The sequence below is a fragment of the Vibrio sp. R78045 genome (assembly GCF_042466085.1).
GTDB classification, from domain to species: Bacteria; Pseudomonadota; Gammaproteobacteria; order Enterobacterales; family Vibrionaceae; genus Vibrio; species Vibrio cyclitrophicus.
The window spans coordinates 1-54,975 of the sequence record NZ_JAXHBS010000003.1 but is presented as its reverse complement, the minus strand read 5'-3'; the positions used below and the strand labels follow the sequence as shown (position 1 = coordinate 54,975).

The 54,975-nt window shown below is 48.4% G+C and carries 64 protein-coding genes and 1 pseudogene (1 of these 65 only partly in view); 13 read left to right on the top strand and 52 right to left on the bottom strand.

Features of this window, described 5'->3' with window-relative positions:
* From SJY39_RS00360 to SJY39_RS00345, 4 genes are all read right to left on the bottom strand, one after another.
* Nucleotides 1-288 carry the 5' end (the start) of a hypothetical protein gene (locus SJY39_RS00360; RefSeq protein WP_390240646.1) on the bottom strand. 450 nt of this gene lie to the left of the window's left edge, so only the first 288 of its 738 coding nucleotides appear in the window; its start codon is at nt 286-288; its stop codon lies off the left edge, out of view.
* Nucleotides 285-2,408, bottom strand: coding sequence for a DNA topoisomerase III (locus SJY39_RS00355; protein ID WP_390240645.1), 2,124 nt, complete (start codon nt 2,406-2,408; stop codon nt 285-287). Before SJY39_RS00355 ends, SJY39_RS00360 begins: the two co-directional genes overlap by 4 nt.
* Nucleotides 2,409-2,503: 95 nt before the next feature.
* Complete coding sequence (locus SJY39_RS00350) at nt 2,504-2,737, bottom strand: hypothetical protein (protein ID WP_076651440.1); 234 nt, start codon at nt 2,735-2,737, stop codon at nt 2,504-2,506.
* A gap of 14 nt (nt 2,738-2,751) precedes the next feature.
* Nucleotides 2,752-3,189, bottom strand: a complete 438-nt coding sequence (locus tag SJY39_RS00345; protein ID WP_390240643.1) for a single-stranded DNA-binding protein — start codon at nt 3,187-3,189, stop codon at nt 2,752-2,754.
* Between the two features lie 533 nt (nt 3,190-3,722).
* Here SJY39_RS00345 and SJY39_RS00340 point away from each other — a divergent pair.
* From SJY39_RS00340 to SJY39_RS00330, 3 genes are read left to right on the top strand one after another with little or no spacing between them, the layout of a single operon-like run.
* Nucleotides 3,723-3,989, top strand: coding sequence for a hypothetical protein (locus SJY39_RS00340; protein ID WP_102420902.1), 267 nt, complete (start codon nt 3,723-3,725; stop codon nt 3,987-3,989).
* The gene (locus SJY39_RS00335) at nt 3,982-4,269 is read left to right on the top strand and encodes a hypothetical protein (protein WP_371728079.1); all 288 of its coding nucleotides are present in this window, start codon (nt 3,982-3,984) and stop codon (nt 4,267-4,269) included. Before SJY39_RS00340 ends, SJY39_RS00335 begins: the two co-directional genes overlap by 8 nt.
* Nucleotides 4,232-5,152 (top strand): integrase domain-containing protein, encoded by a 921-nt coding sequence (locus SJY39_RS00330; RefSeq protein WP_274135681.1) that lies wholly within the window; start codon nt 4,232-4,234, stop codon nt 5,150-5,152. The genes SJY39_RS00335 and SJY39_RS00330 overlap by 38 nt, the downstream gene beginning before the upstream one ends.
* Nucleotides 5,153-5,223: 71 nt before the next feature.
* On the opposite strand, the gene SJY39_RS00325 is transcribed toward SJY39_RS00330, so the two are convergent.
* On the bottom strand, nt 5,224-5,382 hold the full coding sequence (locus SJY39_RS00325) for a Hok/Gef family protein (protein WP_017110292.1): 159 nt from the start codon (nt 5,380-5,382) through the stop codon (nt 5,224-5,226).
* A gap of 940 nt (nt 5,383-6,322) precedes the next feature.
* Between SJY39_RS00325 and SJY39_RS00320 the strand changes: the two genes are divergently transcribed.
* Entirely contained in the window at nt 6,323-6,469 is a 147-nt protein-coding gene (locus tag SJY39_RS00320; RefSeq protein ID WP_390240642.1) for a hypothetical protein, read from the top strand.
* Between the two features lie 14 nt (nt 6,470-6,483).
* Complete coding sequence (locus SJY39_RS00315; protein ID WP_390240641.1) at nt 6,484-6,759, top strand: HU family DNA-binding protein; 276 nt, start codon at nt 6,484-6,486, stop codon at nt 6,757-6,759.
* 212 nt (nt 6,760-6,971) lie between these two features.
* On the opposite strand, the gene SJY39_RS00310 is transcribed toward SJY39_RS00315, so the two are convergent.
* Nucleotides 6,972-7,418 (bottom strand): hypothetical protein, encoded by a 447-nt coding sequence (locus tag SJY39_RS00310; protein WP_055318517.1) that lies wholly within the window; start codon nt 7,416-7,418, stop codon nt 6,972-6,974.
* A 312-nt stretch (nt 7,419-7,730) separates the two neighbouring features.
* Here SJY39_RS00310 and SJY39_RS00305 point away from each other — a divergent pair, with 312 nt between their 5' ends.
* On the top strand, nt 7,731-8,369 hold the full coding sequence (locus tag SJY39_RS00305) for a recombinase family protein (RefSeq protein WP_102305866.1): 639 nt from the start codon (nt 7,731-7,733) through the stop codon (nt 8,367-8,369).
* Nucleotides 8,363-8,704, top strand: coding sequence for a DUF723 domain-containing protein (locus SJY39_RS00300; protein ID WP_390240640.1), 342 nt, complete (start codon nt 8,363-8,365; stop codon nt 8,702-8,704). The genes SJY39_RS00305 and SJY39_RS00300 overlap by 7 nt, the downstream gene beginning before the upstream one ends.
* Nucleotides 8,705-8,734: 30 nt before the next feature.
* Here the strand turns inward: SJY39_RS00300 and SJY39_RS00295 are convergent, their stop codons facing one another.
* The 9 genes and pseudogenes from SJY39_RS00295 to mobH form a co-directional block, all read right to left on the bottom strand.
* The gene (locus tag SJY39_RS00295; RefSeq protein ID WP_390240639.1) at nt 8,735-8,950 is read right to left on the bottom strand and encodes a hypothetical protein; all 216 of its coding nucleotides are present in this window, start codon (nt 8,948-8,950) and stop codon (nt 8,735-8,737) included.
* 263 nt (nt 8,951-9,213) lie between these two features.
* A pseudogene (locus SJY39_RS00290) lies at nt 9,214-10,161 on the bottom strand (Rpn family recombination-promoting nuclease/putative transposase).
* A 42-nt stretch (nt 10,162-10,203) separates the two neighbouring features.
* The gene (locus SJY39_RS00285; RefSeq protein ID WP_390240637.1) at nt 10,204-10,413 is read right to left on the bottom strand and encodes a hypothetical protein; all 210 of its coding nucleotides are present in this window, start codon (nt 10,411-10,413) and stop codon (nt 10,204-10,206) included.
* Nucleotides 10,414-10,654: 241 nt separating this feature from the next.
* Entirely contained in the window at nt 10,655-11,671 is a 1,017-nt protein-coding gene (locus tag SJY39_RS00280) for a DNA adenine methylase (protein ID WP_390240635.1), read from the bottom strand.
* Between the two features lie 8 nt (nt 11,672-11,679).
* Entirely contained in the window at nt 11,680-12,084 is a 405-nt protein-coding gene (locus SJY39_RS00275; protein WP_390240634.1) for a hypothetical protein, read from the bottom strand.
* 833 nt (nt 12,085-12,917) lie between these two features.
* Nucleotides 12,918-14,060, bottom strand: a complete 1,143-nt coding sequence (locus SJY39_RS00270; protein ID WP_390240633.1) for a hypothetical protein — start codon at nt 14,058-14,060, stop codon at nt 12,918-12,920.
* Nucleotides 14,053-14,712, bottom strand: coding sequence for a PFL_4669 family integrating conjugative element protein (locus SJY39_RS00265; protein ID WP_390240631.1), 660 nt, complete (start codon nt 14,710-14,712; stop codon nt 14,053-14,055). The genes SJY39_RS00270 and SJY39_RS00265 overlap by 8 nt, the downstream gene beginning before the upstream one ends.
* An 18-nt stretch (nt 14,713-14,730) precedes the next feature.
* A complete protein-coding gene (locus SJY39_RS00260) occupies nt 14,731-15,264 on the bottom strand; it encodes an STY4526/YPO1902 family pathogenicity island replication protein (RefSeq protein WP_157936603.1) in 534 nt (177 codons plus the stop codon).
* A gap of 2 nt (nt 15,265-15,266) precedes the next feature.
* Entirely contained in the window at nt 15,267-17,177 is a 1,911-nt protein-coding gene (gene mobH / locus SJY39_RS00255) for a MobH family relaxase (RefSeq protein ID WP_390240630.1), read from the bottom strand.
* A gap of 817 nt (nt 17,178-17,994) precedes the next feature.
* Here mobH and SJY39_RS00250 point away from each other — a divergent pair.
* On the top strand, nt 17,995-18,330 hold the full coding sequence (locus SJY39_RS00250; protein WP_390240628.1) for a hypothetical protein: 336 nt from the start codon (nt 17,995-17,997) through the stop codon (nt 18,328-18,330).
* 376 nt (nt 18,331-18,706) lie between these two features.
* Here the strand turns inward: SJY39_RS00250 and SJY39_RS00245 are convergent, their stop codons facing one another.
* A complete protein-coding gene (locus SJY39_RS00245; RefSeq protein ID WP_390240626.1) occupies nt 18,707-19,609 on the bottom strand; it encodes a RepB family plasmid replication initiator protein in 903 nt (300 codons plus the stop codon).
* A gap of 525 nt (nt 19,610-20,134) precedes the next feature.
* Here SJY39_RS00245 and SJY39_RS00240 point away from each other — a divergent pair.
* Both SJY39_RS00240 and SJY39_RS00235 read left to right on the top strand, forming a co-directional pair.
* Nucleotides 20,135-21,331, top strand: coding sequence for a ParA family protein (locus tag SJY39_RS00240; RefSeq protein ID WP_390240624.1), 1,197 nt, complete (start codon nt 20,135-20,137; stop codon nt 21,329-21,331).
* Nucleotides 21,331-22,464 (top strand): hypothetical protein, encoded by a 1,134-nt coding sequence (locus SJY39_RS00235; RefSeq protein WP_390240622.1) that lies wholly within the window; start codon nt 21,331-21,333, stop codon nt 22,462-22,464. Before SJY39_RS00240 ends, SJY39_RS00235 begins: the two co-directional genes overlap by 1 nt.
* 337 nt (nt 22,465-22,801) lie before the next feature.
* Here SJY39_RS00235 and SJY39_RS00230 read toward each other — a convergent pair whose 3' ends face one another.
* The 14 genes from SJY39_RS00230 to SJY39_RS00165 form a co-directional block, all read right to left on the bottom strand.
* Nucleotides 22,802-22,987, bottom strand: a complete 186-nt coding sequence (locus SJY39_RS00230; protein WP_390240620.1) for a hypothetical protein — start codon at nt 22,985-22,987, stop codon at nt 22,802-22,804.
* A gap of 15 nt (nt 22,988-23,002) precedes the next feature.
* Entirely contained in the window at nt 23,003-23,329 is a 327-nt protein-coding gene (locus SJY39_RS00225; protein ID WP_390240619.1) for a hypothetical protein, read from the bottom strand.
* Nucleotides 23,326-23,820, bottom strand: coding sequence for a hypothetical protein (locus tag SJY39_RS00220; RefSeq protein WP_390240617.1), 495 nt, complete (start codon nt 23,818-23,820; stop codon nt 23,326-23,328). The genes SJY39_RS00225 and SJY39_RS00220 overlap by 4 nt, the downstream gene beginning before the upstream one ends.
* Before the next feature lie 64 nt (nt 23,821-23,884).
* Nucleotides 23,885-24,235, bottom strand: a complete 351-nt coding sequence (locus tag SJY39_RS00215; RefSeq protein ID WP_390240615.1) for a hypothetical protein — start codon at nt 24,233-24,235, stop codon at nt 23,885-23,887.
* Nucleotides 24,236-24,314: 79 nt separating this feature from the next.
* Nucleotides 24,315-26,600 (bottom strand): DEAD/DEAH box helicase family protein, encoded by a 2,286-nt coding sequence (locus SJY39_RS00210; RefSeq protein ID WP_390240614.1) that lies wholly within the window; start codon nt 26,598-26,600, stop codon nt 24,315-24,317.
* Nucleotides 26,597-27,172: a hypothetical protein gene (locus SJY39_RS00205; RefSeq protein WP_390240612.1), complete on the bottom strand. Its 576-nt coding sequence runs from the start codon at nt 27,170-27,172 to the stop codon at nt 26,597-26,599. The genes SJY39_RS00210 and SJY39_RS00205 overlap by 4 nt, the downstream gene beginning before the upstream one ends.
* A 66-nt stretch (nt 27,173-27,238) precedes the next feature.
* Nucleotides 27,239-28,324: a DUF6094 domain-containing protein gene (locus tag SJY39_RS00200; protein ID WP_390240610.1), complete on the bottom strand. Its 1,086-nt coding sequence runs from the start codon at nt 28,322-28,324 to the stop codon at nt 27,239-27,241.
* Entirely contained in the window at nt 28,324-28,911 is a 588-nt protein-coding gene (locus tag SJY39_RS00195) for a DUF3275 family protein (protein ID WP_372192577.1), read from the bottom strand. Before SJY39_RS00195 ends, SJY39_RS00200 begins: the two co-directional genes overlap by 1 nt.
* Nucleotides 28,912-28,981: 70 nt before the next feature.
* Nucleotides 28,982-29,500 carry a JAB domain-containing protein gene (locus tag SJY39_RS00190; RefSeq protein WP_017108805.1) on the bottom strand — a complete coding sequence of 173 codons (519 nt, stop codon included), beginning with the start codon at nt 29,498-29,500 and terminating at the stop codon, nt 28,982-28,984.
* Nucleotides 29,501-29,504: 4 nt separating this feature from the next.
* Nucleotides 29,505-30,161, bottom strand: coding sequence for a hypothetical protein (locus SJY39_RS00185; protein ID WP_390240609.1), 657 nt, complete (start codon nt 30,159-30,161; stop codon nt 29,505-29,507).
* 96 nt (nt 30,162-30,257) lie between these two features.
* The gene (locus tag SJY39_RS00180) at nt 30,258-30,659 is read right to left on the bottom strand and encodes a hypothetical protein (protein WP_274135631.1); all 402 of its coding nucleotides are present in this window, start codon (nt 30,657-30,659) and stop codon (nt 30,258-30,260) included.
* Nucleotides 30,660-30,741: 82 nt separating this feature from the next.
* Nucleotides 30,742-30,915, bottom strand: a complete 174-nt coding sequence (locus SJY39_RS00175) for a hypothetical protein (protein WP_390240607.1) — start codon at nt 30,913-30,915, stop codon at nt 30,742-30,744.
* Between the two features lie 229 nt (nt 30,916-31,144).
* Nucleotides 31,145-32,008 (bottom strand): DUF6685 family protein, encoded by an 864-nt coding sequence (locus SJY39_RS00170; RefSeq protein WP_390240605.1) that lies wholly within the window; start codon nt 32,006-32,008, stop codon nt 31,145-31,147.
* Nucleotides 32,009-32,031: 23 nt separating this feature from the next.
* On the bottom strand, nt 32,032-32,634 hold the full coding sequence (locus SJY39_RS00165; RefSeq protein ID WP_390240603.1) for a hypothetical protein: 603 nt from the start codon (nt 32,632-32,634) through the stop codon (nt 32,032-32,034).
* Between the two features lie 196 nt (nt 32,635-32,830).
* Between SJY39_RS00165 and SJY39_RS00160 the strand changes: the two genes are divergently transcribed.
* On the top strand, nt 32,831-33,079 hold the full coding sequence (locus tag SJY39_RS00160) for a hypothetical protein (RefSeq protein ID WP_102333690.1): 249 nt from the start codon (nt 32,831-32,833) through the stop codon (nt 33,077-33,079).
* Between the two features lie 17 nt (nt 33,080-33,096).
* Here the strand turns inward: SJY39_RS00160 and SJY39_RS00155 are convergent, their stop codons facing one another.
* From SJY39_RS00155 to SJY39_RS00055, 21 genes are all read right to left on the bottom strand, one after another.
* Nucleotides 33,097-34,689 (bottom strand): conjugal transfer protein TraG N-terminal domain-containing protein, encoded by a 1,593-nt coding sequence (locus tag SJY39_RS00155; protein WP_390240601.1) that lies wholly within the window; start codon nt 34,687-34,689, stop codon nt 33,097-33,099.
* Nucleotides 34,683-34,967, bottom strand: a complete 285-nt coding sequence (locus SJY39_RS00150) for a hypothetical protein (RefSeq protein ID WP_390240599.1) — start codon at nt 34,965-34,967, stop codon at nt 34,683-34,685. Before SJY39_RS00150 ends, SJY39_RS00155 begins: the two co-directional genes overlap by 7 nt.
* A complete protein-coding gene (locus tag SJY39_RS00145; RefSeq protein ID WP_390240597.1) occupies nt 34,968-36,269 on the bottom strand; it encodes an integrating conjugative element protein in 1,302 nt (433 codons plus the stop codon).
* Nucleotides 36,269-37,240 (bottom strand): TIGR03756 family integrating conjugative element protein, encoded by a 972-nt coding sequence (locus SJY39_RS00140; RefSeq protein ID WP_390240595.1) that lies wholly within the window; start codon nt 37,238-37,240, stop codon nt 36,269-36,271. The genes SJY39_RS00145 and SJY39_RS00140 overlap by 1 nt, the downstream gene beginning before the upstream one ends.
* A 1-nt stretch (nt 37,241) precedes the next feature.
* Nucleotides 37,242-39,968, bottom strand: coding sequence for a conjugative transfer ATPase (locus SJY39_RS00135; protein ID WP_390240593.1), 2,727 nt, complete (start codon nt 39,966-39,968; stop codon nt 37,242-37,244).
* Nucleotides 39,968-40,396: a TIGR03751 family conjugal transfer lipoprotein gene (locus tag SJY39_RS00130; RefSeq protein WP_390240591.1), complete on the bottom strand. Its 429-nt coding sequence runs from the start codon at nt 40,394-40,396 to the stop codon at nt 39,968-39,970. The genes SJY39_RS00135 and SJY39_RS00130 overlap by 1 nt, the downstream gene beginning before the upstream one ends.
* Nucleotides 40,383-41,849 (bottom strand): TIGR03752 family integrating conjugative element protein, encoded by a 1,467-nt coding sequence (locus tag SJY39_RS00125; RefSeq protein WP_390240589.1) that lies wholly within the window; start codon nt 41,847-41,849, stop codon nt 40,383-40,385. Before SJY39_RS00125 ends, SJY39_RS00130 begins: the two co-directional genes overlap by 14 nt.
* Nucleotides 41,850-41,851: 2 nt before the next feature.
* Nucleotides 41,852-42,724: a TIGR03749 family integrating conjugative element protein gene (locus SJY39_RS00120; protein WP_390240587.1), complete on the bottom strand. Its 873-nt coding sequence runs from the start codon at nt 42,722-42,724 to the stop codon at nt 41,852-41,854.
* Nucleotides 42,721-43,377 (bottom strand): PFL_4703 family integrating conjugative element protein, encoded by a 657-nt coding sequence (locus SJY39_RS00115; protein ID WP_017108822.1) that lies wholly within the window; start codon nt 43,375-43,377, stop codon nt 42,721-42,723. The genes SJY39_RS00120 and SJY39_RS00115 overlap by 4 nt, the downstream gene beginning before the upstream one ends.
* A gap of 12 nt (nt 43,378-43,389) precedes the next feature.
* Nucleotides 43,390-43,722, bottom strand: coding sequence for a hypothetical protein (locus SJY39_RS00110; protein ID WP_390240585.1), 333 nt, complete (start codon nt 43,720-43,722; stop codon nt 43,390-43,392).
* Complete coding sequence (locus tag SJY39_RS00105) at nt 43,722-44,066, bottom strand: TIGR03745 family integrating conjugative element membrane protein (protein ID WP_057620591.1); 345 nt, start codon at nt 44,064-44,066, stop codon at nt 43,722-43,724. Before SJY39_RS00105 ends, SJY39_RS00110 begins: the two co-directional genes overlap by 1 nt.
* Nucleotides 44,063-44,305, bottom strand: coding sequence for a TIGR03758 family integrating conjugative element protein (locus tag SJY39_RS00100; protein WP_055318460.1), 243 nt, complete (start codon nt 44,303-44,305; stop codon nt 44,063-44,065). Before SJY39_RS00100 ends, SJY39_RS00105 begins: the two co-directional genes overlap by 4 nt.
* On the bottom strand, nt 44,298-44,600 hold the full coding sequence (locus SJY39_RS00095; RefSeq protein ID WP_390240582.1) for an RAQPRD family integrative conjugative element protein: 303 nt from the start codon (nt 44,598-44,600) through the stop codon (nt 44,298-44,300). Before SJY39_RS00095 ends, SJY39_RS00100 begins: the two co-directional genes overlap by 8 nt.
* A gap of 164 nt (nt 44,601-44,764) precedes the next feature.
* Nucleotides 44,765-45,412: a DUF4400 domain-containing protein gene (locus SJY39_RS00090; protein ID WP_390240580.1), complete on the bottom strand. Its 648-nt coding sequence runs from the start codon at nt 45,410-45,412 to the stop codon at nt 44,765-44,767.
* A gap of 15 nt (nt 45,413-45,427) precedes the next feature.
* Nucleotides 45,428-47,587 carry a type IV conjugative transfer system coupling protein TraD gene (gene traD / locus SJY39_RS00085; RefSeq protein WP_390240578.1) on the bottom strand — a complete coding sequence of 720 codons (2,160 nt, stop codon included), beginning with the start codon at nt 47,585-47,587 and terminating at the stop codon, nt 45,428-45,430.
* Nucleotides 47,584-47,781, bottom strand: a complete 198-nt coding sequence (locus SJY39_RS00080) for a hypothetical protein (RefSeq protein WP_390240576.1) — start codon at nt 47,779-47,781, stop codon at nt 47,584-47,586. The genes traD and SJY39_RS00080 overlap by 4 nt, the downstream gene beginning before the upstream one ends.
* On the bottom strand, nt 47,768-47,956 hold the full coding sequence (locus SJY39_RS00075) for a hypothetical protein (protein WP_136987433.1): 189 nt from the start codon (nt 47,954-47,956) through the stop codon (nt 47,768-47,770). The genes SJY39_RS00080 and SJY39_RS00075 overlap by 14 nt, the downstream gene beginning before the upstream one ends.
* A 33-nt stretch (nt 47,957-47,989) precedes the next feature.
* Nucleotides 47,990-48,382: an integrating conjugative element protein gene (locus SJY39_RS00070; RefSeq protein WP_390240573.1), complete on the bottom strand. Its 393-nt coding sequence runs from the start codon at nt 48,380-48,382 to the stop codon at nt 47,990-47,992.
* The gene (locus tag SJY39_RS00065; RefSeq protein ID WP_390240572.1) at nt 48,379-48,897 is read right to left on the bottom strand and encodes a hypothetical protein; all 519 of its coding nucleotides are present in this window, start codon (nt 48,895-48,897) and stop codon (nt 48,379-48,381) included. The genes SJY39_RS00070 and SJY39_RS00065 overlap by 4 nt, the downstream gene beginning before the upstream one ends.
* Nucleotides 48,873-49,532, bottom strand: a complete 660-nt coding sequence (locus SJY39_RS00060; RefSeq protein WP_390240570.1) for a TIGR03759 family integrating conjugative element protein — start codon at nt 49,530-49,532, stop codon at nt 48,873-48,875. Before SJY39_RS00060 ends, SJY39_RS00065 begins: the two co-directional genes overlap by 25 nt.
* A gap of 38 nt (nt 49,533-49,570) precedes the next feature.
* Nucleotides 49,571-50,239, bottom strand: a complete 669-nt coding sequence (locus tag SJY39_RS00055; RefSeq protein ID WP_390240568.1) for a hypothetical protein — start codon at nt 50,237-50,239, stop codon at nt 49,571-49,573.
* A gap of 217 nt (nt 50,240-50,456) precedes the next feature.
* Here SJY39_RS00055 and SJY39_RS00050 point away from each other — a divergent pair, with 217 nt between their 5' ends.
* Nucleotides 50,457-51,038, top strand: a complete 582-nt coding sequence (locus SJY39_RS00050; protein WP_390240566.1) for a DUF2913 family protein — start codon at nt 50,457-50,459, stop codon at nt 51,036-51,038.
* A 172-nt stretch (nt 51,039-51,210) separates the two neighbouring features.
* Here SJY39_RS00050 and SJY39_RS00045 read toward each other — a convergent pair whose 3' ends face one another.
* Nucleotides 51,211-54,219 carry a Tn3 family transposase gene (locus tag SJY39_RS00045; protein ID WP_390240564.1) on the bottom strand — a complete coding sequence of 1,003 codons (3,009 nt, stop codon included), beginning with the start codon at nt 54,217-54,219 and terminating at the stop codon, nt 51,211-51,213.
* Nucleotides 54,220-54,351: 132 nt separating this feature from the next.
* On the opposite strand from SJY39_RS00045, the gene SJY39_RS00040 reads away from it, so the two are divergent.
* Nucleotides 54,352-54,927, top strand: coding sequence for a recombinase family protein (locus tag SJY39_RS00040; protein WP_390240562.1), 576 nt, complete (start codon nt 54,352-54,354; stop codon nt 54,925-54,927).
* Nucleotides 54,928-54,975: the final 48 nt, after the last annotated feature.

The following is a 54,975-nucleotide window of genomic DNA, read 5'->3' as shown; positions in this document are numbered from 1 at the left end:
TCGGGTATCTTCTGCTTTGGGAAGCATCACGCGTACAGCTTTCACGATGGCGAAAAGACTCCCAACAAAAAGAACACTCCACCAACCAACATTCACTAAGTCATCAATATAAATAGCGCCATTTAATGACGTTAAGTATGACCAAAGCATTTTCACCGTAGCCAACAAAACTAGAGAAGATAGGGCTATCGTTAACATTGCCAATATCTCAATAAAAGTCTCATAAAGCGTCTTGAAGCAATCCCGCCACTGCGCTCTCCACCACTGTGCTCTATTTTCTTTTTTCATGAGCCCATCTCCTTTCCTAATTTGCCTTTGTCATCGAAATGACGCTTCTGGCAACCTTGTTTCCACGCGCTGCAGTTCCAGTAAAAACTGCCTTTGTTTTTCCCAGACTTGCGCACCAACACGCCTTTGCCACACGAACACTTTTGATTTTTGGCGGGTTTTCCGCGCACGCTATCGAGAACAAGCCCGCATAGCTCGCGGTCTTCACACGCCCAAAACGGTTTCTTGGTTGTGCGAAGACGCATTGTCTTGCCACACAACGGGCATGGCGCTTCGGGCTCTACGACTTTCGGTAAGGTAATGGTGATGTCACCGGACTTCACCTTATTGACAATGGCTCGCACAAACCCTTCTTGGTTTTGCATAAAGGCATCGAGGCTCATCTCTCGCTTGGCAATGCTTTCGAGCGACTGCTCCCAAATCGCGGTCATCACCGGGTTGCTCACTTCGTTCGGCAGCGCCTGAATCAAACCGCGTCCCGCTTCGCTACTTAGAAGCTTTTTGCCTTTCGCTTCCACAAAGCCGCGCTTTTTGAGCGTCTCAATGATGGCCGCGCGCGTCGCTTGCGTGCCAAGCCCCGCCGTCTCTTTCAAAATCGCTTTGAACTGTTCGGGGATATTGTCGCTGCGCGCAATATTGGCCATCGCATCGAGGAGCGTCCCTTCGGTAAACGCAGAAGGCGGCGTGGTTTTCTTACTCACCACATTGACCTTGGAAAACGTCAGCGACTGACCGACCGTTAAGGAAGGCAGATATTGAGACGGGTTTTCTTCGCTCTTCCCTTTCCCCTCTTCTTTTTCTTCCTTAGTGACAACTCGCCAGCCTTTGACGCGCTCCACTTTGCCGGAGGTTTTAAAGCGATGACTCCCACACTGCAATTCAATCACAGTGGCATCGTCTTCGGCGTGCGGATAGAACTGAGCGACGTAACGCTGCACGATGGCTTGATACACGTGTTTTTCGCGCTCCGTCAATCCGGTGAGTACCGGCGCCTTTGCAGTAGGGATAATGGCGTGGTGCGAGCTCTGCGCTACTTTCTTATCGTTCCAACACGCGCTGCTTATTGCCCCGTCCGCACCTTGACACATTGATGCAAACTCTGGGGTCTGACCCAGCGACCTCAAAATTTGAGTCACTTCACCCTGCTGACTCACCGGTAAGAACGCGCAATCAGTACGCGGATAGGTGGTCAGCTTGTGCTTTTCATACAAGGCTTGCGCCGTATCGAGCACTTGCTGCGCGGTGTAACCGAACTGAGCCGATATGGCCTTCTGCAGAGAACCCAAGAAAAACAGCGCTGGATGTTTGGCTTTTTGGCGCTTGGTATCAAACACGGCGACAGTCGCCACTTGTCCCTGACAATCCCGAGCCACACGCTCAGCTCCCTCACGAGACAAACAGCGCCCTGATTCATCGCTTTGCGCTTCTGGCACTTGCCATTTTGACGAGAATCCCGTGTCACCGACGACGTCATAAAACGGTTTAGAGACAAAGTGAGCGATGGCCAAGTCTCGCTCAACCACTAACCGTAAGGTGGGCGTTTGGACACGGCCCACCGATAAGGCGCCGCGATAACCGGCATCTCGCCCCACCAAAGAGCAAAGCCGCGTTAGGTTCATGCCCAGCAACCAGTCAGCTTGACTGCGGCCAAGTCCCGCCCAATACAGCGATTCTGTTTCACTGCCGGGTTTGAGATTATTCAGACCTTTACGAATACTCGCTTCGTCTAAGGCGCTGAGCCAAAGTCGAGAGACCTGGCCTTGGTAACCCACAAACTCCAAAATCTCACGCGCAATCACCTCCCCTTCACGGTCGGCATCAGTCGCTATCACCACCTCTGTCGCACTGGCCAATAATGTTTTAATGACATTGAACTGTTTCTTCTTATCGGCTGGCACCATCATTTGCCAGGTCGCCGGCACGATGGGAAGCGTGTCATAAGACCAAGCTTTTAATGCTGAGTCATAATGCTCTGGGTCGGCTTGAGACAAGATATGACCAAAACCCCAGGTCACGACCACACCTTGGCCGCGCAGCGCCCCCTCGATTTTTTCATGACAACCAAGTACCTTGGCGATGTCTCGTCCTTGGGACGGTTTTTCACATAAAAACACACGCATGGTTTACCTCCAACCTACGCACAAACAAGGTGACCATGTCACCTTTAGAGCACCTTCTTGATAAAGAAAGCGCTGACCCAATAACAAGTCGCCCATCATGATGTCGTCACCTTGCTGGCGAGTTGCTGCTTCACCCAACCTGGCGTGACCTTACTGAGCGTCATACCTTCACGGTTGCCAATTAAAGCCTGCTGCACTTGCGAACAAAATGGCTCTTGCGCTTTCACGCCGAGCTCCGCTTGAGCGCGTTGGTCGGCGTCACCACTTCGGCGGGCGCGCACTCGAAATCGAAGCGCGGCAATGGCGTTAGATAAATTCACTCCTCTCATCTATCACTCCCTATTTAAAGTTCAGATTGAGAGGCTGGGTTATTATGCGCCCCTGACTGCTGTGTTTTTTTTAATAACACCGCATCCACACGCTGCGCCATGATGGTAATTAACGAAGCCGTTAATGCCATGCCCGATGCTATTTGACCTGGGTTATTTTTATCTTCCCAAGTGTCGATACGAAGTTCGCCTTCAATACGCACGCGCATGCCTTTTTGTAATAACTTACTTAACGCCTCAGCGTCACGCCCCCAATAACTGATGTCGACCCAAAACCCGCCCTTATCTTCATAAGGACGCTCTGGATCTTGTGTTTTAATTAAACGGTCGTACTTGACGTTAAATTTTAATAACGGTCTAGCTTCACCATTCGAACGGTCATTAGCCGGCTGCCAACGCAATTCTGGTGTCATACCAATATTGCCATCAAAAATAAAAAGACCTTTTGCCATCTGTTTTTCTCCTTTGAATAAAGTCACGAGAAACAGTATCAAAAAGGCAATAGGAAAATCTCAATTAGAATTGTCAAAATAAAGTATTTCTAATTGAGATTATTTTAATTATTTCTGTTACACTATTTAAAGTTACGCCCAAACATCATTTATTATTATACTGATTACGTATCAATACACAGAACTGATCGCTTAACGCTTTATTTCTTTTGCCTCACCCCTTTGCTTTCCCTTTCCCCTCCTGCCTCAACCAACAATATATTGAACCATCAACAAGGTTGTCGCGTTCGCTCCATTTTCCACCTTGATACTGCCTCATGCGTGTTATTTCTCCTTACTGCCTCATTTATTTTCTTCTTGCCTCAACGTAATACCGAAATTCCCCGCTTTTGCTCCCCGTGCCCCTCAGCGCTGATCGCCTTGCTCACCGCTGAGGGGGCCTGTTTGCGCCACATTGAAGCCGTTTAATGGTTTACTGAGGCAAATTCTTACCTTAAGGTTATCTAGAAACCTGTTTTACTTGAGTCTTTATTATGAAACCTAAATATCGCGAAAGTCTTATTAATCAAATGAGGCAGATTCAACGTGATAAGAAAAAGAAAAATTCTAAACTTGAATCATTCAAAAAGGAAATACTCATCTTGAGGCATGTTAATTTAAGTTATAAAAAAATTTCAATTTGGCTTGACAATAAACATAGTACGAAAGCATCCTTGAGCCAGATCCACTATATGACTTCTGTCGCTTGGAAAGATGATCCTTTCCTAAAAGATATTAAATCCATGGCAAAGTATGAGTAATCAATTATTTAATGAATTAATCGATAACAATTATCTTGTTATCGATCATGAATATACCCAAATAACAAAACCATCACAAAAAAAAGGATCTCCTTTAGATCGCTATCGTTCTGAACTCTTATTTTTCAGGCGCGAGATGGGCTGCTCTTATCACGATATAGTAAAGTGGCTTGCAATACATAAAAACGTTCACCGCTCTCATACTCAAGTTGCTTTAAGAATTAAACAATGGGAGGCAGAATATGCCAAACAAAAAAAGCTCCCGACGAAAAAAGTTTGAGCGCAAGGCGAGAAATTTTTTCAATTTCCACTATTTTGGGCTAGGTAAAAACAAAAAAGAGGCGAAAGGAAAATTAAGAAGTCAATCCACTCTTTTTCGACATGTGGAGACAGCTGCCTTTATTCAAGAGCGGATGGGCGCATCCATGCTAATAGATATTACGCCACAAATGGCATTGGATTATTTATCATCCCGAGTCGGTAAAGTTTGTAGCAAAATGCTTGCAAATGAGCGGCGTGTACTAGAGCGGATCGTTTATTTACATGAGCCAGAGCGTAAGCTTTATATAGAAGAAAAACTCGATCCTAGAGAGTGGGTAAATCGAGCTTATACTCACAAACAAATTCATCAAATCATGACACATCAAACTCCAGAGAATCAGTTAGCTACCGCGCTGTGTTTTACAGCGGGGCTCAGAGTACAAGAGCTCCTCACCCTCCAACGATTTGACGAAGCTTCAGCGTCAAAAGATCGAAAATGGCGCAGTGATTTGTTTTCGGGTTTGCAAGGCGAGAAATACGTAGTGAAGGGCAAAGGGGGACTATATCGAGCCGTCATGATCCCGCATTGTTTAGCGAAAAAATTAGAGAGGCATCGTCTGAGTGAACCCCGACAAATCAAAGACCGAAAATGTACTATCACTAACCGGTACAACATCACTGGCGGGAAAAAATTTACCGATGCTTTCAGTCAATTGTCTAAGCGAGTTCTAGGCTGGTCACACGGTGCTCATGGGTTAAGATATACTTACGCACAAGATCGCCTTAATCGTTCTATTTCCGATAAAAGTTACGAAGAAAAACTGGAAATCATCAGCCAAGAGCTTGGCCATTTCAGAAAAGAGATCACACCTCACTACCTTCATCGAGGTACGTGTTCGTAGAAATAAGGGCGCTCTTAGACTATGCTTCACAAAACTGAATCAGGAGGGGTTTTATCCCCTCCTGCTCAGCTCTACCTTACTGCTTCGTAGACAACAAATTGAGCCAGAAAACTTGTGCCACCATCCTGGTAGCGAACCTCACAGAGTGAGTCTCGAACTAGCCATAAGCTACACAAGAACGTAAAGCACAGGACAATAAGTCCTGCGAGTGCTGTTTTATTTTTCGGCATATTTTGTTGCCTCCACAGTAAAGAGGCTCTACAATGAGTTTGTGGATCATCACTTAGGCCTCGTTAAATGAAAGTTACTGCGTCAACAGTAACCGGATAACGGGGCTTTTGTTTATCTGCCACAAGCAAACATAAAAGTCAGTCACTCATGGCAAATAAGCCAAGAGCGCCCAAACAAATTCTAACACAAGCCTTTCAAATCAAGAACGTTTGTTTCCAGCACCCACACTTTCACCATTGATATCAAGCTTGTCAAAAACGACAAAGGGCATTCATTTGTGCTTCAAATGAATGCCCTTTGTACATCGTAAGTTTACGCCTTACGGCGACGTAGTTACCCCACGAATTAATCATTCAAGCATGATTTAGGCTCGCCAGCTTGCACGCTGACTGGTAGTGCTAAAGATAAAGGTTCACTCCTTAAGTTAAGTCTTTTGACGCAATGGTCCCCCTCAGAACCTGGGCATCAAGTAAGGTTATGTTGCTTGCAACAGGCTGTCGCAAAGTCGAATTTAGCCCTTAGAAATCAGAGCAGTATAATGACGCAGTGGCCATATTGAATTGATATAAAATCAAACAGTTGAATGAACAGGCGCAGAGCCTGAGCAGTTAAGTATGCTTTCACTCCTTTCTATTAGAGAAGAAGCCGCGACACGTTTCAGAGAGCCATTTAAGGGGGGTTAACCCCGTGTGCTTAATACTGTGCAGTCAGTATTCAACTACAACAGGCTTAGTATATCACAAGATAAAACAATGTGATGGGCTGGCTAGACGACTCAAAAATGGGGTTATAATGCTCACTTTCGCCGCCTTAGTTAAAACGCAGCGATCTTTAATGATACTTTTGACACTTATATAACAGGAGGGGGTATGGCGGTCTTTAATATCCGTTATTTGGATAAAGAAAGAAAGAAATACGCTCAAGTCCGAAACCGTGTACATGCGATCTTTAGCTGCAGCCAAAGCCAGCGCCACTACACACGCGACCGAAAATACGTTTAAAATAGAAATTAGCGACGTTGTCGATAAGCCCCTCACCTTTCGTTATGCGACGAGCAAGTGGGATGAAGAAGAAAAACAACCATAAAACAAGGAAAAGAGATGAACCGTAAAGAATTAGTGGATCATATCGCTGTAGAAGTCGACATCACTAAAAAAGAAGCCGATGCCGCACTCAAAGCCATCATCGAAGGCATCACCACGACACTAGCCGATGGTGATGACGTGACTTTGGTTGATTTTGGCACATTCAAAATCACCCACCGTGCAGCGCGTGAAGGCCGCAATCCGAAGACCGGTGAACCCCTTCAAATTGCAGCTTCAAAAAGCCCAACATTTAAAGCGGGTAAGAAGTTGAAAGAAGCTTTAAATCCATAACGCTTTGCTGTTGATTTTCAGCAAAACAACCACATATAAAAAGGTGAGTCACATACATAAATCACCTTCCATTTGATTTGATAGTCATCTTTTGTGACTCAAAAAGGCAGCTTTCGGGCTGCCTTTTGTTTATCCCACTTTAAAATGTCCTGCCTTCAAAAAAGTAGAAATATCGCCCATGTCCAATAACTAATGGAACATTGTTAGCATACTTATAAACGCTTCATTTTATTGGCTAACTTATTGTTAATCTGTATTTTTTTATTGAGTTGATTTAGAGTCGGTTTACGCTTTCGCATAACATCTAAGTAAAAGCTTTTTTCCCAATCATTAATCCAACCTTTGTCATAAGCATGAGCTATTGCCTCTGCATTTAACGATTTCTTATCATCTTTTCTAACGCGTTTTATTGCTTGGAAAATTTTATCAGAGGGTAAACCAATGAACTTCTTAACACAGCAGTTTCCAACGGTCGCATAGTTAGAGTTTAACTTATTCTTAAGATTACAAATCTCAATGATAGGAAAGTGCCCACATAAACAACGCTCTGGCTTATCAGCTTCGTATATTTCGTAAAGAGTCCACTCAGATTTAGCAACATCCCATAACTTCGATTGAGACAGCTTAATTATTTCTTCCGTTAATTTATATTCCGACATACTGACCTCTTATTAGTTTCCTTATGCTTACTATGCCACCTTTCCCATACCCGAAAAACTTTCACTCAATTTCTACAAGTAAAAATGAGAGATTACTTTGTTTACCTTATCAAAAGCCACCTCACTCTCAGCAGGATCAAAACTCAGCCTTAAAAACATGACCTTAATTTTGCTTGTCAAACTATTTTTAACTTCTAGATAAATCAGTTTATTTTAGGTACACCTTTAATGCACCAAGCTATTTTAGTGCTGTAAATGGCAAAAATATATGTATAATGCACCAACATAACTAAACCAATGTAAAATGCACCAATGAACAGCAATATACGAATTTATGGTTACCTAAGAGCATCGACCGACGAGCAAGATGCTTCACGAGCAAAAAATGACCTTATTGACTTTGCAGACAAAATGGGGTTCCCGATCGCGTGCTGGTTTGAAGAAAATGAATCTGGCGCTCAATTACATCGTCCTGAGTTATTTCGACTACTCGATGTCGCCATGGCCGGTGATATCATCCTAGTTGAGCAGGTAGACCGAATTAGTCGTTTGAACACCAAAGATTGGGAGCAGCTGAAAAACATCATCGCCAATAAAGGGCTAAAGGTGGTGGCATTAGACCTACCGACGAGTCATCAATTCATGAAGACCACCGATGAGTTTACAGAACGAATGCTTGCAGCACTCAACAGCATGATGCTCGATATGCTGGCCGCTGTCGCAAGAAAAGATTATGAAGATAGACGTCGACGCCAAGCGCAAGGCGTACAAAGAGCGAAAAAAGAAGGGAAATACAAAGGTCGACCGGTTAATGTCAAATTGCACCAAAAGATAGAAGGCCTACTTCGAGAAGGCAAAAGCTACAGCCAGATTGAAACGCTTATAGGTTGCTCCAGACACACTATTTCCAAAGTTTCTAAATTAATAAAAAACAACAAGACGCTATGTTAAGACCATCACGACAAGATCGAGAAAACCTCTTTATCCAAAAAGCAAAACTAAAGTACGGTGAGCGGTACGATTTTTCGAAAATGAAGTACATCAATCGTTCTACCCCTGTCGAAATATTATGCCCAGAGCACGGCGCCTTCCATACAACACCCAATAACTTTCTGGCCACGGTAAAAAAGATCGGTTGCCCGCTTTGCAGTCGTGCGCAGCAGGCAAAACGTACACCAAAAAAAGCCGATGAAAAGAATGAAGTCAGGGGATGTGGGACGGATAACTTCAATGTTCGTGGAGGGACGAAAAAATATCAACATCTATTGCTGAAGGTGTTTGATTGACAAGTGACCACCTAGATAGGGCGATGTTTGTTAGCTAGACATAGTCACTCGGCGCTTAATATCTTGAGCCTTCAAAACCTTGGCCCCCATAATCACAACTCTAAGAAAATCCTGTTTTGATTGGGACTTGTTCCAATTGTCTAGGTTCTGCCGCGTTGTAGATGCGTAGCTGGCCAATTCGTCAACGGTATCAAACCCAGCCATTTTACTGAGTTCTGAGAGCTTATAGTCTGGTACAAAACTCATTGAGACACCTCCGAAATTATTAGTCAAAATGTTTGACCAAATCACTTATCTTAGTAAAGTATTTTGACTAATGAAAGCTATTTCGTAAATATGTTTGACTAAACACTTAGGGCTATAAACGGCTTAATACCGTTTGTACCTGATTTTGAGAAAGGTTAGGAGCAAAGAGAAAACGAACGGGCGTATTGTCAAAAATGAGGGCTGAGTGAAACGGAAATTAGCCTTACCGTTAAACGGGCAGGCTGATACGTCATCTCTCTAGACTAGTGAGAAAGTTGAGCGAGTTCGTCTTTACTCAATCCAGTCACGTCCATAATGGCTTGTTGGTCCATGCCATTAAGCATCATCTTCCGCGCCATTTCATTGAGTGTCTCTTGGCGGCCGCGTTGCTCGCCTAGTTGTATGCCTTCTTGACGCCCTTCTTGACGCCCTTCTTGACGTCCACGTTGTTCGCCTTGTTGCCGTAATTGTTCTGCAATCGTCATAAGTGTCTCCTCGTGTTTCGGTACTGATGAGGCCAGTGACGTGATCAACGCCTCTAAGTTGTTCGTTTCACCCACTTGGAGTAAATAGCTCATCAATGACTGTACTTGCTTATCTGTAGTGTAATCGGTTAAGAGCAATGTGACCAGAGGCTGAAGGAAATCCATGATATCTCAATGTCTCGCGTGCTTTTGTACCAGCTCAAGCAAGGCGATACGGCGATGCTGCATGATGTCATCGTCGGAGATGACCGTGACATCGACCAATGGAAAGTCTTGAGTATAAAGCGCTTTCGCCTGGTCTGGATTAGCAAAGCCTTTTAACCAATTCATGGCATAAGGATAAGGCGAGACTTTACCATGGTAAAACTGCAGTGGTATCACCAAAGGTAAATGCTCATGACCCGCTTCAAGGTGTTGCTGCATGGCGGCAATAGCGTAACGCATCAGTCTGAACGCCATGTGCTTATCTGGCTGACTTTGGTGTTCGATTAACGCGTAGACGTACCCTTCTCCCTGAGAGGTTTTGAGAGAATAGAGCACATCCGAATAGTAAGGACGCAGGCTTTCTTCAATAAAGCTGCCGGATTCGAGTTTCAATGTCGTCAAATCACAGATGTCACGCAGAGGAGCAGGTAGGTGGATATCCAGTAAGTCCTTAGCGGTTTCTGGATGCGTCATAAACTGCTTAAAAAGCGCATCATGTGGGGTTGGCGTTGTTTTTTTCATGTCATTATCCTAACACTCAATGCATATACACACTTACTTTTATTATTTCTCTATGTAATCTCTAACAACGCCAGGCAACGACACTGTGCAACCTTCATAAACCCAGATAAAGTTGCTACCAGAGCAGTGAAACACCCCTGCTTGGTCAAATCCATGGACCCCTTTTTCCTTGGCAGTCTTGTAGCCACGAATATGCGTACTCGCATTGGCTACATCAACCATCATTTGCTTTACTCTACGACATTTCATCATTCATTTTCCTACGGTGATGAGCAAACACGTTGACCTTACGAAGGTTTTATTCAAGCGCTCCCTCAAGTACATCTTTTAATGTTGGTCTAGATACCGGCATAATCTCTCCCTTGAAGCACTATTATTATCGTTAAGCATCAGCGATGCTACATGTCTTCTCGTTTTCAGAAATCAGTCTAAGCAATAGAGAAGGAGTGAGCATGTTAACTCATTCTATCTATACATAAAACCTACTCATAGACTACACAAAGCAATGAGAATAGCGCCGTGATATGTGCTCACGACGTAACCCCACGATTCTGGCTACGGCCGCCTTTGATACTGGCTTTCCTGCTTGACTTAACGCTTCAATCGCTACCTCAATCGCCTTTTCTGACTGATCGGAACGGACACGATGACTTAAATACGCAGATCGTGATGTGTGATGTTTGCCAACAGAGCCTGCACGCAACGCTTCCTGACCAACAGAATTAATCCAAACACACTCTGTACGAAGCCCTGTCCCACGACCTGCAGATACTCGGGCTTGCCGTGTTTCTTTATACCACCCAACCAACACATCGTTATACAAATCGCTATCGTAGCCACTCAAGACTACAGAGCCCTTTAGGGACTGTAAGTGAGCTAATAACGTCTCATGCTCTCCCTCATTCATCTCGTGACGATATACGCTTCCAGAAGTATTGAGTTTCCGAGTTGCCGGTAAATACGGCGGATCAACATAGTGTAACGTCTGAGGGCTATCATTTTTACTCATGCAGAGCAAAGCACAACGATTTTCGATATTCACTCCCTGCAGGCGAGCATGCACATAACGTAATACCGGAGGGTATCGATGCCAACACGCCGCTTCATTCGCATATTGACGGCTCGCATCAGAGCGAAAACCCGTTTTATGACCGGTCGCAGCGCCGCTACCAAAACCCATAGCACTACGCACAATCGTGCGGCGCGCACGTTCAACCGGCTCCTCACAAAACTCATACGCCAATTGGAACTCGTCCCGACTGTAAGGTGTCAACTGACACATCTCTATCAGTCGCGTTGCTTTATCGGGCTCTCGTAGTACCTGGAACAAGTTAAAAATATCCTGGTCAAGATCATTGTAGACCTCACCGTGCGAGCGCTGTTTACGCAACAACACCGAAGCGGCGCCACCAAACGGCTCCACATAAACACGATGCTCAGGGAAGAAACCGTAGAGCCAAGAAGAAAGGCGGTACTTACCACCATGATAACGAAGTAGAGGGGTGTGCATAGTAGCTCCTAGGTATTAAGCAGTTCATCAATATCAACGCCAGAAAGCAGCATGACCGAACGGTACCCCTGCCATAAGCTCATGACCACCGCCTCTAACGCTTCAAGCATTTCAGTCTCGCTACTGCCGTGATAGCGTCGAAAGAAGCCATGGTGAAGACCATGCAGAGCTTTGAAGGACTCATTAAGAGCCTGCATGACCAGCTCTTCTTGATGTTGCCCTTTTTGCTGACGAATAAAGAGATTCAATGCTGGACGATGCTCATCATCCAAAAGCGTCCAAGCCAATTCTGGCTTGTCGGTAACAAGATTAGGGGCCACTCCCAAAATACGTATCAATAACGTCCCGAGCTCATGCTCTAAAAGCTGTGCCAGTTCGGATGCTTCGCCAAACTTTTTGTACACTTCATTCATTATGCTTTCCTCATTTTAATTTTGATAACTTTCAATAAGATAATAGCATAAACCAGCTATTTAATAGCCGATTTTTTCTTTTATAACAGTCACTTAAATCAAGGTAACATCTCAACACTGACCTTTTGGATTTTATCCATCCCCCACCCCAAAGCCACTCTAACGCACGCCACAATCCTTTAACGCTCGCCAGGTACTGCAATCGGCCATGGAGGAGCGCGCGACGACATACAGAATGAGCAAAGCGAAAAAATATTGACCACCGCACTTTTCACAAGAAAGGTCGCACAGTCAGTCACTATGGCTTAAATCTTGCTCCTCGCCTTGCCAGAATGCGCGAGCGCAGCGAGTAAGATAAGGCGGTGATATTAACGTGTGTTCGGAGTGTATCGCTGTGCTACCGGATGGTCCGTGGAAGTGGGGCCCGTTCTTATCGTGATATCGTCTGAAGGTGAGTTTATCGAGAGACTTGATACGATAAGAATGGGAGGTAGTTTAAGGCTCTTTGATTTATCCACTCTATCCACAGATTTTTAAAATTAGTAATAGAAAGAAAAGTATCGAATTTAAGTTATAAAATGGGGCATCTATTTTTCATCGTCGTAGTATCTATATATCTCAATAGTTAGTATCCATTTTGTGTGGATAACGTACAAAGCCCACAAAACGCTCCCCATAAGAGAATTTTATCCACCGCAGACTGAAAATCAGTCGAAAAGAGAAACAATGAAGGTAAAGCCTGACTAAGAGAGTGTGATGAAGGTCAAATTAAGTCGATAGAGGGATGTGCTAAAGCCGCTTCAAAGAAGCAAAAGGATAAGAAAGTAGGAAGATTAAGCCGCGAGGGGCTCGGGCGGTGAAGCGGTAGGAGAGAAGCCCAAATGTTTAAGGCGGGTATTCGCTGTCACCTCGAATTCTTGCTGGCTCAGCGTGCGGTCTAACCCTTCATCGAGCATTTTTTTAACAACCAGGCTCAGCGCTCTAGAGCGATCATTGGTTTGTTGAACTTTCTGTTTGGTACTGGCTGCCCCAATCGCCTGATTACGACGTTCAATGGTGCCTTCCCATAGGGTATTACGCAGTATGGCCAAGCGCGCCGGTAGGCTCCCTGCCCCCTCTTGAATCGCGACCTTATCCTTCGCTTCAAATTCTTGGCAAAGTTTCTTTCCAGCGGTTTCTCCGCCAACTAAAGTCCCGAAGTCGTCCGTTAATACATAAACGTTGTTGAGATTGCGCTTTTGCCCATCACTTTTATCGTGCACCAGGCCGCCACGTGGGTCGGTCGCGAGGTTATCCCCAATAAAGGCATGACGAAGCAACCCACACCGGATCAATAAGGAGAGCCAACGAGAGACCGTGGATTGGCTTTTACCAATCACTTCGCCAATCTGTGACTGTGTGCCTCTCAGTGAGAACGAACGCGTGCTGAGACAAGTGTTGCAAATCATATAGAGCACTAAGTGATCGAAGGTTTGCGCCGCATCTTTACGATACAACACCGTGCTGCCTTGACGCTGCAACTGGTAGTAGAGTCCACCATTAGCCCGAGCGCCGTGTTTTAACACCGCACGAAAGACATCGCCGAGGCCCGCTGGGAGCTTAGGCGGTTTGCCACTTTTCTTCCAGCGCTCAAGCGCATACTCGGGGCGATGATGAAACGCAACCAAAGCCGCTTCATAATCCGAGAGCGGTTGGGTGGCCTTCCCCATTGGGGTTTGCTTGGCTTTTTCGAGTTCGGCCAAGAGTTCAGAGCGCTTTCGTGAACGCTTGCTTTCGCGCGCATATCGCTGCGCTTCATGCTCGTTAGCCTTATCTTGCAGCGTTTGCTCTTCCTCTGGCGCGGGTCTCTCGCCCGACAAGACTTGATATGCTTCATCGGGGTGATAAGGCGCGCCTTGCTCTACGGCAAAGGATACCGTGCTTGGCTTGGCCGTTAGGGGCTCTGGCGCCCCCTGAAACACGGTTCGTTTAGCCATGAGAGACCTTAATCACCGGCGCAAACTCCGCGCGCTCAACCCCTTCCAAGACTTCAAAAGGGATAGCACCGAGCTTCGCCTGAGCGGCTTGCGCTTTCGCATTGTTGTCCGTCACATCTTGTCGGGTCACCCCCGAATGTTGAAAGGTGACGCTCATGGAAATGATCCCACGCAAGGCTTTCAAGCACGCGAGGCGATGTTGTTCAAAATCACTGCGGGTCATCTGCGCTTTAAAGTGCGCATCTGACAGTTGCACCATCGCAATATCAAATTGCTCTAACAGCGCCAGAAGACGCCAACCAAAGCGCGTCTTGACCGATACGGATTTTTTCACTGGCGCGCGACTCAAGGTCTCATGATACAAAATGCGGGAACTGTTACGCTGAGGCAGGGCATCGAGCGTGGATTGGCACAAAGTAAACGCCGCATTGATGGCACGCTCGATTTCAAGTAGGGCAAAATCCGCGTAAGGATCGTCATGGCGCGCCGCATGCTCCAGTGTCGAGAGACGTTGAAAAAACAACCCAACACCGGGGGCTTTGCTCCGTTTCGATGGATTCCAGAGTTTGACGGTTTCGACGCTGTGCAATTGCACCTCGGCGCTGGCCACCAAGCCCCCCATTTTGTTGCTTTGCTGCTTTTTATTGCTCATGCTCTTTATCCCACTTTTCTAATGTTGACTACCATCACAAATTTCAGCCCATATCGCCCCAATGCTCAGTTGGCATTGCTGTGCCACAGCGACTATTTGCTCTTGATTAATCCGTTGGACGTTATTAATAGGTAGCTGCTCCAATGCTTTCCATAACACATGAATCTGCGAGGGAGGAACGCATCGCTGTCTGAACGCCTCTTTCGGCTTCACCATTTTTCGCCAATGCGAAGACACTTTTCCGTTCACAAAAAAGAAATGCGACAACGCTTTATTGCTGCAGCCAAGTTGCAAAAAAACAATCACCTCATTAGGGATCTCTGAGACTTCCAGGGCATGGCGAAGCGCGTCGATATCGATAGCACATTGGCGTCCACAGATAGTCTGAGAAAGCGCCCTCATTTCAGAAAAAGACTGCTTCTTCAATTGACCTATTAATTTCGCATCAAACCCCGCTGACATCAGTGCCATGTCTTGTCCAGTACAAGCCATATGAGCAAGGTGGCTAAGAACGGCCCAATGCACTTCACTGGTAAGATCGTCTTTTTTCATGCTCATACCCCCTCCAACATCACAAGTGGATTGACCGCGTAGCGAGTTTCCCACGCTTCGGTCAAAGGAAACAAAAAGCCGTTCAGCGCTTGATTGGAATCTTGAATGCGCGCTTTGTGTACGTTACGCGCTTCTTTCGTGACGATATGACGCTTTAGAGGTTGCAACCCTTGTTGAACCTCGCTGTAACTGTTGGCTTTGGCGTACTGGCAACGCTCATCGATGAAGGTACGAAAGGCGCCAGGCGAGACCACAAACAAACCTTGCTCAAGACGATGGAATAACGCGTCTTGACGGTTCACCGGGTGGACGCCGCCTTTAAGGACCGAATCTAGCCATTCGTAGAAGGCGCGGCCCAAGTCTTCGCCGTGGGTCTCTCTCAAATCTATTTTCTGCAGTAGAGCGTGAGGCTCATTGGGCTCAGGCGTAGAGACGGGATCAGCGTTTAACGCTTCCAACGCGGCTTCGACCTCATCCATCGGCGTGTCGGGCTCTATTGCCGCTGAGGTTGTCGCTTCTGGGGCTTCATCCTCTTGCTCGATGGACGATGTAGTCTGCGTCATGGCTGGCTGCATGAAAGCCATGAGGTCATCACTGATGGCCTCATTGTTGAGCGGCGTTTCAAGATAAATGGCGTCTGTCGTTGGCGCATCTTCATTCACAGAAACGACTGACTGAGGTTGAGCAGACGTCGCTTCTCCCTCAGCTTCTCCCTTAACAGGAAGAATGTGCCCCACTAGACTCTCTAGCTCTGCTTCTGGGGCGAACGTCGGCCAATGCACACAAATAAAGGTAAAGGTTTGACGCCAGTCAAACTCAGAGAGCAGTACCTCACACTTCCAAATCGCCAGGTCGTCGGCGTTCGGACGAATGAGTTGGTGTTGCTGCAGCTCGTTAAACAGACGGGAATTGTCCGAAGGGACAGAGGTGATGCCACGCTCAAGCAGCGTACTGCGTAGTCGGTCAGCGATGGGCTTACTCATCAAGTAAAGGAGCTCCCCCTCCACAAAACCTTCGGCGCCTTTTTTGTTCAGTGGGATAGTCGCGCTTTGCAGAAGGTGCGATAAGGTCAGCTTGAGTTGTCCCGCTAGGGACACCGTCGCCCCGCGCGCTTGCTCAGCGGCGAGATTGATCCCCTCTTTGTCGGCACCCAAGTCTTGCGCGACGCTGGCCGCGTCCGCTTGCGTCACTATTTGCTCAATGACATTGTCCGGGTTTTTATGACCCGATAGGTACTCAACCATGGTGTGAAACAGGGCTTTGTCGCTGGAGATAGCCAGCATGGCGTCAGAACTGAGCAATTGAGTCAGTAGGGTATGGCCCATATATTGGTGCGTCGAGTACTGGCGTGCTTTGTTGTAACGACAACGGTACGGTCTGTCGATGGCGCCCATGACAGGACTCCAACGCTCCCCTTCCCCGCCTTCTTGATACAGCTCGATGTCCACATCATTGATCTTGCCTGAGTCGTGCAGCAGCGCGCATAAAAACACGCCATAGACCCAAACAATCTCTCGGTGGATAACCTCTTCGGGTGGGGTATTGGGCGGTAATATCGCATTACGGCGCAGGCGCATGGCGTAAATGGCCACATCGAGGCTGTGAAGCAGTAAACCGCGTTTACCGGTGTGGTGATAATTTTCTGATGCAGGGATATCTTGACACCACATGGCGTAGTTCACGACCGTATCGACGACAAACTCAGGCCACACCTCAAACGGCAGCGCAAGGCCGCTGCGTTTTAAGACGCGGAGTTTGTCCTGGATAATCTCGTCGTGTTCAAGCTCAGCCCGAGTGGCAGGCAGCACAAAGCCCTCTGGAGCGCTCAGCGCACCAGAGGGGAAAACATCGGATTGATTATGTTGTTCATCAGCATAAAGCCAATCAATGAACCGTTTAATGGATTGAAACATCCTTAACCTACCTTCTGACCTATCAAAACCAAAAAATACTGTATATAAACACAGTACCACAAACATTTCGTTGCATACAATACCGATCAAAAACCGTTTGAGGCAAAAACACTGACCCCTAGGTTTGAACCCATTTCATGCACGAAATAAAAGTAACAGAGACGAAAAAAATCAAGGCGTGATAGCCCTGTACTCTGAATATTGGTAGGCGACACAGCACAGTGAGTGCATGACGCTAAGTCGAGCGCGGGGCTCGTCGGGTTTGATAGCACCGAAGCAATGTAGGCTAAGGGCAGTTAAGTATGCTTTCACTTTTTCCGTTTGAACTTGGAAAAAGCCGCGACACGTTTCAGAGAGCCATTTAAGGGGGGTTAACCCCGTGTGCTTGACTGCGCATTGACAGACGAAGCAACTCTATAAAAATTGAACAGAGAGATCAAGTCCTTGAAGGAAAGCTGAGAAGGCAGGACACCGCTTGTTGATTCAGTATTGATGTGGTTATGAGTCGTGAACATCTGGACCAATAGGCGATTGACTAAGCATCACATAGGGGAAAGACGTCCCTCTTCATTGATATTAGGTAAATGTTTGAATTGGAACTATTGTCACATAAGAGCACAAGAATAAGGTGCGAGCCCCAGAGCATTAGGGGCTCGCAATAGTGCGCAGTGGGATGCGCGCACTAAATTTGGTGTCGTACATGGAATGGGTTTTTAAAGAGCGCTAGGGAATATTTTACCACGGGATCATAATCCCCTTATACTAATAATGTCAAGAGACTAAAATTCTAAATATTACTTATAAAAATACTAAACTTATGACACCGTTAGAATTAAGGATTTCAGAGGCTGTAACATCTTCAACTTTGACTTATGCTGAGATAGCCCGACAAGCAAATGTTGAAAGGACAGCGGTTGGGAAGTGGGCTAAAACTGGAAAAATAACTATCAATAATTTTGTTAAGTTATGTCAAGTTGTAGATATAGACCCAATGGACATTTTGTTTGGGGAAAAGTACCAAGAATTTTCTTCAAAAAACTTAAAGGGGGTTAGTAATAGTCAACGACTTCTTATCGATAAAATTCTTGAAATTGATCGTGATGATGATTCATTGGCTTTGTTATATCAATTGTTAGTCAAAATGGTTTCATAGATTTAAAATGGTATTTTTAATACCAGTATAATTGGGCTTTGTTGCGTAAAAGAATAATTGACTCCTATTCACCTCTATCTCACACCTTTAAGCGCGGCAGCTTAGAATAGGTCCGTCTAAATTCAGATATTTAGTAGAAAAATCAACCCCATTGTCTATAAAACGGGCTAATTCCCCCACTTGCAGAAACGAGAATGACTCAAACTGGAGATTTACTTCGCCGACTAGTTTATTAGTTAAGATTGAAGTTCCTAACTATCAAAAATAGTCGGATACACCTTATAGATAAGTGAATCGATATCTTGCCATAGGTTTCCTCCTTTCCTGAATATGGCATATCTTCGAGCTTTGTTATTTCAGGTAAATTTGTCACGATTTACAAAGCTAGAAGAGCTTCAATGGCATTTTCGCAAAGTTGACCACCAGTCAAAGAAAAGGCTGATAAGTTCTTTTTCAATATAAGTAACTCTTTTTTAGTTACATTTTCTTTATTAACCAACTTACTGTGGATAACTTGAGCTTGTTCTAGAGGGGAGAGTTGCTCTTCGATAACTTTGGTAGATTTGTCACGAATTATGCTGTCCCATTCAAAATTAATGTACATTTCACCATTCCGTTTTTCTTCAACATAACGAAGTTTTATATCTGTTTTCTTTGCTATATCATTAACTGATGGCTTAAGAAACCTCCTTCTAAAGTCACTCATTCGTTCATAAGACTTTGGTAAACAATAACGTTCAATCATCCACTGAACAGAGAACGTAACGGAGTTACGACGATTTGACCACTGCTTCAGTGACTCATACAATCTCATGGAATGACCAGAATTAAGCTCCCCAGCGTCACCGATCAAAAATCGAGTAAAGTCAGATTTGACCTCCGTAATAATGCTTATGAGTTCAGAATTAAAATAGAATGTAGTGACACCTCTCTTAGGTCTATGAGAGCGCTTAACCATCCATGTGAAACTATCATAGGCCCTGTCCTCGTCAGTACTTTCATCAGGTAAATAGAAGACCACTTCTTTACCTTTCATGGCGCTAGCTGCTGCTGCAATCTCTTTGCTCGCATTTTCACTTTTAAATAGTGATGCATACCGTTGTGTGTGTATATCAACGCTTACATGTCCAAACTCGCGAGTCTTATAGTCAATTGGATTATCTAAAAAGTGTTTAAGTGCAATATAAAGAATTCGCTTCTCATTTCGCCCGAGATTATAAGCTGCTGTTGTAAGTGCATTTGATTGACGAAGTACATCCTGTTTAGTTACTTGTGACATATATACCTTAAGATCGTGACAGTATAACCTTACGTCACGATAAAGTGATCTTATCAACAAAACAACCACGCTTTTATTTTTTTGGGACATTTAATACACATAGAGAAAATCTATTTAGGTAAATCCGTCACGAACAAACGGTAAATCCGTCACGAAAACAAGTAAATCCGTCACGAATAAATGCAGTTAAGGGTAGAATTGTCACGAATTTAAGTAAAAGTGTCACGAGGATGTTAGTTAATGCATTGATTACAATATACTTTTCCAGACTAAGAAGACTTAAAAAGAAATTAAAAAGAGTTAAAAACTATAGTAATAATAAATGTGGATAATTAGGATAACTATAGATATCACCGCAAATATCTATAATTGATTTAAAACAATGCTCACCACGGCCCTCCCTAAAAAAGCGGAAGTAACAATAGCATTCGAATGTAACACTTATCATCGGGACAGTAAAAAACCTTTACATAAAAATGAAACCATGACACATTGTGTGTAAATAAAATCAAAGGTAAGTAACTAATGGACCTAAACATAACAACTCTTAAGAAACTAGAATCTTTTGCTAAAGGAGCTAGTGATTTACTTGAAGAACGAAAAGATTTAAACCCTAAGCGAGTTCGAACGTTTGAACGGCCTGAAGCCGTTGAATATTTAAAAACAGATTACAGAACCATAGAAAAATATTGTGCAGACTTAAACATAGACCCTCGCCAGAAAGCTAATGATTTGTATGAACCAACTCCATGGCAACTTACAATAAACGATTTATATAAAATTCGAGAAGCACTTCCAGAAACAACTATTCTTAAGAAAAAACTTCTAGCATCTATGCCAAGAATGAAAGCAAAAGGTTGTCAAATTATCGTTGTGCAAAATCAAAAAGGTGGCGTAGCAAAAACTCTTACAACAATCACCTTAGCAACAGGAACTGCCACTGAATATCATCAACAATACCGTGTTGCTATTATTGATATGGATGGGCAAAGTACATTAAGTACATACCAACCTAATTTAACATCAAGCAAACGAACAACAATAGGCGATTTATTACCTCTTGACCCTAAAAGTAATGAGTATATTAAGACAGTCAAAAATGCAATCTCTGATACAACTATTCCTAACTTAAAAATTATTCCGGCTGATCAATCGGATCGAGATGTAGAAGCTACCTTTCACGAAGGAGTTCACGAAGGCACTATTACTAATCCATACAAAAGACTTAAATCTATAATAGATGCGATTAAATCAGACTTTGATGTAATCTACATTGACACTCCACCGTCATTAAATTTTGCGTCTATAAATGCTTATTTTGCTGCAACATCTGTTCTTTTTCCTTTTGGAGCGTCACAAAATGATACAGATGCCACTTGTCAGTACCTAACCTATCTTCCGAGTATTTATCGTCTTTTAATAAAAGAAGGACATAATGGCTATGATTTTATGAAAATGCTAATAACTAATTATGAAGAAAGTTATTCATCACAAGAGGTTATGAGTGAACTCAAGGAATACTTCCCATTAGAGTTACTCCCAACTAAGTTCAATAAATCAGAAGCAATTAAAGTTTGTGCCAAAGAACGAAATAGCATTTATGATATTTCTAAATCTTGTTATCCAGGCACTAAATCCACCTTCAATAAAGCAAAATTAAACACTAATGCACTTCTTTCAGAAGTGATGGATGAAATTACTAAAGTTTGGAAGAACATATAATGGCAATAGACCGAAGAGCTATTAAACTAGCTAAACTTAATGCTAGACGTGAGAAAGAGCTCAACACAAATGAACACTCGATCGAACCAACTAATCAGCCGAATACTCATGGTCAAAAAAAAACATTAGTCCAAGCTCCTACAAAATTTACTACAGGAGTAACTCAAGAAGATGATGCCCGTATAGAAAGTCGCCTACAATTTTCTTATCTTCAAGATAATTTATCCCTTATCGGAATGAGTTTGACGGACTTTCTAAACAATGAAGGAGTTCTACTCAATAAGCCTGAACGAACAGTTAAAACTCCATTTGGAGATTATCAAGTAGTTACAACTCACCTTTCTTACGAGCAGCTAAAAGATATGTGTGTCATAGACCCTGATAACGTTCGTGATCCTGCTGAAAGAACCGAGGAAGCATTGTTTGATATTATTGATGAAATTGGGTCTGGTTTGCAAATTACTCCAATATTGGCCTACATTGACAGCAAAGGTAAAACATCAATTCCAGAAGGTTCGAGGCGTTATGAAGCTGCGTTGCTAAGAAAGGTTGGTTTAGATGTTGATTATTTCAACCCCAAACCTTCCTCCGAAACCATTAAATGGTTAGTCGAAGCTTCTGATAAGAAGGTTAATTTTTCTTATTATGACAAAGGAAGATTGTTTCAAAGTTTAATGACAACCCATAATTGGAAGCAAGCGGAATTAGTTCGAGAGCGCAAATATACAAAGCAAGATGTTAACCGTTGTGTGCGTTTCTACAATTCACCTAAAGAATTACTTACATTATTACCGTCTAAAAGACTTCCTAAAGCGTCTGTTGATACATTTGTATCCGTAGCAAAAGAATTAAAAACTAAAAATATGGTCGATGACTTTAAGGTTGCCGTTACTTGTTTAGAGTTTTCTAAGAATCAAAGCTCTGAAGATAAATCAAAGGCGATTGTTAACTTAATGCGTGAGTTCGTTAAGGGAAATACAAGAAAGAAAGATGAACCAACACACATTTTTGGTAACTCCAAGTTGTATGTCTCTCGTTCAAAATCTGGCGCTAATTTAAATATAAAAAGCATCCCTCAAGATAAAGAAGAAGCCGTTCTTACTGCTATCGAACAAGTCCTGAACTCTAAGTGATATAAAAAGTCCCCCAAGGGGGACTTTTTATATCACTTCCCTTTGTATTTCTTTCTTTAGTTCTTCCTCCCTTTCCGGATAGGGCTTTTCCCTTGGGAAAACCCTTCCCTTGACCCCTTTCCCCTTTGGCGCAGCCTACCCTTTGAAACAAAACACTAGCCCTCTGAACCACAGCGCTGGGCGCAGGACATTACGGGGATTGCTTCAATGTCTATCGGTGGATAATGATTTGAGTCTTATTGGAAATAGGTAACCGTAGTTAGGTTGCTTCAGAAGTTTGCTTGGTGAGATAGAGTCAAAAAAAGAAGGGAGAGCATCATTGCTCTCCCTTTCTTGTTTACGATGATAGGTCAATCATCTCATGTTGGCAGTGCTGACATTGTAATATCGTGACAGGCTGCTCTTGGCTATAGCGGTTATCTGCTTCAAACTCACCACGCTCTAGGAACGGCGGCTCTTCGTTGGTTGGAACATCCAGGGGCTGTAATGCGCCCTGCTCTCCACAGTTGATGCAATAGTTCATGGTTTGCTCCAAATTTTAAAGGCGAGTGTATACACCCGTCATACGTTCAAAGGCCGCTTCCAGTTGGTCGCAGTACACCATCGATTCACATTGAACCTCGATGACGTCACCGCGACGTGCGTTGACCTTTAAAGCGGTCACGGTATACGTGTCGTTGGCCTCCAACTCAATACGCACTTTATTGATGCCCTGTTTGGCTAATCTCGCCGGTAAGGCAAACAATAACCCTCGCTCGATGGCCACAAACTGTTTGGCGCCGGTCATCATGCTGAATCGACGTCCTCCCAGTTGCATGAGAATGGTGTTGGCCACCTGCAGGCGGTGCTCTTTAGAATCGCTCATGCTTTCTCTCCCGTTTGTGTGTGGGAGAGTAGGCAAAACGCAAAGACTTCGGGGTCGTTGTAAAGCTCTGGGTGCAAATACACATCCATGGTGCGGTCTTCGTTGCCCATCACCATCAAGGCCCACAACACATTGTGCTCATCACAATAGTAGTGAAACTCACGGTACGGCTCTGGGTGGGTGCTCGGTGACACAAACAGTCCACCTGACGTTCTTCGCTCTATTAACGTAATAAGCTGAGGCTGCCAAGCTAAGGCCGGACGGTGCACACGTTGTAAGTGAGCTACTTGCGCCAGCATCGAGTGCGATAAGGCAAGATGGGCCTTTAACGCGTCGCACGGTGGCAAGGTGGTCAGCTGCATGGACAGGACTTGATAGACAGCGGCTGAATCGACTTGACCAGCATTATCAAAATGCAGGTCGGTTTGATTGGTCATGTTATCGTCGAGCCATGTCATTAGCTCTGTCAGTACGTAATTTATGTTGTTCATAGGGTTGCTCCCGTTAAAATGAAAAGGGAGCGTACCGGGAGGCAAGCTCCCGGTTAGGGTTGAGTTATTGTCGGATCTCACACATCGCTTGAGCGATGTGTTGCAAGGCCTTGTCAGCGCATTGCTCCAACGCTTGTCGGGTGGGATTGGGATCTCGCTCAAGTAACCGTTTCAGTTGATGAGGAAACGCCTCCCCGTAGAAGAGGTATAATTTATCGGGCGCGTCTATCTCAAATTGCGCCAGATATTGCTCCATTACAGGAATGACCGTCTCCAGTACGAGAGTGAAAAATTCCAAGTCCCCACCGTTTGAGACCTGCTCAAACAATAAGTGGTTGTCGTCGCCATACGGGAAGCCTTCTTTGAAATACGCAAAGGCTAAGGCATGGTCGGTTGATATGGGTTGCGTCATCATTGTGTCCTTAAAGGTAGATGGGCACCCAAGACCCAGTGGGCATCAGATGCCCATTGGGGTAAGTTAAGACGTTAACGTCTTAACGCGTTGTTTGCTTCAGTAAGGATTTGGCTAACGCCACCTCCACACTGTCGCCATCACTGTTGAGTACATCCAATCCATTGTCGGGCATGTCGCCAGAAGTGGATTGGGTGACCGCTATCTTCTTGGCCATCAATGCCAGACACGCCATTTGCGCGCTGTCTTGGTAGCCTAAAAAGCTCACGTCCACGTCCTCTCGTTGACCAATACGCCAGCTGCGTCTTGCCGCTTGCATCAGCGTGTAGACGTTATAGCCGGTGTTGGTAAACACAATCGAAGGGAACTCCAACAAGTCCAGTCCGGTCTTGACCAGCTCTGGGTTGGTGATGAGCACATCAATGCCTCTATCCACCTGCTCCAGTATCCAATCTTCTCGGTCTTCGGTTTTTACGCTTGAACGCAGCACGGCGCATTTTAAGCCTTGGTCACTCAGCAGTGATTTGAGCCTCGATGCGGTGTCGCGTTTTCCGGTGTAAACGGTGTACACCAAGGTCCGTCGGCCTTTAAGTTTGTTCGCATTGACCATCTCAATGAGCTGTTGCTCTTTGGGGGTTGGTGTCTGCTCATCAAACAAAGACGGAATATAAGCCAGGGTTTCTTGAGAGCGAGGGTGAGTCACCCTCTCTTCTCGAAACGCGCAATCTGGCCACGCCAGCAGCGCGCTCATGACCACGCCTAATAGGGTTTGGTCTCCAGCGGCTAAGGCTTGACGAAGTCTCGTGGTTAAGCGTTGCTCCATGTCGGCGTAATGCATCTGCATCTCATCCTCCATAGCCACTTCAATGAAGTGCTCCTGGTAGTCCGGCAAAATGCCGTCACCCATATCAGCCAGTTTGACGAACACCGTGTAAGGTAAGACGAATTTGGCTACCCCCATCGGCCCAAAACCGGGCGCGCGGGTTTGACTCACTTTGACGTTTTTACCTTTCGCGGTTTTGTGGTTCACATCGTGGGTCACTTTCATGATTTCCTTGATGATGCCGTGCTCTTGCGAGAACGAGAGGGCGGCGCTGCCGAGCTTTCCTCGATGGTAACGATAGCCCTCTTCCATCATCACCGATGGCATGGTGCGCCACAGCAGATAAAAAAGGTCTTCCGCGTAGCCGTCCATCAGTGTTCCTGTCAGCAGTAAGCACTGTTTTACGCAACCGGCGAGTACCTGCATGGCTTGGCCTTGCGCCGCCCCTGCGTTCTTATATTCATGCGCCTCATCGATGATGAGCCAGTCAAAGAACCCTTTCGGGAAGTAGCGTTTGATGAACTCACTTGCCTGGTAATCGCCTTGACCAAACGCAAATTGCGTTTTGGCCAACTTGCGCTCAATGCGTTCAGATTGTCGGTCGTTAAACACAAACTCCCCGTCTTCATCAAGCAAGTTAACCAGCTCGTAAATGTTGTCCGTCAGCGCTTTCGCCAGCACGCGCTCACCTACGCCATCGAGCAGCTTGCCTGCGGTGACTTTACCTATGGTCGGTAAGGTCTGCAGGGCGCGTGAAATGGTCTTGCTCAGGTTGTCGTTTTGACGTTGACGTTTAAGCGTCCACAGCGGTGCGCTGCATACTTTACAGCTCTGTTGCACATCCACCGAAAAATGCGTCGGAGCGATAAGCTCGCCCTCTTCATCTGTGGCTAATGCGCCGCAATCCGAGCAGCGAACAAAGTCCAGTTGAGCGGTTTGCGCCTGCAGACCGTCATGGCCTAACGTGCGTTTGAGCGTCTTGGTTTGATAGGCGCTTTCCCAGTGGTAACCCATGCGCATCCGAACCCGGCCCAGTATCACGTACTCAGGCCCATCATGAGGCGCCGCTTGTCTCAGCTTGAGCAAAGAGCGCAACGTATCAGGGCCATTGAGTACCCACACCTTGGCGTTGTGAACGGTGTCGAGAATTTCTCGGCGCCATTTGTACACCAGGTGCGGCGGGGCTAACAGTAAAAAGCGCTTAGCTTTACCTTCATGGAAAGCCATCGCCGTGGTGGCGATACCCATGATGGTTTTGCCGGTCCCCATTTCGCCGTTGAGAATGCCCGCTGGGGCACGCTCATCGAGCAGTAGGGTACTGATGGCCTGAATCGCTTCGGCTTGCGCCTCAAACGGTACGCGCTTAAGCGATTGCATCACCGCCGCACGCTTTTCACACGCCGACTGATAACGCGCCGGGTGCGCCGCTTCGATGTTGGCCAATAGGCCGTCACCGAACTGGTCGATAAAGTCATGCAGAGACAACACGTTATCTTGCGCGTTTTGTTGAGTGGTTTCTTGAGTAGTTTTTGTCGATTCGCTCATCGCATCGCTCCTTGCGGTACGGTTAACACGCCTTGCTGCAGCGCTTCACTGACTAAGGGCTCCATCACATCAATTTGCAAGTCCAAGTGATACGCAAACACCCCATAAGCGGGCAGCTCATGAATCATGGGTTGCAGTCTCGGTTGTAGGGCTGGTTGCCAATGTTCTAACAGCGGCAAATGACACAGCTGCTTAAGCGTTGGCCACAACGCGGTGTGAGAGAGCGGGGTTTGACTCATCACCGTCATACTTTGACCGCTAGGTTTCAGTAACGACGGGTGAATAAGCCAGGTGTGCACCCATTCGCCCACAGACGTGTGTTTGGGTAACCGCGTGGTGCGTTTGGTGAGGGACTTCGCTTGGGCAAAGTCGAGCACTAGGTTACCGCCTGGCAATTTGACGGTCATGACGCGTATTCCGCCTTCGCTCATCGGTAGCGTGAGCGCGGCGAAAAAGTGTTGCATGGCACCATCGCGTCCCCATACGGAGAGAAATTGCACTTGGTTATCAGCGGTGGTAACCACCGCATCGAGATAAAGCCCATTATCGAGCGAAATCAGTGAAGTCTTCATGGCTTAGTTCCTTATAAAAAAATAAGGCGCCTTCCCGTCAGGAAAAGCGCCTGACGGGCAGTGAAGTTATTGTATGACCACGATGCGACCAAAGCGCTCACCCAGGGAGAGGTCAATTGCTCGAATGAGCGGTTGAAATTGGTCTATCACGGTGGTGATGGTTTGACTCTCATCAACAGTGGTGACAGTGCGCTGCACTTTTTGAGTGCCGCCTTTGACCAGCAGTGTCTGAGCGCCATCGTTGCTGTGCACCTTGCCGGAAATTTGTCCCGCCGCGAGCGACAACGACAAATGCCAAGGTGACAGTTTTCTTAACGGTCGAGGCACTTGGTGGTGCCTCGCGAGGTTAAATTGGGTGTCAAAGGTCGGCCAAAGCCCCCCATGCGCCCCAAACGCTTGTTCAAGTTGCTCCGTGTCTGGTCGTATCATTTCAAAACGAAATGGCGCGTCATTGACCGGGGGTATCTCAAACGGTCGAGCGGGGTGAGGCCGTATTGCCTTACCTTCGCCAGCGTTTATCAATTGGGTCGCCGTTTGTGTGCGCTCCGCTTGATGCTCCGGCCCTCTCATGTCCGCTTTGCGCCCTAAGATGACCACTTGTTTAAAGCGGCCCGTAGAGGCGGCGAACACCTCGACCTGTCGTAGCCGCATCGCAAGATAACGGCTAAATTCAGGCGAAAGAGAGGGATAGGGCACCACTAACGCCAATACGCCGTCACGCCTTAGCGTGGGGAGTAGGCGTTGAGTGAACTGCACTTCCAGTCTGGCCATGTCACGATGCTGTTTGTCCACCTGGTCGGTGACCACCGCGCCATACGGCGGGTTTAAAAACAGCAACGTTTGACTGCCTGAGCCGATTTGTGTGTCAAACGCATTGCTGCGCAGCACCGAATCGAGGCATTGACTGGCAGTGACGGCTCGCGCTTCATCCAACCCCACCCCATAGGTGTGAAGCGCGCTCTGCTCATGGTGGTCGATGTGACTCGCCAGCTGAGCTAATGCCTTACCTTCCCCGCAACACGGGTCGAGTAAGCGCTGAGTGCCCGCTTTGAACCGCAGCCGTTTGGCTATCTCTGCTAAGGTCGCCTCATCGGTCGGGTAATACCCATCCTTGAGGTAGTTGTGCGCTACGCGTGGATGCATGACGGCCATTAGTTTGCCTCCTCATCAAGGCGAAGGCGCATCCAATGCTGCGCTTTGGGCTCAAACTTCCACACGCGCTCATCATTGATGCGACGCTTGAGGTAAGCCAGCTGTTTGCCCATCACTTCTCGGCCCACTTCTGGGGTGAGTTTGACGATGTCACCAATATGACTTGGTAATGGCCACAGCGCCCCAAACAAGCTGACTAAGTCCTCTTGGCTTTCTTGGGATGACGCCAACGCCTGACTGGCCACGTCTCGTTGCTCGGTCAGCTGTTGCTGCGCCTTGCGCTCTTTGGCTAACGGGTCTTCTTCCATTGGTTCGTCTCGTGGTAGCGCCTCTTCTTTGTAATCACTGAGCCAAATGCCGTTAAGCTCGGCGCGTGTTTCAATCACAAATCGGTTGCTGGTTTGATAGCTGCCCGGATAAATACGTTGTAATCCAAAGGTGCCTTGATAGGTGCCTTCGCTGTATTCATCTAAGACCGCGTCTCGAACGGAGAATTGACCAATGTCGGTATCGAGCATGGCGACGTTAAAGTCGCCATAACGCCCGCTAACGGTTTTGATGGTGAGTGTGCCGGGTACTTGGACCATGTAGGCCTCCTGAGTTAAAAGTCAAAAGGCCTCCCACTGGAAGACCTCTCCGGTTAGGGAATTGTAAAAGTTAAAGCCAGCCACGTTCAGCAAATGAGGTGACGGTTTCACCGACCACAAAGTGGTCGAGGATGCGTACGTCAATCAGTGCCAGAGCATCCGACAATTGCCGTGTGATACGCCGGTCCGCCTGACTGGGCTCGCTGCATAGGCTAGGGTGGTTATGACATAAAATGACCGAGGTGGCATTCCAAAGTAGGGCGCGTTTCACGACCTCTCTTGGGTAGACACTGGCCGAGTTGACGGTGCCATAAAACAAGATCTCAAACTCAATCAACTGATGTTGGGTATTAAGAAAGAGCACGCCAAAGACTTCTCTGTCCATCCCCTGCAGTAAACCACTGAGGGTCCGTTTCGTTTGCTCTGGTGTGGTTAAGGTGGCCCCGCGTGATAAACGGTCGATGGCGATGGCTTTTGCCATATCCAGCAGCTCATCGGGACTCACCGGCTCGGTGAGTTGGTAGTATTCGCCAGGGGCATCTTGCAGCTCTTGCAATTTGCCTTGGCCATAGGAGGATTGGTATCGCATATCATCACCAATCCATACTGGTCATCGGGAGCGCCGCCGGGTGATCTGGTAAGTGATGAACGGCTTGACAAAACAGCCACCACTCGAAGGCGCTTTTAGGGTGACACACTAAGCGAAATGCTTGTTCATCCCCATATAGGCTAGTTATCGGCTCAACCGACATACGCGCGAGTGTTTGCATCAATCGCATCTGCGATTCTGACAGTGCATCAAGTGGCGGCATTGAGTAAAAGGACTTTTCGCATCGGCGTGGGCAACGTGATAAAGGCTCGGCCTGTTTCAATTGCTGCTTAATGCGTTTTATCCAACTCTCAGCCGTACTCCAGCGTCCATTGGGTTTCAGACTGCCAGACTCGATGTCTTCTGACCAACGAATACCAAGGTAACGCACGGCATCAGACGCCGTCAGAAAACCATGGCAGGACCATTCGTCTCGTACGCGCTTGCCGTCATCATCAAACAAGTTGCTCTCACCAAACTCTCCGGTAAAAACAAACGTGTCAGTGCGAGGCAGTGTCAATCCTAAGTGTTTTTTCACATCGGAATGAAAAGCGTCAGTGACGCTAAGGCCTTGCTGCTCAAACCACGCTTTCGCGTCACTCACCAATGCGGTGATGGGGTAGTGCCACGCTTGCATGGCATAACAGATTGAATAAGACATAGGGTGTGCTCCTAACAAAAAAAAGGAGCACCCATGAAGGGAAGCCCCCTCATGGGTAAAGGTGGTGCAAAGCACCACCGTATTGACGGTCAATGATTATGCGTCGTGCACCTCGTCCTCTTTGGTCGTGATGATGAGCATAGGTTGATCGTGTTGGTCTCGCTCAATGCTCGCAATTAAGTCGAGTGAGCGGTTTACGTACAGATTATCGAGGCTGGGTGGTTGGCACACCGTAAAGGGCACCTGCGACTGAGCCGGTACTTGACGGGCGGCTCGCCGCGCCAGTTTCAGCAATTGAAGGGTGAGCTTCTCTTTGCTGCACTCAATGATAACGTCCGGCACATCAACCGCTTGAAAGTACGCTTGTTGACTGATACCGGTGTACGGAAAGTAAAAGCCCGCGTCCTTGGCCGTGGATGTAATATCAATAAAGCCCGAAGGATCGAGGGCGTCATTAAGTACATAGTGACCAAATAGCGGTGGGGTAGTTTGACTCATAATCGCTCCTAATAAAAAAGGAGCGCCCCTTTAGGAGAAAGCTCCTAAAAAGGTGAGTTGATTCGGCAAGATAGCTTGAGTGTTAACGTCTTCGGCGTGCGAACTTCATGCGAAGGATCGGCGCCGCGTTGCGTTGAAGCAGTGTCCAATGCGCAGCAAAAAACGTCATGGGTGCATGACTTTTCCAAACCAGCCAAAAGACCGGTAGAAAGATGCCCCAAAAAACGAAGTTATCGAGTAGGGTTGTGTAGTCCATGTGTTTCTCCTGTTGTAAAACAAGGAAACACTTGCCCAAAGGAAAGGTTTCCTATGGGTGGTGAGTGGTAGCTGATGGATTATCAGTATGCTTTCACTTCTTTAAAAAGAAGTCGCGACACGTTTCAGAGAGCCATTTAAGGGCGGTTAAACCCGTGTGCTTAATACTGGTGCGTCAGTATTCAACGTTTGAAGTATTTAGGTTAAAAGAGGAGGGAGTTGCTGTCAATTTATTTATTAAACCATGTTTTATACGGTCGCTTTGCTTGAGATATGAGAGTTTCACCAAGATCGTCGAAGACGCGCTTGAGTTGATTGGCTACATAACGATGTTTGAAATTTTGAAGAGATATAACAAAAACTTCGCCTATATCACGAGAACTTTCACGGTTATTGTAAGGGGTAGATACTCGTGTATGGTTTATGTTGGTCTTGTCGAGAGCATCGGAAAGAAGCATGCTTTCCTCAATATTTGAAGTATAGATTAACGCTACCTTGGTTAGTAGGGATTGAATGGTATTTAAGTCCAAAGATATTTCTTCCAAAGGTAGAGTAATGTAATGTGATTCACTTAGTTCAGCACTACGATATTGTGCTGATGCGAAATGATGTGAACCACCAGTTTGCATCAGATAAGGCTGACAGTCCCAAGAATAAACACTGATATAGTCTGTGCTATCGAATCGAAATTCATGCCATTTTAACAACTCTTCCACCGATAAAGTTATCATTTCTGGTGATCTTTCCTTTGCCATTATTTTTAGGTCTGAATATTTACTTAGATCTGATTTGGATGATGATACCCCTTTGATATCTAGAATGTTTATTGTCACTTTATTTTTCGTTGTATTGGAGAAAGGAGGAAAGGTAGGTTTTGTTTTTTTACTTACTTCATAGCTCATAGGCAATGAAATCCTATCTTTATCGATAACTAAGTAGTTGAAGTTTTCCAACCAACGAGCCCAATTTAATCGATCACAAGCATCGACCGTTTGATTTGGGTAGTGCAGCGATTTGTAATTTTTACGGTGAAATAAGGTAAGAATATGAATAGGACAAAAAAAGTCACAAATTTCTTTCAATAGGGGATTCATGATATAGCACGCCTTAATTACAGCTATTGAACATTAACGAAAGAATAACTCGCCATCTTTCTTGTTGTGCCTGTGAAGCTGTCCGATACTTCGATGCGTTTCATATTGATGCTCATAGTTGGTTCGAGTTTTTTAAGGCGTGCTATGTCACTAGCGATGCGCTTACAGCCTAAAAACAAAATGCCATCGAGTGGTGTTATGACCTCTCCAGCCTTGAGGCAATCAACGAGAGAAGTGCCTGATAGTGGTGTTTTTATCCCATCAACGTAGCGGGTTGCCACAAACTCATTCGTATAGATGATTTCTCTTGGCAACATTTGTTCGCTTTTGGCGTAAATCATCCCACTTTGTTTACCATTAATGACGCGATACTCTTTATACACTCGGGTTTCCTCACCGATGGTGGCCATGGCTTGTGGTGCACGGGTGATAAGTAAGCGAAAAGGCAGATCTTCACTTGTGATGTAATCGACAAGGTTAAACGCTAATCTTGCTCTCGCGACCTCTCCGAGTGGTTTGTCACGACAGATTTGTCGAACCTGATCCCACTGACTGGTCAGTCGAGCGCTTTCTTTATCGCTTCTAACTTTAACCTGTTGAATATCGTAGTGAATTGTCTTTGCCATGGTTGACTTAGCCTTTTGCTTTTTTCGTCGAATTCCAACTTAACATTATGTTTTTATAACACATTAAAACAGTTATCCACAAAAGCTGGGCGTAACCTGTGTGAAAATCAGTCAAGCTTAAGATTCGATTTACAACCGTCTGCATAAAGGTATAATCTGATGGTAATTTAACCGTATTGAGTCAACAGAGGCCGAAATGTTAGCATTCCTGAAAAAATGGCGTCAGGCATACCGAGATGAAAAAGGTGATCGTTTACATGCTGAAGTGGAAGCTGAGCGTAATGCCCTTCTTAGTAGTACATCTCTGTCATTTGAAGAGGTGAATGAAGCTTTAGTAACTAAACCTACACTAGATAAGTCTATGTCATGGAAGGAAGCTTTCTTCAAGGCTCATAATGATTGTACTTTATACGAGGAAGAGCAAGCGTATTATAAAAAATCATAATTGCTTGCTCTTCTCTTTTATTTCATCTTATTTCCTAGTGTGCCTATTAGTCTGTCTGATCCTTTTTGAGCTGCATCCCCAACTTTGGTCATAGCACTATCCATCGACACCCCATTCACGCGATAACTGGCGTAACCTAATACCCCAAACCATATCGCAGGCACCACCACGTAAAACGTGATCATCACAAACGCTAATATCGAATCATCCATGCTGTTGATCGTACCGGTTATCGGATTAAAGTTGTCATGCATGGAATACACCGCCTCCAATAGCTTACTGTCCAGACTTCGGCACAACTCCCACCAAAACGTTAAGAACAACAATCCTGTATAGGACAAGGATAGCGACATCAGTGTCATCATCGAATAGTTACTGACCGTTAAGACAATCGGACTCGCAATCACTACCACAATGAGCAGCAAAGACTGCAGCATCGGCATTGCCTCTCGCACAATGAAGTAAGCCGGGCCTGTGAAGATATGCCCAATTTGTAATCCTGCCCAGCCAGCGCCGCTATTCCACACTTCTCTGACTTGGTGATCGAGGGATTTATCAAGCACCTGGCCATAGCCACGAACAATGCGTCCACTGGTCGATTGATTTTCAACACTCAACACGCGCTGAACCAGCATGTTCGCCTTATCAGCAGGCGTGACTTCAGAGCCCATGATTTTTGAGAAAAAGCCATCATAGTCCAGCACGTCATGAATCAACTCTGGGTTGGTGTCTTCAATGTGATTGAACAATCGCCACAGTAAGCCGGCGCGCTGCCCATCACTGCGACCGCCTTGAGTGCTATCCCACCACTCATCACACATTGGGTACGCCGCGCTGGTATCAATCGCTGTGCGGCGATACTTTTGTTGCACTGGATCGTCTCGCTCAGAGTTGTATGGGAAGTTGAACACGATATTTTCAGCTTGTAAGCCATTATAAGTGGTCTCTGGCGCGGCCAGATTATAGCCAAGGAAGTATGAACCCCCAATCCAATTGGCATTATCAAAGTCGTTTTGACTCACTCGCTCTTTACGCGCCGCCGCCTTCATCATCAGGCGCGCTCGCGTATAACACTGCTCGTAAAAGTCTTGAGTTTCCTGTCTAAGTTGCTCGCTCTTAATGTCGATTTGAGAGAGTTTCAACATGCTGCGCTCGACATCGTAGTGACACGGCACCGAGGAGACCGCTGCGTTGGTCAGTCCTTGCGAAATACTGTGCCAGAGTACCCACCATATCGGGGCATGAACCAATTCCCCATTTAACGAGCTTTGGTCACTGTGGGTTGCGCCGCTGCTAATACCCACGCCGCACGATTCGCTGGCGTTTTGGTCCATGACGAGCGTGTTGACGTTCACCGGGTACAAGGGCATCACTGCAAAAAAACACACCAATCCGGCCAGCATCAGTTTGACCTCGGTGCGGTTCATGCTCAGCAGGCCTTTATTACCCTCGTCTTCGCCCTCTTGAGCGACATCAAACCACACTTGGAACACAATGACGGCCAACATAAAGACAATCAGGCCGGTTTGATTCAATATCATGAATATCTTGCCGGAGATTTGCCAGCTGGTCAGCGTCAGTAAGACGGAAAGCGGATCGTTGACTACCATGAGAAGGCTCCTAAATCGACGTATTGGGTGAGTAAGATGAGTTCGTTGAGCATGAGGGCAAGCGCGATACCAAAGGCGTAGCGCTTAGCGCGCCACAGCGCGAGGCCGTAGACGGCCGCTCGAATGACGACCATGTACCAGGCGTATGCGCTGTTTGATAGCGTGTCCCCGTCCAGTGAAAAAGCCAGGGCGCTGGCGACGAGCAAGCACAAAAGCAGTGTGATGACGTGGCGGCTTCGGCGCCACCGGCTGTGAGGTTGAGCGGTTAAGGTGTTCATTTATTCTTCTCCAGGGCTGTTGTCATATCGGTCTTTGTCTAAAAAGACCGAGTCGGATTTGGGGGTTTGCGGGATAACCTGAGGTCTTTGGTAGCGGTAGTCATCCACCACCGCTTGGGCGGTGCGGGTGCCAATCTGTTGTCTGACCTCGGCTTCGTAGCGCAGCATGTCAATCTCACGCTCAAGGCGAGCAATTGAGTTGTCGATGTCTTTTTGCGCCGTGGCGTGCTGAGCTATATTGACTTCGTACTTGCCCGTGAGCAGCGCGCGGCGCGCGTACAGGGCTTTTTCAATCGCTTGAGAGAGCGCGAGCTCACTGGCAATGCGCGATACGGTGTTGTTGTCCACTTCTCGCTCGGTGAGCGCTTCAATCAGCGTTTTGGGAAAGTACTCGGTCTCTTTGTTCTCTGCGATGGCGCCTCGGAGTTCTCTTTCTAGCGTGACGCTTTGCTCGGTGACTTCTTGCCCCAGCCCAATCCCTGGCGTGGCTTCGGTTCGGCTTTTGTCCATGCCGGTTTGTACCGACTGGCTACCAATCACTTGAGACACCCACTCACTCATCGTCTCTTCACTGTCCCAATAGCGATAGAGGCCTTGGTGGCTTTCTTTTTGCGATTCATCCGACAGTAAGGTGAAACCGGCGCGCGTCGCATCCGTGGTCGCGTTGATGGCCGGTTGGTTGCGACCGCCGTATTTGGCGCCGCCCACCCAGGTCACCCCAGAATCGCCCATGTCATCTTGCACTTCTTGTTTGGCTCTGACGGCGTCGCCGCTTTTTACGGCGTTGGTCCACGCCTGCGCACGCGCAAGCGTTGCGTAAGCCTTATCGGTGTTCATCTCACCCATGGTGTCCACCATGGCCTCACACGAGCTGCTGGCGTCGTCAAAATCGAACTTGCCTTGCAGTACGCCGTTGGTCATCAAATCGTAAAGTCCTGGGTCTTTTTTCTGCAGGTAGTAGCCTGGCAGGCTCAGCACCGCTGAGGTGGCATTGGTGAGCATGTCGCCCATCATGTCCTGAAACCCTTCGGTCACGCCGTTGAGTTGATTCTCAACGGTGACCGATGGGTCTAACATCCCGCACTGCAGGTTCATGTCCCAACCGACGCCAAGGGCGGTGGGGCTGATGCGCGCTTGTCTGGCGGGCAGTGCGATGACCGGTCCGCCGCCTAAGGTGTAGTGAAGAACGCTGTCGTTGTCGGCTTTAAGGTTCACGTTCGTTCCTATCGAACTGTGTGCGCTGGCGCTCATCAATAGGGGGAGCAGTAATGCCGCTTTGAGCGGCCAAATATGGGGCATCATTATTCTCCAAAGTGGGCAATCAGCGTGCTACCACGACGCTGGCAGCCTTTGTATAGGCGCCATGCAGCCCAGACGTACTGGTCGTCTGAGGCGATGTGCGGCGCGTAAGGGTCGTAAGGCGTTAAGCTGTCATCGAACTGTGGCCAAACAGTCGCATCGGTTTGCGCGATTGGCGAGAGCATTTGCCACGCGGTCTCTTCGTTATTGGGTTTAACGGGGCCCGGCGGCCAAAACCCAGGGTGCGCCGTTGGGGTAAAAGGTTGATACACACGGCCTTCGCCCATTCGGGTCACCACATGCAGCGCGCGAAAGGCGGTGAGTGCTGCGGCTTTAAACGAATGACGCTGCAAGACAAAGCCGCCACGCGGATAGATGTCCCCAAAGTTACCAAGCGCATCAGTCAATGGGTTCCACGTTTGAGTGGACAGAATGTCCGGCAGGTTGTAGCGCCAGCCGAGCGGGTCAAGGCTTGATAAATAATGCGGCATGAGCGGCGTCGCATTACTTGAGAGGGAGTAGCCAAAGCTTGCGAGCAGTGAGAAAATCGTCTGCCCGCCTGGGTGGCCGATGACGTCGCTGTTGTAAAAGCGCATCGAGGTGTTATCCAGGCCTTGCACGCTGCGACGCGCGCTGTGGCCTCCGTTCTCTGAATAGGCATTGTCTGGTGACATCCAAGCGGTGTCTTGCCAAGGCGCCTCCCCGGTTTCGGGGTAGCTCATTACCACAAAATCGGGCAAGCGGTGTTTGACTTTCACGGAGGTGTCGGTGGAGCACCCTGCTGGGGTGCAGGTCATCCACACGCACGCCCCAATCACTTCGTAATCCAAGCACTCAGGACAGGCGGCGCTGGCGATGACCTCGGCGGTGGTGACCTCCTGACTGATGGCAGAGGCCGCGCACAGACATGAGCCTAGAATGCTCAAACCTAGCCCTCGCTTGAGTGATTTGTGTATGAGTAAGGTGAGGCTCATCTTATTCCTCTCCCAGATAGTCAAGCCGGGCCTGTTCGATGTCTTTAGCCTTGAGTAGCGCCGCATCGAGTTCACTGATGCCGTGTAAATCCATAAGAGTTTGACGTTTTCTTTTCGCTGGACCATCGGTTTCACCCAGTGCCAGGTAGAGCGCAGGCGGCACAATGCAAAAGCGCTGCATTAAGGTGTTGTCCATGCCGGTGATGACGCCTTCTTTGTATTTGTGCTTTTCCGATTGCATCGAGCGAATGAGGTTTTTCTCCGCCTCGGAGAGCTTTTTAAACGATTCAAGGTGACGGAGTTCATCTTCTGGCATGTTGAGCATCACCCACCACTCAGCGTTGTTGAGCATCTTTCGGGCAATGGCCGGAAAATCGGCTAAATCTTGCGTCGCCAACCAAAACCACGCGCTGAGTTTTCGCCACATCTTGACGATTTTGACGGCGTAAGGCGCGAGTAGCTCATTGGTGACAATCAGGTGCGCTTCATCGGTCAGGGTGACAATGTCACGCCCTGAGTATTGGTCGCGCTCCGCAATGCCGTTGATGCGGTTAATCAAAGAGATGTACGCGGCGGCCATTTGCGCCTCATACCCGGTTTTTGCGTAGAGGCCTAGGTCAATGATGGTTACATCTGCCTCTGGCCAGTGCTCGGCTTCTTGGTTGAAGATTTGCCCTTCTAGACCATCGCAGAAAAAGGCCATCGCTTCGCTCATTAGGCGGGCGCGTGCTTGGCGGGGCTCAGGTCTATTCGGGTCTTGACTAAAACGCTCTAGCGCGTCTTTGATGTGCTCTGGGCGCACTTGCTCGCCCGTGGGGTGGCAATGCTCTGCGGCTTCTTTAATCGCATCACGCACCATCGACGAGTCGGCGCGGCGATAATCGTCCATCTCGCGCTGCTCACCGCCGGTAATCATCAGCCTTGCCATGATTTCCAGCTCCCCTAAAATGTCGCGCGCTTCATCGTCTGGTGAATCGCTGTCATTAAGATGTTCAATGTCCAACGCTTTCTCGTCACTGACGTGAGGCACGGCTTGGCCGACCAAGTGTTTGGCATCGGCAAACGGCGCCATCAGGCCTTTAGAGTGAGCGCTCACCTGAACGCGGTTGACCGATAGCCCCAAACGTTCACAGTACTGTCCCAGCAACCCAAAACTGTTGCCCGCTTCGATGATGAACAGCCTTGGGCGATGAATCGCCAGTAGGCGTAAACACATGCCCACTAAGGTCGCAGATTTGCCTGAGCCAGAGGGGCCAAACAGGTTAAGGTGCGCATTAGAGAGTTGGTCTCTCAGCGGATCGACGCCGAAGAGCTCCCCGCCTCGGTTGAAAAATTGGAAAGCTTCACTGCCGGTGCCGGTTGCGCGGCCAAACAAAGGAGAGAGCGAGAGCATGTCTTCCAGCCACACCCAGCCGCAGTACCACAATTTGTCGTCGCGCTCGGGATGGTAGTTCATCGGTAACCAACGAAGGTAACTGTCCAGCGGGGACTCTTGGTCGCTGTTTTTGACAAAGCGCAATGACAGGTCGCGATTGTTGAATATTGCGCGCAGCGATTCAGTGCGTCCCTCTATTTCACTGACGCTCTCCCCTTGTACGTAGAACGCCAGTTGACCGCGCCACAGCGGATGCTTTTCAACTAAGGTGGTAAAGCTGTCGCAGGTATCACGAATGATTTCTAATTCCGTTTCTTCCCCCACCGCCGCTTCTCGAACGGTGCGAAGGCGCGCTCTGGCCTGCGCCTTACTTTGCGCGACCAAGGTCATGGCCATCATGGTGCCGGTTGGCAGCTCATCGAACAGAACATGTTGTGGGCGCTTTTCGCCTTTGTCGATGGCTTCATCCCCGATGACCTCCCCAAATACGGCGCCCGCTAAAAAGGACTCATTATCCCAAGTGTCGAGCTCCATCACGCGCGTGGCGATGGGTTTGTCCCCCTCAAACCACCATAAGCCGTTTTCAACGTCTGAGCGCACCCCGCTTCTTAGCAGTCGCTCGGAGAAATCTTGGTCAATAAAGCTGCGTGGCGGGCGATAACGCAGGGTTTCGCCCGCAATGCCAGAGGGATTAAAAAAGGGACTGAGCCAAGCGTGAATGCTTTCGCCTGAGCTGGCCTTGATGCCGATGCCTAAATCTTTGAATGTACTCGGAGATAACAGGCGGCGCCTTAGACTCTTTAAGGTACGAAGGTTGTTTTTTTGCAGCGTTTCACTGGCGTCTTCGGGGAGCCAGCGATAAATGGCGAGACGAACTTGACGCTCGCGGGCGCGCCAGGGGCGGCCGTCCACCGCAAAGATACCTTGCTCTCGCCCTATCAGTTCGAAATGGCGGCGGTCTTCATCGAGCACGGCGCGGGTGAATTCATCATCAACGCGTGCACTGTTGAGTAACGTCTCATGCGCATCCTCAAATCGGTCGACATCACGGGCAAACAACTGCACCACCCACGGGTTCTCTTCGTCAATCAAGGCGGTGAGGGTGTGGGCGACACTTGAGACCACCCGCTCAAGCTGCGCTTGCGTTTTGTCTTCCGTAACCTGCGGCGTAATATCAAAAAACAGGCCCATCGAACGACCGTCTTCCAGTTGCACCAGACCTTTATCGCTGATTTCAATCCAAGGCAGTTTGGCGGCAAACGACGGCGGTACGCTGTAATCGATGGCTGGCGCTTCCAACTCTTTGCCTTCGGTAAAAAAGTGGGTGACGGTATTGCGTATTGTCTTCAACATTACCAACGCTCCTTGGGCAGATTAGCTGGACTGTTTTGAGGCGCGGCGTAATGCACGCGCTCATACAAGGGAAAGACGGTGCTGTATCCAGGCACCGGCAGCGCGCCTGATTGATGCGGCAAGACATAAAGCACCACATCGGGATTAGGCAGTCTTGGGAATATGTTGGTCGCTTCACGCCAGCTGTCTCGGGTGTAGTCGCTTTGGCGCTGAGACAATGTCGTCATATCGAGCGGCACGCGCAGCTCGCCTTGCGTTTGGCTGAGCGCATCACCGCCTTGTCCAACATCCTGCCCGCCGCCCGACATTTGGTTTTGCCACACTTGCTCGGAGCTCGTTTGAGGGTTGGGTAAGGTGTCGTCTTGCGACGTTGAGCAGCCGAATAATCCGAGCAGGCTCAATGCGCTGATAAGGTTACGGTAATTCATACGTCGCTCCTTGGGTTTGAGTGTCGTAACGCACGCGAACGGGTATCGCTGGGGCGCGCAGTGTCACGGGTTTTCGAAGGTGAATACTGGCCTTAGTACCTGGCGGGGTGTACACCACATCAAAGCTTGAGCCCATGCGCGCCTCAATAAACTCTGAAACGGTGCCCGTGAAGGCTGCTGCAGACTCAGCGGCAGCATTCTTCGCCGCGTTGCCCGTCAACGCTGAGGTGCTGGTTGAGCCATCGACCGAAATGGTCTGCTGTGAAATAGCCACCGCATTGGCCGCTGCCGAGGCGGCGTCAAGCAATCCTTTGGTGGTGAGGTACTCCGGGGCGTTCGAGATGCGCTCCCCGGTTAAGCATGGATTGCCGTTGGGGTCGGCCAGAAACCCCAAATCCGAGGTTTTAATCGAAGAGCCATCAAAGCCTGAATCCACCGTTTCAAGCTCTTCTGGGTAAGAGAGTATCGAGCCATCAGCGCGAATAAAATCGATGGATTCGACCACGCCGCGCACACAAGACAAGCTCCAGTCGCCGGTGACCGTGCCCGTCACGATAGCGCCTTGCACATCCGGCAGGGTAAACCCACTGGCCATCAGGTTCTTACGCCCTAGAATCATCGAAAACGGATAAGGGTCGGTGACCTGGCCGTTCAAGGGAATGCGCCCCATCAGTGCGGTCATGCTGACCGCATCGGCCAGCATGGTGCCGCGATGCAGGGTGTACACGGGCATTCCGTCTTGTTGATTGGCATCAAATCGGCCCGTCTGGCTGGTAAACGCATCGTCCGCCGAGTTCAAGGCGTTTTTGACCGCTTGGGTGGCAGGCGTTACCCAGTTGCCTTCTTTGTCTTGAGTCGCATCCAGCGGCTCGGTCCAAACCCAGTTGTCTTGAGCTACGCCCTTACCCCAAAAGGATGGGTGATAGCCGCCCGGCGCCGTGCCCACGGCCAGTCCCTGTCGTCCTGAATCAATGCCAAGGTCGTCATAAGAGACATCTATCACCTCACGCACTGGCGCTTGACGCACCTTGAGGTGATCTCGGCTTTGACTGACTTTCTCTTCAATCGTGTTTAAAGACGAATTGAGCCTTTGGGCAAGCTGACTTAATTGGGTTTCAAGGGCTTTCACTTGCTCATTGTTTTGGGCTTGCTGATTTTCAACCTGAAGCTGCGTTTGCTTTAACGCGTCCGAGAGGGCTTTCTTTTCGGCTTCACTTTTTGAGTACGCGGCATTGAGCGTTCGAATGGTATCGGTTGGGCTGTCATCAAACGCCTGCAGCACTTGGGCTTGGGTTTGTGACGTCGTCACGCTGACCGGAGTGGTGTCTTCGCCGGGCTCAACGTTGGCTTCGATGTCTGACGGCTTTAAGACCGCGATGACCAACACCGCGATAAAGCCGGTCGCGCCGATAAGCGCCGCCAGTCGTATGACGGGGTTTCCTTTATTTAACATCGCTACTCCCCTCCATGGTTAGGTAAATGGCTAGGTAAACGGCTGGGTAATAGGTATCCTGCCAGGGGCCCTAGCGTGACAATAAAGGCCGTCGCTTGGGCGGTGGGTGAGTCTGCGCTCCCGATTTCAGGATGGGAAAAACTCACCGCGCATCGCAGTGCAAAGCAGCGGGGACTGAGGGTGACGCGTCGTGGGTCGAGCGTTTCACGCTTTGATGCCTTATTGGTTAGGCTCACAGCCGTCACCACCTGTTCGCCCAATTGCCAAGCCGCAATGGGTTTGGCATTCACTTGCCACTGACTGAACGCGCTCAGGCTAATGTCATGAGGCAGTCCCATCGGCGCTCGTACCACGCCAGGTAAAGGCTCAATGGCGTGCGATGGACTGTAAAGACTTTGCATGGCATAACGCACCAACAGGGCTTGAGGCGCCATCTTCAATTGTGAACGATGTGACTCGTTTGCAACGCTACTCAAGTTATTACCCTCTTCCTCACCACCCGGTAAAACAATGTCAATCTGCGGCGGGGTAACCACGCCCGCTTTGGCGCTGACATCGAGCATTAAGCGCAATCCATCACTCAGGCGCATCACTTGAAGGCGAGTTGAATCAAAAGGCTCAGTAGCCGTGAGGTAAAGTCGCCCTGCCAGTGAGGTCATGGACAGATAAGGTGTTAAGTGCGCCGGTTGCGCGACGCGCACATCACTGCCCAGCGTTAAAATGGTCTCTTGGCCTGGCGTGAGCACCACTTGCAGCGGGACGCCCTGCCACTCCATGGCGCGAGGCGTACTGGCCTGAGCATGAATGTGAGTCATCAGACTCAGAAACAGTGTCAGCCACAGTCCCCCACTTCTTTTCATCATTGTTCGCATCATTGCTCTTTCTCCTGCGCTTCATTGAATTGAATTTCTCTTGCTGGGCCATCAAAACAATCAATGGCGAGCTTCCAAGGGTTGCGCTCAGCGTCAATGTCGTAACGCACAATGCGCAGTGGCCAGCGAATGAAGTTATGTTTGACTAACGTGCCATCCACGTACTCTTTGAGCTCTAAATCGGCTTGTACCGTCCAGCTGTCTCGGCTGTGCGTGGTGACGCGCCAATCTGAAAAGCCGTAACCGGGAATGGGCGCGAGACTGCGCTCTCGCCCCGACAACTCCCCTGTGCGCCGTTTGTTTTGAAAGTCTTGTGTTAAGACCTTTTTGCAGCTGGGCGTCAGGTAATCGGTGTAACGATGCAGGTTCTCGCTGTATTGCTGATTGCCATCGCTGGGCCATCGGTTAATCAGTCCAAATAGATTGACGGCAAAGTCATACACATTGGGCTTAGGCACTTCCCACCACGGGCGTGATGAGCCTGAGCTTAAATCGGGCGGCGTATGCACCGTGATGTCTTGACCGGCTTGATACCAGCCCCAAGTGGTAACCAGCGCAAGAGTGCTCATCATGGCGAGCGCGCCGCGTAGCGAGCGGATGTGACTGTCTCGCCCGGCCAGTGAGGCGCGAAATCGACTTTTTGGTGGTTGACTCATATTCTCTCCTTATCAGCCGAGGCGTTTGCAGGCAAAGCGGCGCGCATCAACGTGATAGCGCTCAGGGTGAAACCAGCGCTCAAAGCGTTTGCTGGCGTAATGTTGGCAATGGTGCGTTTTGATGCGGCTGAGCTTTCGCATGAGACTCTTTGGCAGTGCAAAAGCGCCGAGCGCCCCGAGCAGTAAAGCGGTAAATAAAATGAGCGGCGCGCCAAACGCCGCATACAGTGCTAATCCCAGCAATCCAGTGAGGCTCATGCACACAAGGACCAGCAGCCCCATCTCCCCCATCGACAGACCTTTATAAAACGGCGGCATGACGTTCAGTGTTGAAGCGCAGCGCATTACACGCCCTCCAAAATATCAAGGCCGTAGTTGAGCCCCCATACCGACAACAGCAAAAGCACGGCGCCAATCACGCCGTCACTGAGCAGGTCTTTTTTGGTGGCTTGTTTCTCTTTGATTTTGCTAAATACGTCCCAAATGTGCCCCAGGAAATAGACAAAGCAGAAGGCAATGAAAATGCCGCCACCGTAAAGCAAGATGTCGTAGGCATAGGCGTAAATGAGCTCTAAGATGTTGTCACTGCCGCCCTGAGACGGGGTATTGTTAGTGGGGATGTCCGCCATCGCGCTCAGGCTGTGCAGCCAGGCGGCAAAAAAAAGAAAAAACGATCGAAGTTGGATCATGTTGCGACTCCGTAATATAAAAACCATTGAAGGATGAGAAAGATAAACACGGCGCGAAAGACCAAGCGGCGAAACACCTCTTTGGTCACTTTTTTGTTTTTCATGCCGCGAAAGCCGCTCCAGAACACCCACAGCATCCAGAGCATCAGCATGGCGCTGGTGAGTCCGGCCAACACCAAAGCTAATGTATTGGCCTCAAATCCGGCGCCATGCTCGAAGGCTAAAAGGGGATCATTCATGAGGCGCGTCCATGAGGTAGTCGCCGCCCAGCGGGGTGACTGGCTTTGGCGCGCTACGCTCAGGGTGTAAATAGGCATCGATGCCTGCTTGAAGGGTGCGGATATCTAGGCGCAGCGCATCGTAATCAAACTGACGTGCGGCGCGATAATCGGCTTCGCGCTCAGCGCGTGTGATGAGGTAGTCGAGGGTGCCCAGCTGTGAAGAGACTAAAGCCAGCTCTCGCTGCTCGGTATCGACGTCGGCATACAGGTTAGGACTGAGCACGCTCAGACAGAATAAAAGTGGCCATTTCACGGTGTTGACTCCTAATTAGAAAGACGTCAACACGCTAGCAAAAAGGCAATAGAAAAATCTCAATTAGAATTGTCAAAATAAAGTATTTCTAATTGAGATTATTTGATTTAATTAGGGTATAATTTTAAAAGTTCTTATCTATACCTCTGCGTGATGCTCCGTTCTTATAAATACTTCTTATAGCTCGCCACACTGGTGCGAACCAGTAACCCTGTTATGCCTGCTGCAGGCAACAACACTAAGGTCGGAGGTAGGGGCCAAATCCCAGGAATGAACAGCCATAAGTAACCGGCCCCGATCATGGTCATAGAGACAGCTCGTCGCGCGTAGTAATGGGTGGTCTCGGTTTCACGTCCGACAAAGGCGGTGCGCCGCTGACGAGAGATCAGCCCATCGAAGGCCCCAAGAAAGCTGGCCAGTAAGAACAAAGGCCAACTTAAAAAAAGCATCGCGACGCGAACAAACAGCGCAAGGGTGACATACACCACGCCGTGCCAATACACGTTCGCGAAAGCCAATGCCCCATCAAACTCAATACTGAGCAGTGTCTCGATGCGTTGACTCAGCGCATTCACCAATCCCATCACCTTCGCCGCCAGATGCGGCTGATCGATTTGCAGCAAAGTGATGTGCTCAACCAACACGGTTTTGGCGTGTTGCCCCGTCACTTGCCCCCAAAGTGGCGCGAACCATTCGATCAGTATTAATAGTACCCATATCCAGAAAAGATGCCCCAGTGCCACAAAAGGTAGGCCATACCAAGGCGTCGGCTCCTCGCGCTTTACGGGTGGGTTTGGTGTTTTTTCTGCCACAAGGCCTCCTGGGTTTTATTGCACTTCATGAATAGGCGACTTTGGTTCATCTTCATCGAGCCCAAGGTAGGCATTATTCATCCAGCTGTTGAACTGCTCGGTGTCGTGCAGCCAGTCGTGCGTACTTTTGACCGATTGGCTTTTTTGGAGCATCCCATCGACTAAGGCTTGGATATCCTCTGGCAGTTCGAGGTCGCCTTCATTGCCCGGCAATGGAAAGCGAAGCTTCCAAATCTTAGCGCCTTCGAGCTCAGCGTAGGCTTGGCCAATAGGTAGGTTGGTGATGTCGTTATCGTTGACCAGCAGCACCTCTTTATTTTGCAGTGTGTCTTTATTGCTTGAATGAAAGCCGGTCTGACTGCCCGGTGCATCACTGGCGCCCGTATCGGGCACAATGTCTTTGATGGTGACGGTTGCCATGCGGGAGGTAAGGATTTGCGCGGTCTTTTGCTCGCGAACCCGAAGGCATATTAAGCTATTGAAGTTACCTTTGGTTTGCGCCGCTTTTGCGGGCGAGCCTAAGCGCGCTTCAATATCGGATTCGGTTTGCGTGTAGGCGGTGACCACAAATTTAGCCCCGCGCGCTTTGTTGAGGATAGGAATGAACTCATCGCCAATCAGCTCATTAAATTCATCGGCGTGTATCATGATGTTGCGCGGCTTGACCTTGGCAAAGCCGGGCGCGTTACCAAACTTATAAATCTCCCCCGCCAGCGAACATAGGTCGGCAAACATGGAGTTACCGAACGCAGCGGCCACCGTGGTATCAGAAAGCGCATCCAACCCCACATACACCACGCCCCCTTGCATGATGACCTCGCGCCAATCGATGATGGGTCGCTCATCATCGGGCGTATGCACCGGTGAGATGATTTCAGCGGTCTTACCGGTGCCGAGCTTTTCGAGCAAGGGCAGTAAGGAGGCCACAATTTTATCAAAATAGGTTTTGTCATACTGGATGGCGCTTCGAAGTCCGGCCAGCACATCGTCTGCAGCGGGGTGTGCGCCAAAATACATTTCAAGGGCGACCACGCGAGCGCTTCGCCCCTGCAGGTGACGCGGTGTGTTTTTTTCGTTGACGTTACTTTCCAGCGCGGTCACCAATTCCGCCGCTTTTGGGTGGTAAGACGGCAGCTTTTTCACGCAGTAATCGACATAGAGCTCATCAATGGCGGTCACGTAGCGCTGAATGGCCGCCATATCAGGCTTTTTGCCAAGTGCGTCCAGCGCTCTGGCAATGATGTTGACAAATCGCCACGCAAACTGTTTGAATGCGGCGCTGTTGCCGCCGCCGTCGAGCTGGCCGGAAACGCGGGTGGCCACTTCAGTAATGCGGCCAAAGCGCCCTACCGGTGAGTAGCGGCCACTTTGGTCTGAATACCCTAAGTGCAAGATATAAAACTCATCGAGGCGCCCCGCTCGTAGGCATTCGATGTACATGCGAAGCAGCATATCGGCGTCCCCTTTGGGGTCAAACATCAACACCACATCGCCACGACGGATATCTTGCGTCACCAAAAGCTCCGCTAGGCGCGTTTTACCGACCCCGGTTGTACCCAGCACTAAGGTGTGCCCCGCCCTCGCGCTGCTTGGCAGCAAGCAATCGATTTCTTCATCGAGCCCGATGCCGTGCATTCGAGAATCGCCCCCCACCGGTGGTAGCGGTTTTACTGGGTTCATGGCACTAAGAAAGGCATTGATGATGCCCCAGCCTTTACCCGCTCTGGCTATTACACGTTTCCCAGACCAAAAGCGCTCTATCCATTTCCCTTCGTATTTGGCTTCCATGGCGCGTGCAAAGCGGTAGAGTTTAGACGGCGTGACGTAACGCTCTGCCCAGATTTGACGAGTGTCATAAAGGCGCTGAGCATGGCGAGGCAGGACTAAAAAGCCTTTCCCGAGAAAGAGTTTGTTTTGATACACCGGCATGTCATCGGAGTTCATCGCCCAATAGGGCATACGAAGCAACCGCTTGCGATACCCGAGCACGGAGAGCCCCTGCTTAAGACGAATTAGCGCGCACAAGCCAAGGAAAAAACCGGCCGGGTGCGCGAACACGGGTGACAGCATGAACACTTGCGGGGCGATGACCACCACGATGGCGGCCATGCTAAACATAGCTGCGCTCAGCAGTTCATCGGCAGGACGAAGCAGGCCTTCGGCGTAACCGCTCATTGTAAGGTCTCATCGTCTAGCGTCATCCCCCACTCTCGCTGCCAGGCGCAGCGCTCTTCGAGGATTTCAATGCGGCGCTTGACTTGATGCGTCACTTTGTCTTTATTACTTCTCTTTTTAGCCGGCGGCAGCTCAAGGCGCTTTGGAGGTAAGCAGCGCTGGGCAAAGGGGTTGTCACTGTTAATGCTCATCATCGTCTCCTTGAGGTTTTAATAGCATCATTAAAGCGCGCTCAGGACTTACGTTGTGTGCCTGGCTTTGCTGGGCGAGCGCCAGAATCACCGGCGTCAGCGCCGCGCTTTCCAGAACTTGATGGGTGGTTTTAATCGCGTGTTGAATATCCGAATAAGATAAAGCGTGCGTAGGCATAAGCGCTGTCCTCATTAAAAGTCGTGAATGTGATTATTGCTTGAGCTCGCCGCGCTCGATGAGTACCGGATAGTGGCGAAGACCAAAAGCGGCGGCAAAGTCACGGCCTGCCACGGGGTAAAGCGTTAAGTTATAGCGTTTGAATCGCTGCCACCCCGCCTTCGTCTGCACATTGACGACCATCCCCATGGCGCCAATGCTCGCTAGATAGTCCTGCTTAGCACTGAGCCAGCGATGAGATACAGCGTCATCCCCAACGATAAACAAAGGCGTGCTCACACTTTGATTGAGCGTGCGGCGCTCCACCTTGCCAGGGGTTAATTGTGGCGTGCTCACCGGCACCATGCCTTGCAATAAATCCGTGGCAGACAAGGCATGACTGCTGAGAAGGAAGAGTAGAGTAATGAGTGTTAATCGGCGATTCATGACGAGGGACTCCATTGTTGTAAGTGACGGGCAAAGGTGGCTTCATAGCGCCGAGCCGGCTCGCCTCCACCGGGCCTGTGAAAATATCCGGCCGCTTTTACCCAACTGCCGTGTTTGCGCATGCCTTCATTAAGCAAGACGGCCGCGTGATTGAGGTTCACCGTAGGGTCGAAGACCTCACACGGGCGGTTAAAGTGGTCTTTTTGCCAGCGCCAGTTTTGCTGTGTGAGGCCAATGTCAACCATCTGTGTGTGTTTCAAAAAGCCATGCAGCGCCTGGCACGCTTCAGGGTACGTCGCGTAGAAATAGGATTGACCTTTGACATTAAGCGTCCAAGGCCAAGGGCGAACTGCGCCGCTTTGCAACTGGGTTTTGCTTTCACCGAGCGCCAAGGAGTATAGGACGCTCGCAGGAATACCGTGCTGAGCGGCGACCTTCTGATACAACGGCGGAATGGCCGCCTGAGCGCTGAAACACCACAAGCTCATCATTAAGGCAACGCCACGACCGACCATTGGCCTCCCCCTTGATCTGAAATGGCCACGGGCACAGGTTTGCCTTTAGCTAGGGTCATCCATAAGGCGCGCGTGTCGTGATTTAAGGTGATCCACTGTTTCTCGACATCGCTGTGGCGAACCCCAGCCACTGAGGCCCAAGCTTGCAGCTCAGTGTTATTCCCCCCGAGCATATACACATCAACAGCCACGCCATGAGAACGCCATTGCTTGAGCGCATCGACGCAGGTATCGCATCCCGCCCGCACAAACAGGGCGACGCGCTCTGGCAATCGTGGCCCTATCGGCTTCAAGTTAGGATAGAGCCGCGCCCACGCTGCGCGATACGCTACATCCAGCGCTAACAAGCCATCGGTACGCTCTTTATCAAACGCCACCAAACGCTCAGCCAAACGCGCACGTTCAGTGTTACTGCGCGCAAACTGAGCTAAGACCTCTAGGGGGCTTGCCTCTTGCATGTCATAGGTGAGTGGGCTTTGCATTAATTGCTCATAGCGCGCCCAATCCGCTTGACTCAGTTGCCAATATTGAGCGTCTTGCGAGACGCTCAGCGAGCGTGATTGGTTATGTTCAATGGCGGTTTGTGATGCCTGATTGCGCGTAAGTTCTGTTGCCCCTACCGCGACAATTGGCAAGAACGCGCACATTACCCATAAAATGAAAACCTTCATCTTTACCCCTCCCCGACCGTTAACGTTGTACGTTGGCCTTTATAAAGCGCCTCGATGTGCTGATCGTTGACGGCGGTGATTTTCCAGCCGAGATAATGTTGACCTACTTGAAGGGCGGATAACTCTGCCAGTGTGCTGGCACCAGGCTTACCGACAATCGCCAGTTGGGTATGGCCCCGCGTTTGAACATCAAATAAAACAAAAGGCGCCGTAATGGTCGGCGCCTTTACCGTGGGCTTAACGACAGGTTTGGCACGTACGGGGGTCGCACGTTTTGTTGTGGATTGACGAGAGAGGCGTTGAAGTTTTGTTTCCAATACTTCCAGCTTTTTGCTGTCTAAGCCCAACTCATCCAAACGAGCGCCTTGATTGGATTGAGTGTTGATGAGCTCGGTGATTTCACCCTGTTGCGCATCGAGGCGCTGGGTTAAGTCATCAAGGGTGAATTGAAGAGCGTCTAGCGCTTCAATGCGCGCTTGACGTTCCTTGTCGCGGCTTTCATTCATCGCCAATGCCAAACTTTGATGAAGCACGTCCAATCGCGAGTCAAAGCTCTCCTGTTGAACAGGTGAGAAAACCTGCTGATAGGCGAACAGGCAAGCGGCGCTTAATATTAGGCTCCACAGGCTAAACAGTAGCCCTCTAAGTAACGTTTTGAGAGTGAATTTCACACCTCGCTCCTACGGTTGTCAGTGATGGGACGACCGTAGCAAAAACACCTTAGAAAAATCTCGATTAGAATTACCAAAATAAAGAAATTCTAATTGAGATTATTTAAATAAAATATGCTACCCTACGCGGCTTTTAAAATATACAGAACACCTATCTTCTATTATGCTCGCCCTTTTCTGGTAAACTCTTGTTTTAATTGAACCGATAAATGACTGTATGAGCCGAAACCTGAAACACTATCAAGCCCTTGATGCACTCGCGACCCACGCACTGCTCGCCCTCTATTGCACCATGAGCAAGCAAGGTGGGTTCTGGACAGTGAAAAGAAGAAATGAACGACTCGTGAAATTCATCAAACCAAAAGTCAAACAGCCTCAGTTCTCAACGTGTAAACCTGAAATCAAAACCATGCTCAGCATTGGCCGCAGTCCAACTGGCAACTTAGAGCGCAAGCTTTGGGATGTGAACCGTCTGAATCTTGAGTACCAGGCTAAATTTTCACAAGCGGATGAACTCTACATCATGCTGAGTGGTCTATTTGAACAGCATCAATTCCCCTCGATGCTGGAAGACATAGAAAAAGACCTCGAAAGGGATACGCTCTATATGAAAGAGAAAGGCATTGAGAATGGGTTTGATGAAGACAATAACCAAATCAAGCCGCTAGCGATGACGGTGAAAACTCATCGATTAAAAGCGCTTATTGAAGCGGTGCAAGCCAATGGCCTTTATCGCGTGGAAGTGGACCATGTAGATGAGCACGAAGTGATTCATCTTTTGTTGCATCGAAAGGGATAAGCGTTGTGGGTTGAGACCGACTAGGGCTTAGTTTTGCCTTGGGTGTATTGGTGCGGAACCAAATGTCGGGTTCGTCTACATAAAGGTACGTAATGCGACATAGAGTTTTCTGTAAGGTATTGGACTTACTGCCTTTTTCTTATATTCATTACCCCCCGCTTTGTCATGTGATTTATTCAGCCTTTTTCGGGGGTAGAATTCCGAGTGTATCTTTGAGCTTTTCTTCTGAAAAATCGTATTCACCTAGCATATTGATATGGGCCCAGGACATCGGCGAATGTGCCGATATCTGCCGCAGTAAATTTTCTTTGGTCTCAGTGTCTGGTGCCTTTTCAACCTGGCGCGCAAGGTACAAATAATTCCAACATATGATGCTATTTTTGATCAAACGATTACAGGCCTCAGCAATTTCCTGCTCTTCCTTTTCTGTCTGGGCGAATTCACGAGGACTTCCGACAGCGACGGCGCGCGTGAATCGATTGGCCAGTTCGACTTTGTTGAGTTGCTTTTCAATGGCTTGTCGTAGCGCTAAATCGTCTACGTAGCGCAGTATAAACAGAGACTTAATGATTTGCCCAAAGGCTTTCATCGTTTGGTAGAGAGCATGCTGACGGGAGTAGGAGTTCAGTCGGCGGAAGATGTCGGACGCTGTGTTCTCCTTGAGCTTGATGGTCGTCACCAAGCGTAAAAAATCATCCCAGTTTTCGACAATAACCGTTTCATTGACCGTTTTATCCGGCCGGATAACCCAGTGTTCCGCACCTTGGGTTCTGGGCTTGAAGCCATAGAGGGCTTGTTGTCCAACCCCTTTGATGCGAGGTGCAAACGAAAAACCCAACATATGGGTAAGGCCAAAGATCGCTTCGGTGTAACCGTGGGTATCTGTGGAATGGATATCACTTTTAACTACATCATTGTGCATCAACCCATCGATTACAAAGGCGCTTTCTCGATCGGCGGCGCTGATCATTAGGGAATGCCAGAGGAAATTACGTTCATCAGCGAAAGTATAAGCACTGACGCCCTGTCCTTGTCCGAAGTATTTGAATGACCGGCTGGCGTACAGGCTGTCGCCACGTACTTCGAATTTTTGCCCATCGCTAGCGGTGTGCAGTTTATCTTGGGTCTGTCTATACAAATTGGGTAATTCCATTGCGTCCATAGCTTTGACGACAGCGTCATTGGCCGCTCTGATATTGTCCAAGGAGAACCGCCAATTCACGGTGTGATCCAACTCATTTTCGGTGACGCTGGACGATATCCGTGCCATTTTTCGAACACCAATCCCACAACCTAATCCCATGATCCCTGCCAAAAGGGCGGGGTGAGATGGAGCTTGCCCCACATGGGTTTGCTGCCAATGTTCAAAGGTTCGCAGCATGCCACAGTGATTATTGACGGTTTCCAAGACCTGCGCGAGTGGTACATCGTGCCGCTGAGGAAAGAGAGCACCCAAGGGATCATCTTCACTGGCATCCATGGCTGGAGTGGCGATGTGGAATGCCCCATCCTTGCGAGGCTTTAAATATGGATTGGTGGCTGCGTTATTGTTGGTCGTCTCATATTGTCTAGATAAAATGCTTTTCATCAGTGCCAACACAGATTTAGGATCAGATAACTCCTCCAAATCGGCTCGCTCTAAAAGGAGGGACCTGTCCTTTTTCCACCTTTCTTTGCCGATCAGGTAGGTATCCATCGGACGATATTTATAAGATTCCTCCACATTCAGGTCGCCAGATTTTATGGCCGTGGTAATAGCTTGGAACAAAAACACCTTGTACAGAGATATCCGGAACGTACCATCGTCACGGATAAGCACAGCCCGTTGTTCTGCATCAAGAAAATCCACAGGTGCTTGAACAGCGGACATCTCTCTATCTGATCTGAAATGATCAACCGCTTTTTGTAAGGGGTTAACACGTGTGGTTGGCATAAAAGATAAAGCACGCAACACAGGGCTGAGACGGTTTTGCAGCTTCAGCGAACGTGTCTCTAAGATGTCGTACCAACTGCTATTGTAGACCGTATCCGCCAACTCACCTTTGAGTTGGTCAAAACCTTCAGTTTTACTGTGAGCCAGAAGCTTTTCAATTGCCTCGATTTTGTTCGTATCCGATAGACTATCCGCCGCCATGACGCTTCGAATATTGCGCAAAACACTAAAAACAGAAACATCTAGGCTGTCAACAATAGATGTGATCTGACGCTGCTGGTTTTTTCGGCTTTGTGCAAGTGTTTCCTGATATTCACGGGCAGCGGTAGATTTGAAAGAAGCCATGATACTGAGCCACAAATCAATCATATTGTCCTGACACCTATAAAACTGGTGCACGATAAAGGCAGTGGCATGCAAGTGTCGATCGGCTTGGCTTCTTTGGTGCAGTTGGAACATCCGGGATTTGAGGACGCTACCCGCAAAATATCGAATACCAGAGGTGCCAAGTTCTAGTTGTGTCAGGGTCCACTCTAACTGGCGATAGAGGTCAGACAAGGTTTCAAAATCAGCCACGGCCTCTTTGATCTTAGTGGGTTTCGTGGACTGTGACAGTTTCTTGAGGAGAGTTAGACGATATCGATTTTGACCTTCCGATGCAGTGAAAAGGCCGTCCAGAAGATTACGGGCATCATCTGGCAAATACAGTTCTATAAGCGAGACCAACTCTGTTTTGCGTTTCTGTAATCCCACCCTGATTAAATCACTCAACCTATAGGCTGATGGAAGTTGTACACGCTGCTGGTTCAGAAAATCTACGCAACGATCAAAGATCAATTTGGGCTTCAGATGCATCCGGGCCATCGTTACTATCTCAGTGACCAATTTTTCGCAGGCTTCATCATCAAAAGTAGTAAAACCATAGAAATCCAAAATAGGTTTCTGGTGACGCTGGCGTGTCCGATCTGGGTACTGGAGGTGCGTTGGGGGCGAATGACCAAGCTGGTTGGCAATATAGGCTATATCACGTTCTAAAAAAACGGCAGCTCCAAAGAATCGCCGTGTAGCACGAAAATATCCGCAACTTACCAAAAAACCGATCTGATGATCTGTATTGCGCATAGTCGTAGCAATTTCTAACAGTGACTTGGGGAAATCAAAGAACTTTTTGCGGTCACGATGATCGAACAAAGGCGGATTGTCGAAAAGTTCGTGTTCATTGGCTGTGAGGATACGCATTCTTGCCATAGATGACCTTAATATCTAATGTCCGAAAAGGAACGATTGCGGACAGGGTTTCAAAGCCTGTCCGAAAATTACCTTGAAATACTATAGGACATAGCTATAGTTACGTACACCCATTTCGTAATTAATTGCCTTATGTCTAGAACCTTTGCTTACGCCCGCGTCTCTACGGTCGACCAGACGCCCGAAAATCAGATCCAAGAAATCAAAGCCGCGGGCTTTTCCATTGAGCCATACCGTATCATCACAGAGGCAATCTCAGGCTCCATGGCTATCGCGCAGAGAGAAGGTTTTTCCAAACTTCTGGATAGAATGGAGAAAGGGGATGTACTTATTGTCACAAAACTTGACCGGCTAGGTCGTAACGCCATCGATGTCAGCACTACAGTTGCAAAGCTTGAAGAAGTAGGTATTCGAGTTCATTGTCTCGCTCTTGGTGGCGTCGATCTCACCAGTTCCGCCGGAAAGATGACAATGAACGTCATCAATGCCGTCGCACAGTTCGAACGTGATCTATTGATCGAACGCACACAATCTGGCCTCGCCCGTGCCAAAGCAGAAGGTAAGCCATTAGGGCGGCCATCTGTTTTATCTGCGGCTCAACAAGAGGAAGTGAAAGAAAGAATAAAAAACGGAGTGGCAATCTCAGCCATCGCACGTGAATTCGAAACCAGCAGACAAACAATCATGCGAGTTAGAGCTCGGCCATAATCCTATGTCGCATTACGTACCTTTATGCAGATGGACCCAATGTCCGTC

Coding starts and splice junctions, on each gene's coding strand:
- traD (WP_390240578.1), bottom strand. CDS start 47,587: ATGAGCGGTTACGCCGAAGGCCTGCTTCGTCCTGCCGATGAACTGCTG.
- SJY39_RS00235 (WP_390240622.1), top strand. CDS start 21,331: ATGGCAATAGACCGAAGAGCTATTAAACTAGCTAAACTTAATGCTAGA.
- SJY39_RS00300 (WP_390240640.1), top strand. CDS start 8,363: ATGTTAAGACCATCACGACAAGATCGAGAAAACCTCTTTATCCAAAAA.
- SJY39_RS00045 (WP_390240564.1), bottom strand. CDS start 54,219: ATGGCAAGAATGCGTATCCTCACAGCCAATGAACACGAACTTTTCGAC.
- SJY39_RS00170 (WP_390240605.1), bottom strand. CDS start 32,008: ATGAATCCCCTATTGAAAGAAATTTGTGACTTTTTTTGTCCTATTCAT.
- SJY39_RS00100 (WP_055318460.1), bottom strand. CDS start 44,305: ATGAATGATCCCCTTTTAGCCTTCGAGCATGGCGCCGGATTTGAGGCC.
- SJY39_RS00130 (WP_390240591.1), bottom strand. CDS start 40,396: ATGAATTACCGTAACCTTATCAGCGCATTGAGCCTGCTCGGATTATTC.
- SJY39_RS00205 (WP_390240612.1), bottom strand. CDS start 27,172: ATGAAGACTTCACTGATTTCGCTCGATAATGGGCTTTATCTCGATGCG.
- SJY39_RS00145 (WP_390240597.1), bottom strand. CDS start 36,269: ATGATGCCCCATATTTGGCCGCTCAAAGCGGCATTACTGCTCCCCCTA.
- SJY39_RS00285 (WP_390240637.1), bottom strand. CDS start 10,413: ATGATGAAATGTCGTAGAGTAAAGCAAATGATGGTTGATGTAGCCAAT.
- SJY39_RS00210 (WP_390240614.1), bottom strand. CDS start 26,600: ATGAGCGAATCGACAAAAACTACTCAAGAAACCACTCAACAAAACGCG.
- SJY39_RS00295 (WP_390240639.1), bottom strand. CDS start 8,950: ATGAGTTTTGTACCAGACTATAAGCTCTCAGAACTCAGTAAAATGGCT.
- SJY39_RS00275 (WP_390240634.1), bottom strand. CDS start 12,084: ATGAATGAAGTGTACAAAAAGTTTGGCGAAGCATCCGAACTGGCACAG.
- SJY39_RS00305 (WP_102305866.1), top strand. CDS start 7,731: ATGAACAGCAATATACGAATTTATGGTTACCTAAGAGCATCGACCGAC.
- SJY39_RS00265 (WP_390240631.1), bottom strand. CDS start 14,712: ATGAGCAATAAAAAGCAGCAAAGCAACAAAATGGGGGGCTTGGTGGCC.
- SJY39_RS00075 (WP_136987433.1), bottom strand. CDS start 47,956: ATGCCTACGCACGCTTTATCTTATTCGGATATTCAACACGCGATTAAA.
- SJY39_RS00315 (WP_390240641.1), top strand. CDS start 6,484: ATGAACCGTAAAGAATTAGTGGATCATATCGCTGTAGAAGTCGACATC.
- SJY39_RS00180 (WP_274135631.1), bottom strand. CDS start 30,659: ATGAGTCAAACTACCCCACCGCTATTTGGTCACTATGTACTTAATGAC.
- SJY39_RS00320 (WP_390240642.1), top strand. CDS start 6,323: ATGCGATCTTTAGCTGCAGCCAAAGCCAGCGCCACTACACACGCGACC.
- SJY39_RS00270 (WP_390240633.1), bottom strand. CDS start 14,060: ATGGCTAAACGAACCGTGTTTCAGGGGGCGCCAGAGCCCCTAACGGCC.
- mobH (WP_390240630.1), bottom strand. CDS start 17,177: ATGTTTCAATCCATTAAACGGTTCATTGATTGGCTTTATGCTGATGAA.
- SJY39_RS00325 (WP_017110292.1), bottom strand. CDS start 5,382: ATGCCGAAAAATAAAACAGCACTCGCAGGACTTATTGTCCTGTGCTTT.
- SJY39_RS00190 (WP_017108805.1), bottom strand. CDS start 29,500: ATGCGATACCAATCCTCCTATGGCCAAGGCAAATTGCAAGAGCTGCAA.
- SJY39_RS00240 (WP_390240624.1), top strand. CDS start 20,135: ATGGACCTAAACATAACAACTCTTAAGAAACTAGAATCTTTTGCTAAA.
- SJY39_RS00230 (WP_390240620.1), bottom strand. CDS start 22,987: ATGAACTATTGCATCAACTGTGGAGAGCAGGGCGCATTACAGCCCCTG.
- SJY39_RS00040 (WP_390240562.1), top strand. CDS start 54,352: ATGTCTAGAACCTTTGCTTACGCCCGCGTCTCTACGGTCGACCAGACG.
- SJY39_RS00200 (WP_390240610.1), bottom strand. CDS start 28,324: ATGGCCGTCATGCATCCACGCGTAGCGCACAACTACCTCAAGGATGGG.
- SJY39_RS00140 (WP_390240595.1), bottom strand. CDS start 37,240: ATGAGCCTCACCTTACTCATACACAAATCACTCAAGCGAGGGCTAGGT.
- SJY39_RS00050 (WP_390240566.1), top strand. CDS start 50,457: ATGAGCCGAAACCTGAAACACTATCAAGCCCTTGATGCACTCGCGACC.
- SJY39_RS00195 (WP_372192577.1), bottom strand. CDS start 28,911: ATGGTCCAAGTACCCGGCACACTCACCATCAAAACCGTTAGCGGGCGT.
- SJY39_RS00125 (WP_390240589.1), bottom strand. CDS start 41,849: ATGTTAAATAAAGGAAACCCCGTCATACGACTGGCGGCGCTTATCGGC.
- SJY39_RS00335 (WP_371728079.1), top strand. CDS start 3,982: ATGAGTAATCAATTATTTAATGAATTAATCGATAACAATTATCTTGTT.
- SJY39_RS00330 (WP_274135681.1), top strand. CDS start 4,232: ATGCCAAACAAAAAAAGCTCCCGACGAAAAAAGTTTGAGCGCAAGGCG.
- SJY39_RS00225 (WP_390240619.1), bottom strand. CDS start 23,329: ATGAGCGATTCTAAAGAGCACCGCCTGCAGGTGGCCAACACCATTCTC.
- SJY39_RS00340 (WP_102420902.1), top strand. CDS start 3,723: ATGAAACCTAAATATCGCGAAAGTCTTATTAATCAAATGAGGCAGATT.
- SJY39_RS00135 (WP_390240593.1), bottom strand. CDS start 39,968: ATGTTGAAGACAATACGCAATACCGTCACCCACTTTTTTACCGAAGGC.
- SJY39_RS00350 (WP_076651440.1), bottom strand. CDS start 2,737: ATGAGAGGAGTGAATTTATCTAACGCCATTGCCGCGCTTCGATTTCGA.
- SJY39_RS00150 (WP_390240599.1), bottom strand. CDS start 34,967: ATGAACACCTTAACCGCTCAACCTCACAGCCGGTGGCGCCGAAGCCGC.
- SJY39_RS00065 (WP_390240572.1), bottom strand. CDS start 48,897: ATGGTCGGTCGTGGCGTTGCCTTAATGATGAGCTTGTGGTGTTTCAGC.
- SJY39_RS00160 (WP_102333690.1), top strand. CDS start 32,831: ATGTTAGCATTCCTGAAAAAATGGCGTCAGGCATACCGAGATGAAAAA.
- SJY39_RS00070 (WP_390240573.1), bottom strand. CDS start 48,382: ATGAATCGCCGATTAACACTCATTACTCTACTCTTCCTTCTCAGCAGT.
- SJY39_RS00120 (WP_390240587.1), bottom strand. CDS start 42,724: ATGATGCGAACAATGATGAAAAGAAGTGGGGGACTGTGGCTGACACTG.
- SJY39_RS00345 (WP_390240643.1), bottom strand. CDS start 3,189: ATGGCAAAAGGTCTTTTTATTTTTGATGGCAATATTGGTATGACACCA.
- SJY39_RS00110 (WP_390240585.1), bottom strand. CDS start 43,722: ATGCGCTGCGCTTCAACACTGAACGTCATGCCGCCGTTTTATAAAGGT.
- SJY39_RS00250 (WP_390240628.1), top strand. CDS start 17,995: ATGACACCGTTAGAATTAAGGATTTCAGAGGCTGTAACATCTTCAACT.
- SJY39_RS00220 (WP_390240617.1), bottom strand. CDS start 23,820: ATGAACAACATAAATTACGTACTGACAGAGCTAATGACATGGCTCGAC.
- SJY39_RS00165 (WP_390240603.1), bottom strand. CDS start 32,634: ATGGCAAAGACAATTCACTACGATATTCAACAGGTTAAAGTTAGAAGC.
- SJY39_RS00105 (WP_057620591.1), bottom strand. CDS start 44,066: ATGATCCAACTTCGATCGTTTTTTCTTTTTTTTGCCGCCTGGCTGCAC.
- SJY39_RS00260 (WP_157936603.1), bottom strand. CDS start 15,264: ATGAAAAAAGACGATCTTACCAGTGAAGTGCATTGGGCCGTTCTTAGC.
- SJY39_RS00175 (WP_390240607.1), bottom strand. CDS start 30,915: ATGGACTACACAACCCTACTCGATAACTTCGTTTTTTGGGGCATCTTT.
- SJY39_RS00355 (WP_390240645.1), bottom strand. CDS start 2,408: ATGCGTGTGTTTTTATGTGAAAAACCGTCCCAAGGACGAGACATCGCC.
- SJY39_RS00115 (WP_017108822.1), bottom strand. CDS start 43,377: ATGAGTCAACCACCAAAAAGTCGATTTCGCGCCTCACTGGCCGGGCGA.
- SJY39_RS00310 (WP_055318517.1), bottom strand. CDS start 7,418: ATGTCGGAATATAAATTAACGGAAGAAATAATTAAGCTGTCTCAATCG.
- SJY39_RS00185 (WP_390240609.1), bottom strand. CDS start 30,161: ATGTCTTATTCAATCTGTTATGCCATGCAAGCGTGGCACTACCCCATC.
- SJY39_RS00155 (WP_390240601.1), bottom strand. CDS start 34,689: ATGGTAGTCAACGATCCGCTTTCCGTCTTACTGACGCTGACCAGCTGG.
- SJY39_RS00245 (WP_390240626.1), bottom strand. CDS start 19,609: ATGTCACAAGTAACTAAACAGGATGTACTTCGTCAATCAAATGCACTT.
- SJY39_RS00215 (WP_390240615.1), bottom strand. CDS start 24,235: ATGATGACGCAACCCATATCAACCGACCATGCCTTAGCCTTTGCGTAT.
- SJY39_RS00080 (WP_390240576.1), bottom strand. CDS start 47,781: ATGATGAGCATTAACAGTGACAACCCCTTTGCCCAGCGCTGCTTACCT.
- SJY39_RS00280 (WP_390240635.1), bottom strand. CDS start 11,671: ATGCACACCCCTCTACTTCGTTATCATGGTGGTAAGTACCGCCTTTCT.